A 49,892-nucleotide genomic window follows, 5' to 3' on the forward strand; every position below is an offset into this window, starting at 1 on the left:
GTATGGTGGTCTATCTGGGCCGGGCGCCCGCGGGGTCGTATTTCGTGGAGATAAACCGGGGCGGGTATATGGGGGCGGGGGCCCCCGCCGAATTCGGCGGCGGGGCCCCGCGACCCCGGGGCGCCCCCGCCGATCCCCCTTACCTACCCCCGGTCCCAGGTGACCGGAAGACTGCGCACGCCGTAGATGTTCTGGTGGTCGGGACGCAGCGGGACGTCCTCGGGCGGGACGGCCAGCCGCAGCGTCGGGAACCGGGTGAACAGCGCCGGGAAGGCGACGCGCATTTCGACCCTGGCCAGCTGCTGGCCGAGGCACTGGTGGATGCCGTGGCCGAAGGTCACGTGCCCGGTGGCCTTCCTGGTCAGGTCGAGGACGTCCGGATCTGCGAACTTCGCCGGGTCACGGTTGGCGGCCTGCATCGAGATCGTGACCGACTCCCCCGCCTTGATCACCTCTCCGCCCAGCTCGACGTCCTCCAGCGCCGCCCGTACCCCGGTGTGCGTGATGCTCAGGTAGCGCAGCAGTTCCTCGACGGCCCCCTCGGCGATGCCCGGATCGGCGCGCAGCGCGGCGGCCTGCGCGGGGTTGCGCAGCAACGCGAAAGTACCGAGCGCGAGCATGTTGGCGGTGGTGTCGAGACCGGCCCCCAGCAGGAACGTGCCGAGTCCGGCCAGTTCCTCGTCGGTGAGGTCGCTGGCGGTCAGCTCACTGAGGATGTCGTCGGTGGGCTCGGCACGCTTGGCGGGGACCAGCTGACCCACGTAGTCCATCAGCGCGGCGTACGCGGCCATCTGCTCTTCCGGGGTGATTTCGGTGCTGCCCACCGTCGCCGCATACCCCTGGAAGGCCTCGCGGTCGGCATAGGGCACGCCGAGCAGTTCACAGATCATCACCGCGGGAATGGGATGCGCGAACGCCTGGACCAGGTCCACCTCCGGGCCCTGCCGTTCCATGGCGTCCAGGTACTCGGCGGTGACCTGCTCGACGTGGTCGGTGAGCTGCCGCATCCGGCGCACGGTGAACCGGGCGGTGAGCAGTTTCCGGTAGCGGGCGTGCTCCGGGTCGTCGATCCCGGTCAGGTCGCCGGGCGGCGCGGGCGGTATCTCGATGCCCTCCGCCCCCGGCATCGGATAGTGCGACAGCTCGTACCGCGAGCTGAAACGCCGGTCGGCCAGTACCGCGCGGACCTCCTCGTAGCCGGTGACGAGCCAGCCGACGTGCCCGTCGGGGTAGGTCAGCCGGGTCAGCGGGCGCTGGTCGCGGATCCGGCCCAGCTCGGCGGGCGGGTCGAACGGGCACCCCGCGGGACGTGCCACGGGAAGGTCGCTGAGGCCGGCGATCGCTTCGTTCTGCATCGTGCACTCCACTCGTTCGTGTTCGGTCAGCGGTCCGTGGTCGTCCAGGTCACGGGCAGTTCGTGGACGCCGTAGATGTTCATGTCGGTCTTGAGCTTCACGTCGCCGGCCGGAACGGCGAGCCGCAAGCTCGGGAAACGCCGCAGCAGCCCGGTGAAACCGGCCCGCATCTCGATGCGGGCCAGCTGCTGGCCGAGGCACTGGTGGACGCCGTGGCCGAAGGACAGGTGGCCGCGGGCCTTGCGGTGGAAGTCCGGCGTGTCGGGGTCGTCGAAGCGGCGGGGATCGCGGTTGGCGGCCAGCAGGGCGACGACGACGGTCGATCCCTCGGGAATGGTTTCCCCGCCGAGTTCGATGTCCTCGGCGGCGTAGCGGTAGAAGATGTCCGCAATGGACAGATAGCGCAGGAGTTCCTCGACCGCGTCGGGCATCAGTTCCGGATCGGCGCGCAGTCCGGCCAGCTGCCCGGGATGCTCCAGGAGCGCGAAGGCGCCCAGCGCCAGCATGTTCGCGGTGGTCTCGTGACCCGCGAACAGCAGCAGGAAGGCCACCCCGACCAGCTCTTCGATGCTGAGGTCCTCATCGCGGGCCAGATCCGACAGGATGTCGTCGCCGGGTTCGGCGCGTTTACGCGTGACCAGTTCGGCCAGATACGAGGTCATCGCCTCGTACGCGGCCATCTTTTCCTCGAGCGTCACGTCCTTTTCCAGGAACTTGGTGGTGTTGACCTGGAAGGTGTCCCGGTCGGTGTACGGGACGCCGAGCAGCGCGCAGATCACCAGCGACGGAACCGGCAACGCGAATTCCCTGACCAGATCGACCGGCGGAGCCAGCCGCGCCATTTCGTCCAGCTGCCGTTCGGTGATCTCGATGATCTGTGCTTCGAGCTGGTTCATGCGCCGGACGGTGAAGGCGCCGGTGAGCTTGCGCCGCAACCGGGTGTGGTCCGGCGGGTCCATGGCGACGAACATGCCCGGCGTCTGCGGGGACGGTTCGGTTTGGACGGGCATGCCGGGCGTCTCGAACGGCAGGTGGATGATGCCGAGGTCCTGGCGCGAGCTGAACCGGGTGTCGGCCAGCAACTGACGGACCTCGTCGTAGCCGGTGACGAGCCAGCCCTCATGGCCGTCGGGGAAGATCAGCGGACTGACCGGGCGCGCCTCCCGCAGCCGGGTGAGGTCGCGGGGCGGGTCGAACGGGCCCGCGTCGCGCTCCATCGGGAGGCCCCGCGGAACGGGAACCGTGTGAGTCATCGGATTTCCTTACGTGGCAGGCGAACTTGCTCAGCGGGAGTACTCGCGGTTGAACAGCTTTTTCGACCAGAGGTAGCTGCCGAGGGCGATGACGGCACACCAGCTGAGCGCGATCCACCAGTGGTTCCCGACCGGCTTGGCCATCAGCAGGCCGCGCATGGTTTCGATGATCGGCGTGAACGGCTGGTACTCGGCGAACCAGCGCAGGCCGGCGGGCATGGAGCTGGTGGGCACGAACCCGCTGCCGAGGAAGGGCAGCAGCATCAACGGCAGCAGGATGTTGCTCGAGGACTCGACGCTCTTGCTCACCAGGCCGAGCGCGACCGCGAGCCAGACGAGCGCGAACGTCACCACCAGCAGGAAACCGGCCAGTGCGAACCACGCGCCGACCCCCGCGGCGGGCCGGAAACCGACGAGCAGCGCCACGCCGGTCACGACGGCCGTGCTCAGCACCGCCTGGATCACGCTGCCCAGCACGTGCCCGGTCAGCACCGAGACGCGGGCGATGTGCATAGTGCGGAACCGGGCGATGATGCCTTCGGTCATGTCCATCGCGACCGAGACCGTGGTCCCCTGGACCGTGGCCGTGATCGTCATCAGGAGGATCCCCGGCGCCAGGTAGTTGACGTACTCGGCGCGCCCGCCGGCGGCTCCGCCGAGCCCCGCTCCCATCGTGCCGCCGAAGACGTAGACGAACAGCAGCAGGAAGATGATCGGCATCCCGATCAGCTGCACGGTCATCGACGGATAACGGATCATGCGCTTGAGGTTGCGGCGCAGCATCGTCGCCGAGTCGCGCAGCGGATGGAACCGGAGGCCGGCGGGAGCCGGTCCGGCGAGGGCGTGAGCGGCGGTGCTCATCGGATGGTCACCTTCCCGTTCTGGGAGTTCTCGTTCGCGGAGGTCTGGTTCTCGGAGTTCTTCGGATTGCCGGTGAGGGCGAGGAAAACGTCGTCGAGGTCGGGGGTGTGCACCGACAGCTCGTCGACCTCGATGGCACGCTCGTCGAGGCTGTCGATCAGGTGCTTCAGCGAGCGGAGGCTGCCGTCGCTGGGCACGCGCAGCGCGAGCGCGTCGTTGTCGTGCGAGACCTCGCCCAGTAGCCGCGTCGCCGCGTCGAGGCCGTGGGTGTCGGCGAACCGCAGGCGGACGTGCCCGCCGGGGATGCGGCGCTTCAGCTCGTCCGCGGTCCCCTCGGCGACGAGCCGGCCGTGGTCGAGGACGCCGATCTTGTCGGCCAGTTCGTCGGCCTCCTCCAGGTACTGCGTGGTCAGGAAGATGGTGACGCCGCTGATCACGAGTTCCCGGACGATCTGCCACATGCTCCGGCGGCTGCGCGGGTCCAGGCCGGTGGTCGGCTCGTCGAGGAAGATCACCCGCGGGCTGCCGACCAGGGTCATCGCGAGGTCGAGTCGCCGCCGCATCCCCCCGGAGTAGCTCGACGCCGGTTTCCCGGCCGCGGCGACCAGGTCGAACTGCTCCAGCAGCTGGGCGGTACGCCGCCTGCCCTCGGCCCGGCCGAGGTGGTTCAGATCCGCCATCAGCCGCAGGTTCTCTTCGCCGGTGAGCAGGTTGTCCACCGCCGAGAACTGGCCGGTGACGCCGATCGCGGCACGCACCGCGTCGGGTTCGCGCGTCAGGTCGTGGCCCGCGACCCGGGCGTCCCCGGCGTCGGCATTGATCAAAGTGGACAGAATCTTGACCGTGGTGGTCTTCCCGGCGCCGTTCGCGCCGAGCAGCGAGTAGACCGTGCCCCGCGGCACGTTCAGGTCGAGCCCGTCGAGCACGACGTGATCGCCGTACGCCTTGCGCAGCCCCTTCACCGCGATCGCGGCCCGGGCGTGGTCGGTGGTCATGGTTCCCCCTGGAAAGGTTGGCAGGTAAGCGGAAAGGGATCAGGAACGGCGGATCGTGATGTCGCCGTAGGAGGTGCGGGCACGCACCTCGACGGTCTCGTCGGACTCGTCCGGCCGGGTGGCGCTCTCCATCAGGTTGTGCACCTGCCCGAAGCCGGTGTGCACCTCGAGCCAGGCAGCGGTGCCGTCGGCGACGCCGACCTCGAGGTCGCCCATCGAGGTCGCGAGCATGACCGAACCGCGGACCACCTCGCCGATGCGAATGCCGCCGTTGGCGGTCTTCGCGTCGACCCCCGCGCCTGCCCTGCCGACGAAGATGTCGCCGTTGGCCGCCCGCGCCCGGACTTCGCCGGCGACCGCGTCGAACTCGGTGTTGCCGTTGGAGTTCTTGACGACCACCGAGCCCTCGACCTCGCCGATGCGGACCTTGCCGGAACTCGTGTGGATGTCGGCATTGCCCGCGACGCCGTCCGCGGTGACGTGGCCGGTCGACGTGTCCAGGTGCAGCGAGCCGGTGTGCTCGAACTGGAAGTCCCCGACGGAGGTCTTCAGCCGGCACTCGCCGAGCCTGCCGGTGGCGCGGAAGCCCCCGACCTGCGCGTCGCCCGCCACGTGCGAGCCGGTGGGCAGTTCGATGGACACCGTGACCGACCTGGTCTTGCGGGAGAAGTCGAACGCCCGCGCCTTCGGGCCCTTGATCTGCAGGCGGCCGTTCGCGTACTCGACGCGGACCTGGCCCGCGGCCTTCACGTCGGACTCGTCGGCCGGGTTGGTCGGACGCACTTCGACGACCGTGTCGGCGCGGTCGCTCGCGCTGAACCGCACATCGCCGACACCGAGTTCGAGCGTCACGGAAATCGGTTCGGGTGTCTCGAAAATGGGCATAGGTGTCCCCTCGGAACGGGTGGATGAGACGTCCCCGCAGGTCAGGGACGTGGTGGTGGAAAGCGGCTCCGGTGGCTAGCGCACCCAGCCGGTGTACTTCTGCTTGCCCCATTTGCCGGCGTAGGACTCGGGGCGCTGCTGCTGCTCGCGGCCGGAGTGCCGCAGGCTGGCCGCGGCAGCCCGGACCAGCCAGGCGTTGACCGAGCGGCCCTCCTTGGCGGCCGCCTCCTCGACCGCGGCCTTGAGCTGCTCCGGAAGGCGTACGTTGATCCGCGCGGTGGGACCGTCCTCGGCGATCGGCGGCCCGTCGTCCAGATCGGCCGCCGGTGCCTCGGTCTCGGCCGCGTCCGGCCCCGCCTCGGCGGGCGGCGTGGTCACCACGAAGTTCGGATCGCGTCCCCGCAGGCGCACCTCCACCGATCCCGGAGCCAGGTCCCGGGTGATCTCGTCGGCGGCGGCCGCCAGCGCGTCCAGCAACGTCATCCGGATCGCCGATTCGAGCGACCCGGTCAGGCGCTCGACCAGCGCACGCGACTCCTCGCCACCCGCTTCGGCCAGGGTGGCGAACTCACTTCCGAGATTGCGTACATACGAGGTCAAGTCCATGGCACCACTATGGCACACGTGTGGCACCACCGCAAGCCATGTTGGCTCAGAAGGTGCCACACGTGGCACCGGCGCGTGCCACTACGGTGTGCGGAGTGAAGCGGGTACTGGTCACCGGGATGTCGGGAACGGGCAAGAGCACGCTGCTGGACGAACTCGCGGCACGGGGTCACCGGACCGTCGACACCGACTACGGCGGCTACCACGAGACGATCGACGGCGAACGGCTCTGGCGCGTGGACCGGATCGGCGCCCTGCTTTCCGAGGTTTCCGCCGCGCCCCTGTTCGTGCAGGGCACGACGCGGAACCAGGTCCTGTTCTATCCCCGCTTCGACCACATCGTGCTGCTCAGCGCTCCGGCCGACGTCCTCGTCGAGCGGCTGGCCGCCCGGACGACCAATCCCTACGGGAAAACCTCGGCGGAACTCGCCGAGACGCTCGGCTATCTCAAGACCGTGGAGCCGCTGCTCCGGGAGTCCGCCACGCTCGAGGTGGTCACGACGGTGCCGGTCGGGCGAGTGGCCGACATCGTTCTCGAGCACGTGCTCTGACGCCCGCGCCCGCCGGCCACGCGGATCAGAACAACGTCATCGGCTCATGCGACTCGGGTTCGGGCAGCGGCTCCAGTTCGGGTAGACCCGCGCGTACCGCGTCGTGAAACTGACGGGCCAGCACCAGCGATCCGGCGTTGTCGGGCGTATGGAGGAACACCGTCGGCGAACGGCCCTCGCGCAGCCACGCGGTGACGACGTCGATCCACGGCCGCCAGCCCGCGACGGTGGCATCGACGTCGTCGCGTCCGTGGTAGCGCACGATCGGGTACTCGGTGAGGGCGCGGGTGCGGCGTGCCACCCGCGGCTTCTTCGCCCAGGCCTCGCGCTCGCCGGGGCTGACCGGGCGAGCGGCGAACAACGTCGTGGTGTCGAACGGCATCCATTCGGCGCCGACCCGCCCCAGCACGTACTCCAGCTGCCGCGCGGCCTTGTCGTCGTCGAAGAACGCGCGATGGCGGACCTCGACGGTGTACCGGTAGGTCGGCGGCAACTGCCGCAGAAACCCCGCCAGCACACCGAGATCGGTCGGCCCGAAGGACGCGGGCAGTTGCAGCCACAACGCGTGGGCACGCGGCCCGAGCGGTTCGATCGCGTGCAGGAACGCCCGCAGGTCCGCCTCGGCACCGGTCATCCGCCGTTCGTGCGTAATGGTTTTCGGCAGCTTGACCACGAAGCGGAACTCGGGGGCGGTCTGGTTCGCCCAGGACTGGACGGTGTCCCGCGCGGGTGTCGCGTAGAAGGTGGTGTTGCCCTCCACCGCGTTGCACCAGCCCGCGTAGGAGCGCAGCCGTTCCCGCGGATTCGGCTGCAGCTCCTGCCAGGCGGTGTGCGTCCACATCGCGCATCCCACATGAAGCCGCATGCCCGCGACGTTAGTCCCCGTACGTTCTTGACCTCGACACCGGCGTCGAGGTCGCGGCCTCATCCCGAGGCGAGCAGGTCCAGTCCGAGGTGCGTGCAGCGATGCCGCACCGCCTTGCCTTCCCGCTGCGAGACGACCAGCCCCGCCGCGCGGAGGGTCTTGGTCTGGAGGGAGGCCGCGGCGACGGTGACGGACAGCTCCTTGGCGAGTTCACTGGTGGTGCGGTCGAAGGTCAGCACACGGAGCGCTCTGGCACGTGTAGCGCCGAGCAGGCCGGAAAGCGGATCGGCGGCCGCGCCGGAGGTGAGCAACGGCAACGGGGTCAAGGCCGGGTAGATCAGTATCAGCGGGCCGTCGCCGTACCGCGCGATGAGCGGCGGACCGGCCCACAGCAGTGACGGCTGCAGGCTGATGCCCTGCCCGGTGAGCGTGATGTCGACCTCCCGGGGGAAGTCGATCTCCAGTGTCATGTCCCGCCACCGGATCGACGGGGACAGCCCGGTCAACGTGGCGCGCAGGCCGTCCCGCGCGAGAATCCGGGCGCGCCAGGCGGTTTCGGCGTGGAAGCTCGCCCGCAATCGAGGCCAGGCCTCGGCAAGGGTGGCGCGATAGGCCGTGCGCAGCGCGCCTTCCAGTACCTTCCAGGCCTCCTTGTCCCGATCGGCGAGCCCACGGACCCATGGCGTACGGGGCCGGTCGATCGCGCACACCCGCTCGAGCTCGGCGCGAACGTCGAGCCGCGAGGCCGACATCACCCGGTCGACCCCCTCGTCCATCGTGGGGCTCGGCGGATCGAGGAACATCGGGCCCGCGCCGAGCGGCGACACCAGTTGCGCCAGCGGGCTTCCTTCGACCGCGAAAGTCCGCGCCATCCGATGCCGCCACGGGGCGAACGCCGGATGCGGATCCCGGCGCTGCAGCATCTGGATCGCCAGCGTCAGCTCACCCAGCGGCGCCGGATGTTCGGCGATCGAAACGCGCAAGAGATCGTCCACAGTACAGCGAATGCGCAGCACTACTCCCCCCAGCGTAGTCACATTCAAGCCTGAACTTGAACCATTGTGGCACCCGCGCGCGCCGCACCACAATCGCGACGACGGGGTAATTCCTTCCTCGCGTGATCATCGTCTTTGTCCGGAAACAGGGAGATTTCATGCGTTCGAAAATCAGACTGCTCTGCGGCGGCGCGATGCTGGCATTGCTGGCGGCCGCGACGTTCACCAGCCCGGCGGGCGCCACCTCCGGTGGCTTCACGGGTCAGCTGCGGAGCGCGGGCTTCTCCGCGGCCCAGGCCGCCGAACTCCAGAGCACGATCGACCACGACCCCGCGGCGCGAGGCGGAAAACAGGTGGCAGCCAACAGAGTCGAGGCCGCGGACGGTTCGGCCATCACCTACACCCTGCCCGGCGAGAAGTACGCGCACCTGCTGGGTGACGGCCTCGACGGCAACGACGCCAGGACACCGTTCGTCCTGTGCTCCTACGGTGCCTTCTGCGGCTGGCCGAAAGCGAACTACGAAGGCAGCGGCCGCACATGGGCGGCCTGCGGCAAGTACTTCGAGATTCCGGACGGCTGGAACAGCGGCGGTTCGTGGATCAACAACCAGACCCACCACTACACGACGTCGATGTACGGCAAGAGCCACAACCACGTGTTCACGACCGACCCCGCCTACTCCTCGGACTCGCACGGCAACTGGGGCCCGGTGTGGTACGTCAGGAACAACTGCTGAACGCGGGGGCGCGGGTAGGTTTCGCCTGCCCGCGCCCCCGCGTTCACGCCCGCTGCCATTTTGTCCTTTGTGGACATTAAAGCAATGAGGGGCTCCTTTGGCGCAGTGGATGCGCCACCCCCTCGACACATCGACGGCGCTCACGGAGCTGGCCGCACAGGCATCATGAGACAACCAGCTCTTCACACCCCAGCCACGGTCCACCCGGCTTCACGTAAGCATTTCCGTGCCGAAGCGCCCAGGCCGAAGGCCGTCTTGGCGCGAACTCCACTACCTCACCCTTCGCCAACGTCAAGACCACCAGTGCCGGAGAAGCACGCAACCGCACCGAAGAGCCGTGCAGTAAACGGCACCACTCACCCTGATCACCCCAAGGCCCGCGATCATCCGACACCGCATCGCCAGCTACCACCCGGCCCGGGAAACGCAGCCATACAACCACAAATTCGAGGCATGCACTTCACTCGATCGTGTCGCACATATGTTCTACTAGCGCGGTATGATGGTGGTGTGTCCGGGAATCTGTCCACTCTGGAGCCGCCGCAGGAGCTGTGGCGGCGATCCGGTCGCGCACTCGCCGACGAGGTTCGTACCCGGCTGGAATCCCTGTGGCGCCTGGACGCCGAGCTTGGCCAGTACCTCGCGGAGATCGACTCTCGCGGTGCGTCCGAGCTGTACGGGTACGGATCCACCGCCGCGTGGTTCGCACACATGGCACGGATGTCGCGCGGTGAAGCCAAAAAATACCTCGACCGAGCCCACGGGCTGAATCCCGGACGCAACATCGACGGTAGCGAACTCCCAGCCGCCGCGCCAGCAACGCACGCGGCCGCACTCGACGGTGAGATCGGGCCGCACCACAGCGACCGGATCCTCGGTTTCCTCAAGAAGGTCCCCGCTTTTGTGTCCGACGAGGACAGAAGCAGCGCCGAGAAAATCCTCGTCGAACTCGCCCGCCACGCCACACCACAGGAAGTAGTCAAGGCCGCCGACGAAATCCTGGCCCGCATGGACCAGGACGGGAAGCCACCGAAGGACCCGGACCCGCCAGAGCGCAAGCCCGAGTTACGGTTGCGGCAGCGGAAAGACGGCTGGTACGACATCGACGGCCAGCTCGACCCCATCACCGGCACTCGCCTCAGCGCCATCCTCGATCCCCTGGCCACGCCCCGGCCTGCAGGGGAGGACAGGTGGCCGGATCTGCGGTCGCCGTCCCAGCGGTACGGGGAAGCCTTCGGCGAAGCCATCGCGATACTCGCCAATGTTCCGGACGTCCCCGGGGGCGACCGCGCCCAACTCCTGGTCACGGTGACACTGGATGACCTGAAGTCGAAGCTGGGCACCGCGTGCCTGGACATGGTCAGCACCATCACCGCCACCGAAGCCCGCATGCTCGCCTGCGACTGCCACGTCATCCCCGCAGTACTGGGAACCAAAGGCGAACCCCTCGACCTCGGCAGAGCCAAACGACTCGTCACCCCAGCACTACGGAAAGCGCTGGTCATCCGAGATGGCGGCTGCGCCTTCCCCGGCTGTCACCGCAAGCCCCGACACTGCGACGCCCACCACATAACCCTCTGGACCCACGGCGGACTCACCGTCCTCCGGAATCTCGTCCTGCTTTGCGGAGCGCATCACCGACTCCTCCACAAAGCCGACTGGTCGGTCCGCATCGCCGAAGACGGACTCCCCGAATTCATCCCGCCAGATTACGTGGATCCGTTACGCACACCCAGACGCAATATTCTCCACCGATTCGTCCCGTGAACAGAATACGAGTAAGCCCTTCACACCAACGGCGTGACTCAGGGTGCAGCCGAGTGACTGACGGGACGAAAGTATGGCGGCGCCGCGACATGTGCGCTTGTCCTTTGTGGACTTCGGCGTCGTGAGTCGGCAACGGACCGTTCGCGACATCGGGCAGCACCCACGGACCCGGAAACCTGAGCGAGAAAACCCCATGTGCCATTCGCGACCCTGCGATCCACCGCCACGCGTGACCCGCGCCGGTGCGCCGGAGTCAGGCGTCGAAGCGATGGCGGGAAGCCTCGATGTCGCCGAGGTAGCGGTGGGTCCACGCGCACATCCCGTCGATCGTCGCGCGGAGGCCCTGGCCCGGTTCGGTGAGGGTGTACTCGACGCGGGGCGGCACGGTGGGATACACCGTGCGTTCGATCAGGCCGTTGCGCTCCAGCATGCGCAGGTTCTGGGTGAGCATCTTGTGGCTGATGCCCTCGACCCCGTCCCGCAGTTCGCTGAAGCGCAGCGTGCCGTCGCCCAGGCACTCGATGATCAGCAACGCCCACTTGTTGGCGATGTCCGAGAAGATCTCGCGCGCCAGCGAGTCCGCGCGTGTCAGGTCCGCGTCCTCGGGTGAGCCTGTGAACTGCTGGGTCCCCATATGGTTCCTCAGTTACCGAAAAGTGCGTTCTTCCCTGTCAGCGCACACTCTCCTACGGTTCCTGGGTAACCGCAAGTGACTACGAAAGGCAGCCGACCATGACCGTCACCCTGATGAACCCCGCCGGATTGCCGGAGATCGGCGTCTACCGGCAGGTGGCGATCGCGAGCGGGTCGAAGCAGATCTTCGTCGCCGGGCAGGTCTCGTGGGACGCCGACGGTGTCACGGTCGGCGAGGGTGACCTCGCCGCGCAGGTCGAGCAGTGCTACCTCAACGTCGGCATCGCGCTGGCCGCGGCCGGTGCGTCCTTCGACGACGTGACGAGGCTGAGCGTCTACATCGCCGACTGGACGCCCGACAAGATGCCGCTGTTCCTGAAGGGCGTGGCCAAGGCGTCCGCGAAGCTCGGGGTGACCCCGCTGCCGCCTGCGACGCTGCTGGGTGTCACGTCGCTGGCCATCGCCGGTCATCTCGTCGAGGTGGAGGCCACCGCGGTCCTCGACTGAACCGGCTGAGGCCGCCGGAAAGAACAAGACTGCACCTTTCCGGATTTCCGCTCTACCGTCGCCCGCACCGACAAGCACGGGAAGCGGGGCGGACGAGCGATGTCGCAGCTGTGGCAGCAAGGCGCGGGGGAACTGGCCGGGCGGGTACGGGCAGGCGAGGTGTCGGCACGCGAGGTGGTGACCGCGCACCTCGAACGGATCGAAGCGGTGAATCCCCGGCTCAACGCGATCACGGACGTACTGGCCGAGCAAGCCCTGGAGGCCGCGAAAGTCGTTGACAGGGAAAGGAAAACCGGCCCGTTGTGCGGGGTGCCCATGACGGTGAAGGAGAACATCGACGTCGCGGGGTCGGCCACGACACACGGCGTCGTCGCGATGCGGGAGGCGATCGCGCGGGAGGACGCGCCGCACATCGCCGAACTGCGCGCGGCGGGGGCTATTCCGCTCGGCCGCACGAACATGCCCGAGTTCGGGATGCGCTGGCACACCGACAACGCGTTGCGCGGCGCCACCCGCAATCCGTGGTCGGCCGGCCACACGCCCGGCGCGTCCAGCGGCGGCGACGCGGTCGCGGTGGCCACCGGCATGGTGCCGCTCGGCATGGGCAACGACGGCGCGGGCTCGCTGCGCTGGCCCGCCCAGTGTTGCGGGGTCGCGGCGTTGAAACCGTCGCTGGGACGCGTGGGGATGGCGATGCGGGCACCGGTTCCCTTCGCGTTCCAGCTCCTCGCCGTGCACGGGCCGATCGCCCGTGAGGTGCGGGACCTGCGGCTGGCGTTCGCGCACCTGTGCGGCCCGGGTGCGGACCCGTGGTACGCGCCGGTTCCGCTCGACGGTCCGCCGCTGCCCAAGCACGTCGCGCTCGCGACCGGCGGCGCCGTGGCCCCGCCGATCGCCGAGGCGCTGCGGGCAGCGGCCGCAGCGCTGACCGACGCGGGGTACGTCATCGAAGAGGCCGAGCCGCCGTACTTGGCGAGAGCGAGCGAGATCGTCATCCAGATCATGCTGAACCACGGTCGTGTCCACGAAGGACAGCCGCCGGTCGAGACCATCGCGTCCGCCGACTTCGTGCGGTTCTGGGCTGCCTTCGAGCCGGTCTGGACGCGCGCCGCCGGGCCCGCCGCGGTCGACCCGATGGCCGAACGCGCCATCATCGCGCACGCCTGGCACGACTGGATGTGCCGGACGCCGCTGGTGCTCGCGCCGATCCGCACCGCACCGGCGTTCCGGGTCGGCGAGGACCTCGATCCGGACTGGCTCTCGGCCTGGCCGGAGAGTCTCCGCACGGCGGTGGCGGTCAACCTGCTGGGCCTGCCCGCCGTCGCGGTCCCCACCGGGGTGGCGGACGGTCTGCCGCAGGCGGTGCAGGTCATCGGGCCGCGGTTCCGCGAGGACCTGTGCCTCGACGCAGCCGCCGCGATCGAGGCACGAGCCGGACGCCTGACCCCGATCGATCCCCGCTGACCGCTACAGCGGGTCCAAACGGGACAGCCGCCATCGGCCGTCGACCCGTTTCGCGGTGACGCTCAGCTGTGCCACCGAAGTCTGGGGCGCGCCGCCACTAGGCGCCAGGGTTTGCTGGTCCAGGAACAGCAGAACCGACGCGTCATCGCCACGCAGCTCACGCACCCCGAGGGACCGCACTGTCGTGGTACGCACCAGTTTCTGCTCTTCCGCCCGCTTGCGCGCGGACGCGAACTGGTCCCGGTACTGGGAAACCGCGTCCCCGACGAGCACCTCGGCCGCCGCCCGCTCGGTACGGGCGAGGTTGCCGTAGTCGTAGGAGAACACCGCCTTGACCGCGGCACCGACCTGATCGGACACCTCGGCCGTCGCGGGCTGGTCCACCAGTGCCGCGTTGTCCCCTGGGTCCAAAGTAGACACTTCGACGCCGAACCACACCGCGCAGCCCAGTGCCACGACGACGATCCCCGCCAACACCTGCGACAGACGGCTCATGACCCGGCCGCCTGCACCCCGCCGACCTTCCACGCGTCACCATCGCGCGCGAAGTCGACGGTCAGCCGGTTCAGCTTCGGGGCCGGGGCGCCGTCGGCGGTGCTGACGCGGACGTTCAGCACCGCCATGAGCCGCGCGGTCCCGGCACCGACGTCGAGCTGGGTCACCGCGGCCTGAACAAGCGACGCGGTGGACACGGTCTTGGTGGTGGTCGCGCGATCGATCTGGAGTTTCCGGTCCCCGGAGAGATCCTTGCCGTACTGGCCGGTGGTGGCTGCGATCCAGCGGTCCACGTCCTGCGCTGCGGTGCGGTAGTTCATCGTGTTCAAGGCGACCAGTTCCGTGTTCGCCGCCGCCAGGACCGCGTCACGTTCGCGGCCGCGGGCCTGCGCGTCGTCGTGCGCGGATCGCCACCACGAGAAGCCGGTCCACGCCGCGGCGAGCACCGCCAGCACGGCGGCGACCGCGAGAACGCGCGGAAGACGGGCCATCACGAGCCGCCCAGCAGCGCGCCCAGCCCGCCCTTGGGCTGCCCGGTCAGCAGGTTCAGCATGCCGGGAAGCTGGTTCTGCCCCGCGGGCTGTTCCTGCTGCTTAGGTGCCGCCGGGATCGCCGGGGGCTTGCCCGCGTATGGGGCGTTCTGCGAGCCCCGCACCCCGGTGGGGCTGCCCGGCGGCTCGGCGCAGTAGGCCTTGGTATTCACCGGGATTTCGCGGGTGTCGTTGGCGGGCCGTTGCTGGGTGCCCTCGTATCCCTTGGTGCAGGACGCCGGGTCGAAGAAGTTCAGGACGAACCCGAGGTGCCCGGTGCCGTCCGGCGAGGTCGTCGGCGAGAACGCCGAGATGATCGGGTAGGCCACGAGCAGTTCCTCGACGGCGTCGGTGCGTGCCGAGGTGATCTGCGCGGTGGTCAGCGTGTTCGCGAACAGCACCCCGAGGTCGGTGCCGGACTTCGCGAGCACGTCACTGATCTGGCGGCCGAGCTGCGGTGCCTCGTCGATCACCTTCCGCAGATCCGGGTCCGACTTCTTCAGCTGCCCGGCGATCGTGCGCAGCCCGCTGGAGAACTCGGTGATGTTCGCGGCCTGGCGCTGCTGGGTGTCGAGCACGGTCCGTGAGTTCGCCAGCAGGCCCTGGGTCTGCGGCAGGTACTGCATGGCCGCGGTGGTCAGCGATCCGGAGCTGTCCAGCAGCCGTTGCAGGTCCGGACCGGCGCCGGCGAACGCGGTGTAGGTCTCGTCGACCACGGTACGCAGCGAGTCCGGGTGCACCCCGGCGACCAGCTTGTCCAAATTGGACAGCACGGTGTCCGGGGCGAGCGGGATCGAGGTGCGGCCCTGGTCGATCACCGCGCCGTCGGCCAGATACGGGCCGGTGTCGTGCTGGGGCAGCAGATCGACGAACTGCTCCCCCACCGCCGACCGGTTCGACACCTGCGCGCGGGTGTCGGCGGGGATCTTCGGCCCGCCCTTGTCGAGGTCCATGGCGACGTCGACGCCGTGATCGGTGAGCTTCATCGACGTCACCCGCCCGACCGTCACACCGCGGTAGGCGACCTCGGCGTTGACGAAGATCCCGCCCGAGTCGGCGAGTTTCGCGGTGACGACGTAGCCCCGGGTGCCGAACAGCCGGTCCAGCCCCGCGTACTTCCCACCCGCGTAGACCACCGAAACGACGGCGATGATCATGAACGCGAGCAGCCGGATCCGCGTCGCCTTGGTCATCGGCCACCCCCGAACAACGTCCCCAGCACGCCGCCGATACCGCCGAGCGGATTACCGTTCTGTCCTTGCGTCGTGCCCGGCGCCTGCGGCGGGTTGATCGGCGGCAGGGGCAGCGGGGGTGGCGGGGAGCCGTTGTTGAACGGGATCGCGCCCGGCGCCCCGGTGCCCTGCGAACCCGGGATCGGCAGGAACGGCTGCGAGGAGCTGGAAATGTTGTGCAGCAACGTGTCCAGGTCGAGGTCGACGGTCGCCTCGACGTTCGCGTAGTCGCCCTTGATCACGTTGCCCGCGTAGTCCGGGAACGGGTAGGTGAGCAGGATCTGCAACGCCTTGGGCAGGTTCTGCCCGGCCTCGCCCAGTTTCAGCAGGATCGGCTGCAGTGCCTTGAGATTCGCGACGAGCTGGTCACGGCTCTTGGTCACGGTGTCGACGGCGACTCCGGACAGCTTGTTGAGCGACTGCAGCATCCCGACGAGCTGGTCACGCTGGTCGGTGACGATCTTCAGGCCCGGCGCCAGATTGTCGAGCGCGTTGCCCAGGTTCTGCGTCTGCCCGGTCAGCGTGCGCGACAGCTTGTCGAGCCCGTCGATGGCCCGCAGGATCTCGCCCTTGTGCCCGTCGAGCTGCGTGGCCAGTTCGTCCACATGCGACAGCAGTGCGCGGATCTCCGGTTCGTTGCCGGACAGGGCATCGTTCAGTTCGTGGCTGATCTTCTGCAGCTGCTCGACACCCCCGCCGTTGAGCAGCAGCGACAACGCGCCGAGCACCTCTTCGACCTCGGGGTTGCGGTTGGTCCGCGCGAGCGGGATCTGCGCGCCCTCGCCGAGTTTCCCCTCGGCCTTCTCCGCCGTGGGGGCGCGCAGGTCGACGAACTTCTCGCCGAGCAGGCTCGACTGCCGCAGCTCGGCGTGCGCGTTGGCGGGCAGGGAGATGTCGCCGTTGACCGTCATGGACACCACCGCGGTGCGGGTGTCCGGGGTGAGGGTCACCTTCTCGACCCGGCCCACCGCGACGTCGTTGACCTTGACGCTCGCCTGCGGCACCAGATCCAGCACGTCGGTGAACTGCGCGGTGATCCGGTACGGGTGGTCGCCGATGTCCGCGCCGCCGGGCAGCGGCGTGCTGTAGAGGCCGTTGAACCCGCCGTCGCTGCAGCCCGCCAGCACCAGCACCCCGGCCAGCACCCCCGCGATCCGCCGTCGATGTGCCCTTAAGGCCACCTTGCGGGCGTCTGATGCCCGTAAGGTGGCCTTAACGGCATTGCGCCGCTTCACTTCTTGCCTCCGGAGAGCTGGGTGAGGACGTCGGTGACCGGCAAGGGCAGCGGCGGGAGTTCGCCGGTCTGGAGCGAGGCGATCACCTGCGAAAGGCTCGGCAGCTTCAACGTCCCGTCGAGCACCGGCGCGAGTTTCTTGCACATGTTCCCGATCACGTCGGGAATCTCCTTCGGTGTCCCCGCGCTGATCAGGCGGCACAGGGTGAGCACCGGCGGATGGGTGATCTCGTTGAGGTTGTCCCGCACGGCGATGGTGCCGGACGCGGCGTCGTAGGAGTTGATGAAGTTCGTCGCGCCCACCGGGGCGACGTCGAGCACCTCGGCCAGCGAGGAGCGCTGGTCCACCAGCACCTTCGTCAGCGAGGCCAGTTTGTCCACATTGGACGCGAGGGCGTCCTTGTTGTCCGCCACGAACGTCTTGACGTCGCCGAGCGCGCCGCCCAGCGAGCTCAGCGCCGCGCCGACGTCACCGGAGTCCGCGGCGAGGAAGCCGCTCACATCGGCGACGCGTTTGTAGAACTCGTTGAGCTGCGCGTCGCTCTGCGCCAGTGCGCCGGTGAACGAGTTCAGGTTCTGGACCGTGCCGAACAGGTCGTCCTTCGAGTTGTCCAGCGTCTTCGCGAGATCCGCGAGCCGCCCGACCGTCGAGTTCAGGTTGGCCCCGTTGCCTTTCAGGTTCGCCGCCGCGGTGTCCAGCGCGTTCGACAACGCCCCGTTCTTGTTCGCCCCGTCCGGCCCCAGCGCGGTGGAAAGCTTGTCCAGACTGGCATACAGGTCGTCCAGCTCGACCGGCATCGCGGTGCGTTCCTTCGGCAGGACCGTGCCGCTGGCCAGGGTCGGCCCGCTGTCGTAGGCGGGGGTGAGCTGGACGTACCGGTCGCTCACCAGGCTCGGCGCGACGACGACGGCGCCCGCGTCGGCTGGGATCTGCACGCCGTCCACCCGCATGTCGACCCGCACGGCGTCGCCCTGCGGCGTCACGCCGGTGACCTCGCCGACCTTCACGCCCAGCACGCGGACCGACGATCCGGCGTAGAGCCCGACGGTCTTCCCGAAGTACGCGCTCAGCTTGGTGCCGTTGCCGTCCCGCTGCACCAGCCACAACACCGCCGCCAGCAGGAGAACGGCCACACAGCCGAACGAAACCCAGGTGACGACCTTGCGCCCGCCCCGTGTAGTGATGGTCATCGGCCACCTATCCCCTGGTTCGGCGCGGCGATCGGCGGGGTACAGCCCTCGGGGTTGATCGTCAGCCCGCCCGCGATGATCGTCGGCGGCAGCAGCCCGCACAGATACCCCTCGAACCAGCGGCCGTTGCCGGTGGCGTTCGCGCCGACGCGGGCGAACGGCGCCATCAGCTGCAGGCTCTTGTCGAGGTTGCCCTGGTTGCGCTGCAACACATCGGTGACCTTCCCGAGCTTCTGCAGCGTCGGTTTCAGCTGCGTACGGTTGTCCGCCACCAGCCCGGACAGCTGCGCCGACACCTGCTGCGTCCCCTTCAGCAGCGAATCGATCGCCGCCTTGCGGTTCTGCAGCTCGGTCAGCAGCAGGTTCCCGTCACTGATCACGCGTTGCAGCTGCGCGTTGCGATCCGACAGCGTCTTCGAAACCTTCCCCGTGTTGGCCAGCAGCGTATGTAGCTCGGTGTCCCTTGAGGACACTGTCTTCGACAACGCGGACAAGCCGGACAGCGTGTCCTTCAGATACTGCGGGCTGTCCTTGAGACTGTCCGACAGCACGTTGAAGCTCTCCGCGAGCTGCTTCGTGTCGATGTCGCCCACGGTGCTCGACAACTGCTGGAACGCGTCCTGCAACTGGAACGGCGTCCGCGTGCGGGCGACCGGGATCGTGCTGGCCGGATCCTGCGCGCCCGCTCCCTTCGGCTCCAGCGCGAGGTACTTCTCCCCCAGCAGCGTCTTGATCTCGATCGACGCCGAGGAGGCGTCCCCGACCCGGACGCCCTTCACCCGGAACTTCACCAGCACCTGCTTGCCCGCCAGGCCCACCGACGTCACCTCGCCGACCTTGACGCCGGCGACCTCGACCTCGTTGTCCGGCTCCAGACCGGCCGATTCGCCGAAGTACGCGGTATACGTGACGCCGTTGCCGAACAGCGGGAGCTGATCGGAGAAGTACGTCGTCAGCGTGACGAGCACGACCAGCACGAGCGCGATCCCGCCGACAACGGCCTGGTTGCGGTCCTTCAGTCGTTTCACGGGCCGCACCTCTCCGGTCGCTGGGTCGCGGGCAGGGGCAGGATCGGCAGCTCGATGTTGAGCGAGGAGATCCCGATCCGGCCGTTGATCCCGCACAGGTAGTAGTTGAACCAGCTGCCGTAGCTCAGCGTGCGGGTGAACTTCTGCAGGTTGCCCGGCAGCACGCTGAGCAGATGGTCGAGCAGCTGTTCGGAATCGCCGAGATTCTGCGACAGCGTGCCGAGCTTGTCGACGTCGTCCTTCAACGCGGGGCGCGCGTCCGCGAGCAGGCCGGTGGTGGCGTTGGTCAGCTCGTCCAGCGCGCCCACCGCGTCCCCGATCGGCTTGCGTTGTTCGGCGAGCCCGCTGACCAGCCGCTGCGTCTGGTCGATGAGATCACCCAGCTGCGGGCCGTGCTGGTTGACCGTGCCGAGCACGGTGTTGAGATTCCCGATGACGTCGCCGATCACCTTGTCCCGCCCGGCGATCGACGTCGTGAGCGACGCCGTGTGCGCGAGCAGGCTGGAGATCGTGCCGCCCTCGCCCTGGAACACGCGGATGATCTCGCCGGAAAGCTGGTTGACGTCCTTCGGGCTCAGTGCGCGGAAAAGCGGCTTGAAACCGTTGAACAGCACGGTGAGGTTCAGCGCGGGCTTGGTCCGCTCCGGTGGGATGGTGCCCCCTTGCGGCAACGTCTTCCCGTCCGCGACATCGGTGCCGAGCGCGAGGTACCGCTGCCCGACGAGGTTGCGGTACTTGATGGTCGCGGTCGTCGACGCCGGGAGCTTGTAGGTCGTCTCGACGTCGAAGTGCACCTCGGCGAAGTTCTTCTCGCCTGCGTCTTTCCCCTCGCCGCCCGCCCCTTCGGTGATCCCGATGGCTCCGACCTGCCCGACCTTCACCCCGGCGATGCGGACGTCGTCGCCGACCTTCAGCCCGGAGGCGTCGGCGAACTTCGCGGTGTACCCGGACTGCGCGCCGAAGTTCGTGTTCGCGATCGTGGCGCCGAGGATCCCGGTGAGCACGACGGTGACCGTGGCGAAGATCAGGATCTTCACCAGCGAGGGCACGAAACTCCTCACTTCAGCTCCACCTCCGCTCCGCGGTACAGCGGCCCGACGAGCAGGCTTCCCCAGCCCGGCGCCTGATCCGGCGCGACTCCGAGCGCGGGCGACATCAGCAGGTCCATCAGCTGCTGTTCGTCCGGCGACCCGATCACCGACGACCCGCCCGACCCGCCGGGTGCGCCGCCCCCGGACGTCACCGGGCCGGGCAGCCTCCCGTCGGGTGACTTCGGCGGCGCGGGTTTGCTGGAACCGTCCTGGATCGGGCCGTCCGGCGGGTACTGCGGCCAGTGCCCCGGTTTGGGCACCTGCGGATAACAGCGAGGGCCGCGTTTGTCGGTGTACTTCGGCTCGTCGACGCCGGGCAGATACTTGCCCCGGCTGGAGGTGAATTCGATCGTGACGCGGCTGACCTCCGGATGCGCGGTGCCCTTGCCGAAGGCCAGTTCCGCGTTCGGCACCGAATCGGCGAGTTGCTTGAGCATGCACGGATATTCCGGCGCGTACTTCGCCAGCACGTCCAGCGTGGGCTGGATCGCGGTGGTGAGCCGGATCAGGTTGTCCTTGTTGACGGTGAGGAAGCTCGTCAGGTCGGTCGACGCCGCGGACACCGTCGCGTACAGGTCGGCGAGGCCACGTTGCTTGTCCACCAACGTTTTGCTGGTCGTGGTCAGATCCGACAGCGCGGTGATGAGGTCCGGCCCCGCCTTGTCGTAGATGTTCGAGACGTTGGCCAGCCCGGTGATGTCGGCCTTGAGGTTCGGCAGCGACGGATTCATCTTGCCCAGGTAGTCCGAGAGCTGCGCCAGTGTCTGGCCGAGCTGTTTCCCGCGTCCGTCCAACGCCGTCGACACCGCGGTGAGTGTGCTGGACAGCTTTTCCGGTTGCACCGCCTGCAACAACGGCATGACGTCGCCGAGCACCTTCTCCAGCTCGATCGCGGAACTGGTGCGATCCTGCGGGATCACGTCCCCCGCCTTGATGTGCGGTTCGGGCTTTTCCGGCAGTTGCAGCGCGACGTACCGCTCGCCGAACAACGTCTTCGGCAGCAGCCGCGCCGAGACGTTCGCCGGGATCACGCCGATCTTGTCCGGTTGCAGCGCGAGATCCAGCGTCGCGTGATCCCCGCTCGTACGGACGTCGCGGACCTCGCCGACGAGCATCCCGCGCACCTTGACGTCCGAGCCCACCCGCATCTGGCTGCCCACGTGGTCGGTGTCCAGCCGGACCAGCGTGACCGAGGTGAACGCCTTGTCGTAGAAGGCGATCGTGAGCGCGAAGAACAGCGCGGCGACCACGAGGAAGACCAGCCCCAGCACCTGGTGCCGGAGTCTGTGCAGCACATCCACGCGAGCACTCATCCAGAAATCCTCACCGTCGTGTTCGCGCCCCAGATCGCGAGGCTGAGGAAGAAGTCCAGCACCGAGATCAGCACGATCGACGTACGCACCGCGCGGCCCACCGCGACTCCGACCCCGGCGGGCCCGCCACTGGCGTTGTAGCCGTAATAACAATGGGAAAGGATCACGATGACGGCGAACACCATCACCTTCGCGAAGGACCAGAGGACGTCTTCGGGCGGCAGGAACAGCGTGAAGTAATGGTCGTAGGTTCCCGCGGACTGGCCGTAGAGCCAGATGGTGATCTGCCGCGAAGCGAGGTACGACGAGAGCAGGCCGACGGCGTAGAGCGGGATCACCGCGGTGACCCCGGCCAGCACCCGGGTCGTCACGAGGTAAGGCATGCTCGGCACGGCCATCACTTCCAGCGCGTCGATCTCCTCGGAGATCCGCATCGCGCCGAGCTGGGCGGTGAACCCGCAGCCGACGGTGGCCGAAAGCGCGAGCCCGGCCGAGAGCGGCGCGACCTCACGCGTGTTGAAGTACGCCGAGATGAACCCGGTCAGCGCGGCGGTGCCGAGCTGGTTCAGCGCCGAATACCCTTGCAGGCCCACGATGAGACCGGTGAACAACGTCATCCCGATCATCACGCCTAGCGTCCCGCCGATCACCGCGAGACCGCCGGTGCCGAAGCAGACCTCGGTCAGCAGCCGCAGGGTTTCCCCGCTGTAGCGGCGAATCGTGCGCGGCGCCCAGGCGAGTGCCCGCGCGGCGAAGGAAAGCTGCTTGCCCAGCCCCTCCAGGCTCGCGCCGGGACGCGCGATGACTTCCAGGGTCCGGTCGGACACCAGGGGTTGCTGGATCGGTTCGGCCGTCATCCGCTCACATCGCCTTCGGCGGCACGATCCGCAGATAGATCGCGGTCAGCACCACGTTGATGAGGAACAGCAGCAGGAACGTGATCACCACGGCCTGGTTGACCGCGTCGCCGACGCCCTTCGGCCCGCCCGCCGGGTTCAGCCCGCGGAACGCGGCGACCACCCCGGCGACGAAGCCGTACAGCAACGCCTTGATCTCGCTGATCCACAGATCGGGCAGCTGGGCGAGCGCGTTGAAACTGGCCAGGTACGCCCCCGGCGTCCCGCCCTGCAGGACGACGTTGAAGAAGTACCCGCCGAGCACGCCGACGACGCTGACCAAGCCGTTGAGCAGCACCGACACCACGATCGCCGCGAGCACCCTCGGCACGACGAGACGCTGGATCGGGTTGACGCCCAGCACCTCCATCGCGTCGATCTCCTCGCGGATCTTGCGGGCCCCGATGTCGGCGCAGACGGCACTGCCGCCCGCACCGGCGACCAGCAACGCGGTGATCAGCGGGCTCGCCTGCTGCACGATCGCCAGCGCGCTCGCGGCGCCGGTGAAGGACTGCGCGCCGATCTGCTGTGTCAGCGAACCGAGCTGCAGCGCGATGACGGCGCCGAACGGGATCGCCACCAGCGCCGTAGGCAGGATCGTGACACTGGCGAAGAACCAGCACTGCTGGATCCACTCCCGGAACTGGAACGGGCGGCGGAAGATCGCCCGAAAGACCTCCCAGGACAACGTGGCGAGCCTGCCGACCTGCGTCAGCGCCGCGGTTCCCGGGACTGTAAACGCGGTCTGCATATCCCGCTACCTTGCCCTGGCAACTTCGTGTGCCGCGATCTCATTTCCGTAGCCGGCCACGGCACCTCCCAGTAGTTACCTACTCATGAGTCTTACTCATTCCCCGACCCCGCTTTCGGTTAGCGGTGTTCACTCCGTCCCTTCGGCAGCTCCCTCTCAGACCTTGAGAGAGTGGGTAGCCGTCGCCCCGCCGTCGGCGGCGAACTCCGCGCCGGTGCAGTAGGAACTCTCGTCGCTGGCCAGGAACAACACCAGTTGCGCGATCTCCTCCGGCCGCCCGACCCGGCCCAGCGGGACCTTCTTGGCGATGAACGACATGTCGACTTCGGCGCCCACCGCGGCCGGGATCATCGGCGTGTCGATCGCCCCGGGATGGACCGAGTTGACCCGGATGTTCTTGGCGCCCAGTTCGAGCGCGGCGACCTTCGTCATCCCGCGGCTCGCGAACTTGCTCGCGGTGTACGCGACGAGGTAGGGCATGCCGGCCAGACCCTCCACAGAGGACACGTTGACGATCGAGCCGCCACCGGCGGCCGTCATCGGTTCAACGACCGAACGCATCCCGAGAAACTGCCCGATCTGGTTGACCCGGATGACGCGCTCGTAATCGGCGAGCGCGGTCTTGCCCAGCTCGGAGAAATGCAGGATCCCGGCGTTGTTGACCAGCACCGTCGGCGGGCCGAACTCGGCCTGGGTCCGCGCGATCGCGGCATCCCAGTCGGCCTCGGAGCCGACGTCGAGATGCTGGTACACCGCCGCGTCCCCGAGGTCGGCCGCGACCTTTTCGCCATCCTCGTCGAGGATGTCGGCGATCACCACGCGCGCGCCTTCGGCCACGAAAGCGCGTACGGCGGCCTCGCCCTGCCCGCGCGCACCACCGGTGACCAGCGCGACCTTGCCGTCCAAGCGTCCCGTCACTTCAGCTCCTCGATAGGGGTCAGGGCAGCGAAAGAATGTCGGTGGCGGCGAACATCCGCTCCGGTTCACGCCCGGCGAAGTAACCGCCGACCGCGGTTTCGAGTTCTTCGGCGGTCCAGACGCCGTTCGCGGTGTCGAAGCGCTGCTCCACCTCAGGTGGTTTGAGCAGCGCGACCATGCCGCCGTGCACGACGAACACCTGGCCGTTGACGTTCTCGGCCGCAGGCGAGGCGAGGAAGGCGACGAACGGCGCGACGTGCTCCACCGACAGCGGATCGACGCCTTCCTCGGGGGCCTCACCGAAGACCGCTTCGGTCATCGCGGTCCGTGCACGCGGGCAGATCGCGTTGGCACGCACGCCGTAGCGAGCGAGGCCGCGCGCGGCGGACACGGTGAGCGCCGCGATCCCGGCCTTGGCGGCGGAGTAGTTGGGCTGTCCGGCAGAGCCGACGAGGAACGCCTCCGACGCGGTGTTCACCAGCCGCCCGTACACCGGCTTTCCGTCCAGTTTGGACTTGTCGCGCCAGTACTTCGCGGCGTTGCGGGACAACAGGAAATGCCCGCGAAGGTGAACCGCGAGCACAAGGTCCCACTCCTCGTCGGACATCCCGAACAGCATCCGGTCGCGCAGCACCCCGGCGTTGTTCACGACGATGTCGAGCCCGCCGAAGTGATCGACCGCGGCCTCCAGCAGCGCGTCGGCGGTGGTGCGCTCGGCGACGTCACCGGCGACGGAAATCGCCTTCCCGCCCGCCGCCTCGATCTCCTCCGCGACACTCTTCGCGTCGCCGAGATCGTTCACGACCACCGCCGCCCCGGCCTTCGCCAGCGCGAGGGCTTCGGCTCTGCCGAGCCCCGCACCGGCGCCGGTGACGATGGCCGTCCGGCCCGCCAATGTCTCGCCTACGGCCGCACTCACCGCGATGCCTCCTCGTCGAAGCACGTCGGGCCGGGTCCAGCCCGCCTCTCGCCCCACAGACTAGAATCTGTTCTCGTACTTATCAAGGGCAAAATTAACGGTACTAACCCGCCATGAACAGGGCATTCTTCGGACAACCCGACACAGCCTGCGAAACATGTTCTACCTGATCCTCCGGGATCGGCGACCGGACGACCAGGTTCTCGTCGTCGTCGAGGTCGAACACGTCGGGCGCGAACCCGACACACACCGCGTTCGCCTCGCAGAGCGAGCGGTCCACCTTGATCTCCATACTTCCTCCCGTCCGCGAAGCCTGGTACAACTAGAACAAGTTCTACTGTAGCCCCGAGGCGGGTTCACCCACCACAACGAGCCCTGCCGGGCGGAGGTGACGGATGCGGATCGACTACACCGAAGGTCAGCGGGAACTGGCCGGTCAGCTGCGCGAGTACTTCGCCGAGCTGATGACCCCTGCCCGCCGGGAGAGCCTGGCGGCCGGAGGCGGCGAGTACGGCGATGGCGTGGCGTACAAGGAGATTGTGCGTCAGATGGGCCAGGACGGCTGGCTCGCGCTCGGCTGGCCCCGCGAGTACGGCGGCCAGGCCCGGCCGATGCTCGACCAGCTGATCTTCACCGACGAAGCGGCCGTGGCGGGGGTGCCCGTCCCGTTCCTGACGGTCAACACCGTCGGCCCGACGATCATGCGCTTCGGCACCGAAGAACAGAAGGCGTTCTACCTGCCGAGGATCGCCGCCGGGGAGCTGCACTTCTCGATCGGCTACTCGGAGCCGGAAGCAGGGACGGACCTCGCGTCGCTGCGCACCCGTGCCGAACGCGACGGCGACGAGTACGTCGTCACCGGGCAGAAGATGTGGACCAGCCTCATCGAGTACGCCGACTACGTGTGGCTCGCCGTGCGCACCGACCCCGAGGCGCGCAAGCACAAGGGCCTGTCGATGCTGATCGTGCCGACGTCCGCTCCCGGCTTTTCGTGGACGAAGGTGCACACCGTCGCGGGGCCCGGCACCAGCGCGACCTACTACGACGGCGTGCGTGTCCCGGTGGCCAACCGGATCGCCGACGAGAACGCCGGCTGGCCGCTGATCACCAACCAGCTCAACCACGAGCGTGTCGCGCTGACCTCCGCCGCACCGGTGATGACGTCCCTGCGCGAGGTGCGGGAGTGGGCACAGACCACGAAACTCCCCGACGGCAGCCGCGTGATCGACGCCGAATGGGTACGCCTGCACCTGGCCCGCGTGCACGCGCACGCCGAATACCTCAAGCTGCGCAACTGGCGGATCGCCTGGGCGGCCGCGGCGAGCGAACTCGGCCCGGCAGAGGCGTCGGCGACGAAGGTGTTCGGCACCGAGTTCGCCACCGAGGCCTACCGGCTGCTGATGGAGGTGCTCGGGGCGGCCTCGGTGGTCCGCGAAGGCTCCCCCGGCGCGTTGCTGCGTGGCCGGATCGAGCGCCTGCACCGGTCGTCGCTGATCCTCACCTTCGGCGGCGGGACCAACGAGGTCCAGCGCGACATCATCGCCGCCACCGCACTCGGTCTTCCTGTCACGCGCTAGGAGCCCCCCCATGGACTTCTCCCACTCCGAAGCACAGCAAGCCCTCTCCGGCCTGGCCCGGAAGCTGCTCACCGACAAGGTCACCCCGGCAATGCTGGGCCCGCACGGCTCCGGCGGATTCGACGCTCCCCTGTGGACGGACCTGGCGAAGGCGGGCGTACTGGACGCGGCACTCCCCTCCTCGGTCGGCGGTGGCGGCTTCGGCCTGCTGGAGCAGTGCTCGGTGCTGACCGAGATCGGCCGCGCCGTCGCACCGGTGCCCTACCTGTCCTCGATCACGATGGCCGCCGCGGCGCTGGCCGAATTCGGTACGCCGGAGCTGACCGAACGCTGGGTGGTCCCGGTGCTGCGCGGCAGCCGCGTCCTCGCGGTGGCCCTGCCGGACGCGGGCGCGCCGTGTGGCTTCACCTCCGAGTCCACAACGGACGGACATCGGCTCACCGGCGCGCAGTCCGCGATACCGTTCGCGGCCTTCGCCCACGGCCTGCTCGTGGAAGCCGCTGTCGGGGACGGCCACGAGGTGTTCCTGATCGACCGCGAGGCCGACGGCGTGGACATCGCGGCGCAGCGCACCGTCGACCACGCCGACGCCGGGCTCGTGGAGCTGACCGGTGCCCCGGCGGTGTCACTGGGCGACGTCGGCGAGTGGCTGCGGCTGCGCGGGACCGTCGGGCTCTGCGCGCAGCAACTCGGCGTCGTTGAGCGCGCGCTGGAGCTGACTGCCGCGTACGCGCGCGAACGCAAGCAGTTCGACCAGGTCATCGGCGGTTTCCAGGCGGTGCGGCAACGGCTCGCGGACGCGTATCTCGACGTCGAAGCGGTCCGGCTGACGCTGTGGCAGGCCGCGTGGCGCCTCTCCGAAGGACTTCCGGCCGCCGAAGAGGTCGCCACCGCGAAGTTCTGGGCCGCCGAAGCGGGCCACCGCGTCGTGCACACCGCCGTGCACGTCCACGGCGGCGTCGGCATCGACGTCGACCACCCCGTGCACCGCTACTTCGCCGCCGCCAAACGCCTCGAATTCACCTTCGGCGGCGCCACCAGGCACCTGCTGGCTCTCGGCATGTCGCTGGCCGACACCCCCGCCTGATCACGCGAGATCTCCGTTCCGTCACACGAGTTCCCCGCCCGGTCACGCGAGATCTCCGGAACCTCCCCAGCGGACTCGCGGGCCCGGCCGGAGATCCGGCGTGCTCGGCGGGAGATCCAGCGTGTCTGAGAGGAGATCTCGCGTGATCAGTCGGTGGGGGTGATGGCGCGGAGGCGGCGCGGGCCGGTGTCGGGGCGGGTCGGCGGCGGGCCGAGGACGAGGCGCGCGTTGGCGACGAAGGCACCGGCGGGCGAGGCCAGTATCGGGTCGAGGGCGAGCGAGCGGACTTCGGGGTTGTCCTCGGCGAGGGCGGCGACGCGCAGCACCATGTCCTGCAGTGCGGCCAGGTCGGCGGGTTCGTCGCCGCGGTAGCCGGTGAGCAGCGGGGCGGTGCGTGGTTCGCGCAGCAGCGTGGCCGCGTCGACGTCGGTGACCGGGATCGCCCGGTAGGCACGGTCTCCCAGCAGCGTGCTGACCAGGCCGGACAAACCGAACGACACGAGCGTGCCGAACGAAGGGTCGTCTTGCAGGCCGATCACGCAGGAGATCCCCTTGGCCGCCATGCGCTGGACGTACACCTCATCGTCCCCGGACACCTCGCACAGGCCCTCGTACGCGGTGCGCACCGAGTCCTCCGAGGTCAGGTCCAGCCGGACCCCGGCGAGGTCCGGACGCCCGCGCAGCCGCTCGTCGACCGCCTTCAGGGTCACCGGATAGCCCAGCTCGGCGGCCGCGGCCACCGCTTCATCCACTGTGGACACGACGCGGAACGGGACGACTTCGATGCCGTAGCAGCCCAGCAGCCGGACGACGTCGGTGTCCGAGAGCAGCGTCGTCTTCCCGTCCTCGGCGTCCAGCAGTTCCCGCACGATCGCCTGCGCCTGCTCGACGTGCAGCCCGCCGGGCCGCACGAGTGTCCCTTGTGGACGCTGGCGCCAGGCCGCGTACCGGATCACCCGCGCCAGCGCGTTCACCGCGCGTTCCGGACTCGGGTAACTCGGCACCGAACCACGTGTCGGCGTCCCGTCGTCCGAGAGCACCGCCAGTTCGGCGGGAACGCCTTCGGCGGCGAGGAAGGTGGACACTATGGGCTTGTCGCGCGCCATTTCCACCACGGCTTCGCGCAGCGCCCGCGCGTACGCCGTGCCCGGAATCGCCAGCGGGGGCACGAAAACCACGACGAGCGCGTCGGTGTCCGGCGAGTTGAGGGCTTCGCGCACGGCCGCGGCGAACTCCTCCGGGCCCGCCTGCGGGCCGACGTCGACGGGGTCGAACGCCAGCTTCAGTCCCTGCGAACGCGCGGTGTCGGCGGCGAGCAGGCCGATGGCGCTGGAGTTGCCGACGATGCCGACCCGCGGCCCCGCGGGCAGCGGCTGGTGGGCGAACACCAGCGCGGTGTCGAACAGCTGCGCCAGCGACTCGACCCGCACGACCCCGGCCTGCTCGAACAGCGCCTGCACGCTGGCTTCGTCGACCTCGGCCGAGGTCGCGGCCAGCTGCGGGCGGACCGCGTGCCGCCCGGACTTGACCGCGACGATCGGTTTCGTGCGCGCGAGCCGCCGGGCGAGCCGGGCGAACTTGCGCGGGTTGCCGAACGACTCCAGGTACAGCAGGACGAGATCGGTGTCCGGATCGGTTTCCCAGTACTGCAGCAGGTCGTTCCCGGAGACATCGGCGCGGTTGCCGGCGGAGACGAAGGTCGAGAGGCCGAGCCCGCGTGCCTCGGCGTCGGCCAGGATCGCGGTGCCGAGCGCACCGGACTGGCAGAAGAACCCGGTGCGCCCGCGCGCGGGCAGCCGGGGCGCGAGGGTGGCGTTGAGCCGCACCGAGGCCGCGGTGTTGAGCACGCCCAGCGCGTTCGGGCCCACCACGCGCATGCCGTGCGCCCGCGCCTCGCCGACCAGTCGCAATTCGGCGTGCAACCCGAGCGGCCCGGCCTCGGCGAATCCGCCGGAGACGATCAGCAAGGTCTTGACGCCCTTGGCGAGCGCACCGTCCAAAACGGACTCGACGGCTTCGGCGGGCACCGCGACGATGGCGAGGTCGACCGAGTCCGGGATGTCGAGCACCGAGGAGTACGCCCGTACCCCGCGCACCGACCGGTGCTCGGGATTGACCGGATAGACCGTGCCGGTGAAGTCGGCGGCCAGCATGTTGGCGAACGCGACGTGCCCGACCTTGGTCGGATCGGCGGACGCGCCGATGACCGCGACCGACCGGGGATGCAGGAGGTTGTGCACGCTGCGGGCCTCGGCGGCCTGCTCGCGTGAGCGCGCGACGGCGAGCGACTCCTCGGTCGGGTCGATGTCGAACTCCAGGTGCAGCACGCCCTCCTCGATGGCGCGGCTCACCTGGTAGCCGGCGTCGCGGAAGACCCGGACCATCGCGGCGTTCTCGGCCAGCACCTCGGCGGTGAACCGGCGCAGCCCGCGTTCCGAGGCCGCCGCGGCGAGGTGCTCCAGCAGGATCGAGCCCAGCCCGCGCCCCTGGTGCGCGTCGTCGACGACGAAGGCGACCTCCGCCGAGGGACCGCCGTCGAGCCGTTCGTAGCGGCCGACGGCGATGATGTCGTCGCCGAGCATCGCCACGAACGCGACCCGGTCGTGATGGTCCACAGTGGAGAACCGGACGAGATCGCGCGGCGGGATGCGCGGATAGGCGCCGAAGTAGCGGAAGTAGCGGGTGCGTTCGGACAGTTTCCCGTGGAAGGCGACCAGCGCGTCGGCGTCGCTGGGCACGATCGGTCGCAAGTGGACGGTGCCGCCGTCGGACAGCACGACGTCGGCTTCCCACTCACGCGGGTAGGCGTACGGATCGCGTTCCTCGGCCGCCATGCTCAGTCCCTCGGGTCGTCCGGATCGAGGCCGTGCAACGGGAAGACCGCGCGGCGGGTGTCCCGGATCGCGATGTCGGCCGGGTCGTCGACGTCGTCGCCCCACGGTTTGAACGCGGTCTCCTCGCCGTCGGTCATCGCGGCGGGGATCTCCGTGTCCGGCGCCGCTCGCCCGACGTCGGCCACCCACTCCGGCGGGAGCCTCGTCTCCGGCGCCACGTCGCGGTCGAGCACGGTGGCGATGAGGTGGGTCCACGACCGCGGGACCACGCGCACCAGCTGGTAACCGCCCCCGCCGACGGCGAGCCAGCGCCCGCCCGCGTAGGTGCCCGCCAGCTCTCGCAGCGTCGTGTAGATCGTGCGGTGCCCGTCGACCGACAGCGAGAGGTCGGCGAGAGGGTCCTCCTCGTGCGAATCGACCCCGCACTGCGTGACGAGGATCTGCGGTTCGAACTCGGCGAGCAGCGACGGGACGATGGCGTGGAAGGCACGCAGCCAGCTCGCGTCGCGCGTGCGCGGCGGCAGCGGGATGTTGACCGCGGTGCCCTCGGCTCCGTTCTTCCCTGTCTCGCCGGAGTAGCCGGTGCCCGGCCACAGCGTGAACGGATGCTGGTGCAGGGAGACCGTCAGCACCCGCGGGTCGTCGTAGAACGCGGCCTGCACGCCGTCGCCGTGGTGGACGTCGGTGTCGATGTAGGCGATGCGGTCGAAGCCGTGGTCGAGCAGCCACGAGATCGCGATGGAGCAGTCGTTGTAGACGCAGAACCCGGACGCGCGGTCGGCCATCGCGTGGTGCAGCCCGCCGGCGATGTTCACCGCGCGGGTGGCCTCGCCTTCGGCGATCTTGCGCGCGGCCAGCAGCGTCGAGCCGACGACGAGCGCCGAGGCGTCGTGCATGTCGCTGAACACCGGGTTGTCGTCCGTGCCGAGCCCGTGCCCGACGTCCCAGCCGACCAGCGGCGCCTGCCGGACCGCCTCGAGGTACTCCGGGACGTGCACCCGCAGCAGTTCCTCGTCGCCCGCCGCGTCCGGGACGAGCAGTTCGACGCCGTCGAGCACGCCGAGCTCGGTGGCCAGGCGGATGGTGAGCAGGAGCCGGACGGGGTTGAACGGATGCTGCCCGCCGAGGTCGTACCCCAGCAGGGCGGAATCCCAGACGACAGCGGGCGGGCGCATGTCCGCACACTACCAAGGAGACCGGAAGCAAGCCGACCAGGAAAGCTCGCTGACCTGCACGAATCGCTTACCTGCTGTCGGATTGGTATCTACGGGCACAGCATGCCCCGCCGCCCGCGAGGCAGGTCTCAGCCGACGTCGGCGATGCAGACGACCTTGTTCCGGCCACTGCGCTTGGCACTGTAGAGCGCCTTGTCGGCCGCCTGGAGCAGCCGGTCGAGCGCGGCACCCGCGGCGGGGTAGGTGGCGACGCCGATCGAGGCCGACAGCCCGTCGATGACCTTGGCGCGGCTGCCGTCCGCGATTTCGACGCTGAGCCCGGCGACGGCCTCGCGGACGCGTTCGGCCACCGTGCGGACATCGGTCTCGCGGATGTCGGGCAGCAGCACCACGAACTCCTCGCCGCCGAACCGGCCGACCGAGTCGTAGTCCCGCACGGCGCCCTTGATGGTGCCCGCCACGGCGCGGAGCACGGCGTCCCCGCCGAGGTGCCCGAACTGGTCGTTGATCCGCTTGAAGTGGTCGAGGTCGACCATGAGCACCCCGAAGCTCGCCTGCGGCAGGCGTTGCGCGCGGTGCAGTTCGCGGGTGGCCAGGCTGTGCCAGCCGGTGGTGTTGAACAGCCCGGTCTTCTCGTCGGTGGTGGCCGCGATCTCCAGCTGCTTGACGAGCACGGCCCGGTGCAGCACCAGCAGCGGCGGCACGATCATCAGCGCGAGCGCGGGCAGCGTCGCGAGGGTGAGCGCGGTCAGCACGCCGAGGCACAGCGTGGCGACTTCGAGCAGGTTGTCGCCGAGCCCGCCGAACAGCGTGCGGAACGAGCGCTTCTTGACCGTGAGGCCGGGGACGGTGATCAACGCGCCGACGACGAAGTAGGTGGCCGTGACGATCGCGATCACGATGACGCCCGCCCAGCCCGCGTCGAGCGCGGCGTACATGCTCGGCACGCCGCTGCGGGCGAGAACGGCCGCCGCCGTGTGACAGGTGACGACGACGAGCGCGGCGTTGAAGACGACGCGGAACAGCGGCGCCCGGCGGATGCGGTAGAGGCTCCGCGTCCCGAGGTGCAGGTACAGGATCGCGACCAGCGCGGTGACCAGAGCGGGCGGTAGGAGCAGTACGCCGGCGAACGTCCACACCGAGGTCATGTTGATGTGCGGGGTGTCCGAGACGAGGCGGCGGACGCGTTCGATCTGACGGCCCAGCTCGGCCTGCAGGATCGCCAGCCCGGCGAGCCCGGCGAGGATCACGACGTCCCGCACGCGGGTCGCCCTGCCCGCGGTGACGACCGTGGCGGCGACGGCGACGATCTCGATCAGCAGGCAGTAGGCGATCAGCCCCGGGCGCTGGGCCCAGAGCTTCCACCGGCGAGGTGACAGAACGTCACCGATGCGGCCCGCGGCTCTGTGCGCCGCTTCCGCCCCATCCATACTCACGGTGGTGCACCCTCCTGGGTGATCTACGAACCGTGTCCACCCAATCACGACGAACGGCCTCGATCGATGGACGTTACTCGATTGGAGCAGTGAAGGGAGGCGGTCGGCATGCGCAATCGCGAGACCTGAGCCCGCCCCATTTCCCCGTATCCGCTGGGTACCCGCGCTGTCACCGGGAGCAGAGGAGGTGGCCGTGATGCGCAACCGCGAAACCTGAGCTGTCCCACGACCTGGAATCCCCGCGCCGCACGAAAGGAGCGCGCCATGCGCAACCGCGAGACCTGAGTTCCCGCGCCCCATCCGATTCCACCGTTGGCACAAGGGAGGGAAACCGCCGTGCGAAACCGTGAAACCTGAGCCGCCGCGGCACCCCGAGACCGCATCGCCGGTGCGCGAAAAGCGCTCAAGAACAGAAAGGACGCAGTCATGCGCAACCGCGAAACGTGAGCCATCCCGATCCCCCCGGGTACCGCAGGGCGGGCCCGGCCCACCGAGTACACGGTGCGGCCGGGTCACGCCCGCGATCCCCTACGTCCGCTTCCGGCCGGTCGCCGGCCGATCCGTGACTCAGCGTGAGGTTGTCGCGGGCGGCGATCTCGGCGCGAATTGCACCTCCGACCAGTAGATCGCCGTCATACTGCGAATTCCCGATTGGTCCCGGATGACAGCGAAATCGCTCGTGTACTCCCGGCCGTCGTCGTGGGTACCGGCGAGCCGGAGCACCAGCGTCGGCGTCGAGTGCGGCTCGTCAAGGAGATGTTCATCGAGGACGCGTGGCACTTCGTGCCCGGCGGACAAGTGACTCTGCGCCGCGCTTTCGAGTAGCGACCGGCACATCGGTTCGGCCGCGGCGACGATCCGACACAGGGTTCCGGTGTCCCCCGCCCGCGCCAGCCGGACGGTGGTGTCGAGCAATTGCCGCGCCTCGGCCGAACTGGGCGGTACCTTCCGCGGGTCGCCGTGATCTGTGCCGGGACCTCCGCATGCCGCGCATACCGCGGCCGCGATGCCGATGCTCAGCAGCACACGTCTCGGACCGGTGTTGTCCTCCACTGTCCCCCCTCTTTTGGTCGTGTCCTGTGGTCAGCCTGGAAGGTCGCCGGTGGCCGCCGGGCGCTCGGGGTCGCGGGACCAGTGCGACCACGAGCCCGTGTAGAGCGCGGCGGGCTCGGGATGCCCCGCGACCTCCAGCGCCAGCACGACCGACGACGCCGTCACCCCCGAGCCGCAGTAGGCGCCGACCGCGCCGCCGGGGCGGACGCCGAGCCCCGCGAAGCGTGCGGCCAGTTCGGCGGGCGGCAACCAACGGCCGTCGGTTCCCACGTGCCCGGCGAACGGCGCGTTCACGGCGCCGGGGATGTGCCCGGCGCGGGGGTCGATCGGTTCGGTCTCCCCGGCGTAGCGCTCGCGGGCGCGCGCGTCGAAGAGGACGCCGTCGCGGGCGAGCCGCGCGGCCTCGTCCGCGCCGAGTACCGGCATGCCGCCGGGCCGGACCTCGATGTCGCCTTCCGCGGGCCGCGGGGTTTCCGTGCTCACCGGGCGGCCTTCGGCCAGCCAGGCCGCGTATCCGCCGTCGAGCACCGCGACCTCGGTGTGGCCCGCCCAGCGCAGCAGCCACCAGGCCCGCGCGGCGACCGAACCATCGGCGTCGTCGTACACCACGACCGGGTGATTCGCCCGCACCCCGGCGGCGCGCAGGCCCCGCTGGAGATCGGCCGGATCGGGCAGCGGATGACGGCCGCCCTCCCCCGGTTCACCGGCGAGCGTGGTGTCGAGGTCGACGAAGACCGCGCCCGGCACGTGGCCCTCGCGGTAGGACTCGGCGCCGGGTGGCCCGGCCAGCCGCCAGCGCACGTCGAGGACAATGGGAGAGGCTCCGGCGGGCCCCTCGAGCAGGGTGGCGAGATCCATGGTGGAGATCAGGGGACGCATCGGCCCATCCTCCCGTCACGACCCCCGTCCCCGCAGCTCGGGCGGACTATCCGGCCCGCACGGGTTGTTATCCCCAGGCCTGCCGTTGTTGTCGGGCCCAACGACTACGATATGCAACTGCGGACGAAGGGGACCAGCGTGAACGAACTCATCGACACCACAGAGATGTACTTGCGTACGATCTACGAGCTCGAAGAAGAGGGTGTGGTCCCGCTGCGCGCCCGCATCGCCGAGCGGCTGCAGCAGAGCGGCCCGACGGTGAGCCAGACCGTCGCCCGGATGGAGCGTGACGGGCTGGTCGTCGTCGCCGACGACCGTCACCTGCAGCTCACCGACCACGGCCGCGAGCTCGCCATCGCCGTGATGCGCAAGCACCGGCTCGCCGAACGTCTCCTCGTCGACGTCATCGGTCTCGAATGGGAGCACGTGCACAACGAGGCCTGCCGCTGGGAGCACGTGATGAGCGAGGCGGTGGAGCGCAAGCTGGTCAAGCTGCTCGACCACCCGACAACCTCGCCCTACGGCAACCCCATCCCCGGGCTGGACAAGCTCGGCGGTGGTGAGCCCGCGCCCCCCGCCGAGGCCGATCTGGTGCGGCTGGACGAGTTCGCGCGCACCGGGGGCGGCGAGGTCGAGATCAAGCGCATCGCCGAGCACGTCCAGCTGGACGAGTCGCTGATGACCGAGCTCAAGTCCGTGGGGATCGTGCCCGGCCGCAAGGTCAAGGTCGGCAAGGCCAACGGCGGCGGCACCGTCGAGGTCACCGGCGGGGACACCACCGCGCAGGTGTCCAGCTCGGCGTTGCACGCGGTGCTGGCGCAGGCCAGGTGAGCCCGGCGGAGCAGGCCGCGGCGGCGTTCCACGCCGTCCACGGCAGGGCACCGGCCGGGGTGTGGTCGGCCCCGGGCAGGGTGAACCTGATCGGGGAACACACCGACTACAACGACGGTTTCGTCCTGCCCTTCGCACTGCCTCACCGGCTCGCCGCCGCGGCGGCGTCCCGCGAGGACGGAATCCTCACCGTGTCCACGCTCGGTGACGACGGTCAGCTCCAGCATTCCGGCCCGCTCGAGATCGCTTCGCTCGTCCCCGGGGCGGTCGGCGGGTGGGCCGCGTACCCCGCCGGTGTGGCGTGGGTGCTGCGTGACCAGGGCTTCGACCGCGGCGCCGACGTGGTGATCGCCGGTGACGTCCCGTCGGGGGCGGGGCTGTCCTCCTCCCACGCGCTCGAATGCGCGGTGTCGCTGGCTTTGCTGGGACTCACCGGGGTCGAACTCGACGCGCCCGCCGCGAACGCACCCGGCCGTTACGAGGTGGCCCGCTGGGTGCAGCGGGCCGAGAACGATTTCGTCGGCGCGCCGACCGGTCTGCTCGACCAGACCGCGTCGCTCTGCTGCACCGACTCGCACGTGCTCTTCCTCGACGTCCGCTCCGGCGAGATGGAACAGGTGCCGTTCGGGCTGGCGGAGGCAGGCGTGCGGGTACTGATCATGGACACCCGGACGAAGCACTCGCACGCGGACGGGGGCTACGGGGAGCGCCGCCGCGGCACCGAGCGGGCCGCGGAGCTGCTCGGGGTCAAGGCGCTGCGTGACGTCACCCTCGACGGGCTGGCCGACGCGCTCGCCGCCCTTCCGGCCGAGCTGGCCCCGCTGGTGCGGCACGTCGTGACCGAGAACCAGCGGGTGCTCGACGTCGTGGCGCTGCTGCGCGCGGGCAGGCTCGCCGAGATCGGGCCGTACCTGGACGCCTCGCACGTGAGCATGCGCGACGACTACCGGATCTCCACGCCCGAACTGGACCTCGCCGTCGATTCCGCCCGCGCCGCGGGTGCGCTCGGTGCCCGGATGACCGGCGGCGGTTTCGGGGGGTCGGCCATCGCACTGGTGCGCGAGCCGGATCTGGACCGGATCGGCGCCGCCGTCGAAGCCGCCTTCGCCGAGGCGGGCGGGCGCCGGCCACGGCTGTTCACCGCCGTTCCTTCCCGTGGCGCTGGCCGCGACACGCTCTAACGCGGCGCCGGGGCGGAGACAACCCCCAGCGGATCCGGGGCGTCGCCATGAGGAGAGACTGTGCCCCGCAGTCACCACCGAACTCCGCACCAGAAGGGCCACCAAGTGACCGAGGACCAGAGCAGCCTGAAACTGATCGTGACGGGCGGCGCCGGATACGTGGGCAGCGTGTGTGCCGCCCGGCTGATCGAGGCCGGTCACGAGGTCACCGTGGTCGACGATCTGTCCACCGGGCACAAGGACGCCGTGCCCCCGGCCGCCCGGTTCATCGAAGGCGATGCCGCCGAGGTGGCCGCCGAGATCCTCGGCGAGGGCTTCGACGGTGTCCTGCACTTCGCCGCGAAGTCGCTCGTCGGCGAATCGATGTCGGACCCCGCGAAGTACTGGGAAGGCAACGTCGTCACGTCGCTGCGCCTGCTGGAGGCGATGCACGCGCACGGCACGCCGCGGCTGGTGTTCTCCTCCACCGCCGCCGCCTACGGCGAGCCGGAGGCCTCCCCCATCCCGGAGACCGCGCCGACACGACCGACCAACACCTACGGCGCGACCAAGCTCGCCATCGACGCCGCGATCACCAGCTTCGCGCGTGCACACGGAATCGCCGCGGTGAGCCTGCGGTACTTCAACGTCGCCGGCGCGTACGGCGCCTACGGCGAGCGGCACACCACCGAAACCCATCTCATTCCCCTCGTTCTCCAGGTGGCCACGGGCGACCGGGCCCACATCCAGATCTACGGCGACGACTACCCGACGCCGGACGGGACCGCGATCCGCGACTACATCCACGTCGTCGACCTCGCCGACGCCCACTCGCTCGCGCTGAAGCACGCGACCGCGGGCGAGCACCGGATCTACAACCTCGGCAGCGGCACCGGTTTCTCCGTGCGCGAGGTGGTCGAGGCCTGCCGCGCGGTGACCGGGCACGCCATTCCGGCCGAGCTCGCGCCCCGGCGTGCCGGGGACCCCTCGGTGCTGGTGGCCGCCAGCGACCGCGCCCACGCGGAGCTCGGCTGGCAGCCGGAGCGCACCGATCTGGCCGGGATCGTCGCCGACGCCTGGGAGTTCACTCGCTCCCGCCACGTCGCTCACTCCTGACGGGGTCAATCCGGCGGCTCGCCGGAGAGGCCGAGGTCGGCCACGCCCTCGCACCGCGCGAGACCGGCGAGCGACTCCGGGGTGAAGCCGTGGTCGAGGGCTCCCGCGAGCAGCCGGGACAGCAGATGCCCCGGTACCGCCGCGAGCGCGTTCGCCAACGCCATTCCGGCGAACGTGCCGTCTGAACGCATGTAGGCGGCGTAGCCCAGCAGACAGGCCGCTTCGGCCCGATGCGGCGCGGGCAGCTCGCACACCAGCGTGCGCCACAGTGCCTCGGCCTCCCGGGCGATCGGTGTGTCCGCCGGGAGGGCGGTGGCGAGACAGGCGTCGCGGACGCGTTTGTCGGCGAGCGCGCAGGCCAGCCGGACGGCCTGGTCGTCGGTGGGCGGCCCCGCCCCGCGACGCTGCCGCTCCAGCGCCGCGCGGATCTCCGCGCCGCCCGCCGCCACCGCGTCCGCCGGATCCCACGGCGGTGTGGAGAGCGCGGCGAGTGCGGCGGCCCGCCGCGCGAGTGCCTCGGGGCACCGGGGCTCGAGCTGCCGTTCCATTTCGGCTCTGCTGGCGAAGGCGACCTGCCCGGACTCCGTGGTGACCGCGGCCATCACGGTGCCACGCGGATCCGGCAGGACCCCGCCGCAGACGGTGTCCTGGTAGCACGCCCATGGCGCGCCGGAGACGATTTCCGGGGCCCACAGCGCGTGCAGCATCCGCAGCCCGTGCCCGGCCAGCGCGCGGTCGAGATGGTGGACGAACCCCGCGTGCGGCGGACGGCCGCCGCGCGGGGGTCTGCCACCGATCACGGCCGCGGTGACCCCGGTGTGCGGACTGCTCGCGAACCGCTGTGCCAGCGCTTCCGCCTGGTGCGCCCGGTGTTTCCGGGCGGGCAGATCCGCGCGGAGCAGGAGCCCGACGACATTGCCAGGAGGCCGATGGCCGAGCAGTACCACGGAGTTCTCGGGCCGGAACCCGAACAGGTAAGGGAACGCGGCGAGCAGCTGCGCCGGATCCCGGAGGTCGACCGGATCGGTGCCGGCCGCGGTGGAAGTGGTCATGGGTCCACCTTGCGGCGGGACGGGACCGGCCGGGGCGATCGCGGCAAATCTGTGGATCACCGGGTCCGTTGTGGACAAGCCTGCCCGGCGGGGGCACGGGCAGGCTTGTCCTGTCGGTGGGGCGCGCTATCCTGCGCGGCCCACCGAGTCACGCGACCTCAGCCGCAGTGTTCGAACGGGCTCTCGTAGGCGCTGGTCCCGACCGAGCCGCCCCAGCGCACGCAGGTCGATCCGGCGGTCTTGGTGACCGGCCCGGCGTAGTAGGTGAAGCTGCCGGAGTCGGTCGTCCGCGCCGAGCCCTGGACCTCGAGGAACGCCGAAACCGGGCTCGCGGTGCCCAGCGACACGGCCTTCAGCGTGGTCACGCAGTTCGCCTTGGTCGAGGCGTTGTAGAGCAGGTACGACGTCCCGGCGGTGCCAAGCGGCTGCGAATCCACGACGGAGAACCCGGAGCCGCAGACCTGCTCGGCCGAGTACGGGTTGCCACCGCAGTTGTTCTTGGACGTGAAGTCCTTGTGCCCGTAGTAAGGCACGGCGACGCCGTTGAGCACGGCCTTCTGCGTCACGCCGTTGAGGTTTTCTTCGAAGTGCAGGTGCGGCCCGGTGACCCCGCCGGTCGCGCCCGCCTTGCCGATCTGGGTGCCGCCGTTGACCTTCTGGCCCACCGACACCTCCTGCGCGGACAGGTGCGCGTAGCGGGTACGCCAGCCGCCGCCGTGGTCGAGCTCGATCCAGCGGCCGTAGCTGGTGCTGCCCTCGTTGGCGACCCGGGTCACCGTGCCCGCGGCCGAGGCGAGCACCGGCATCCCGGTGATGCCCGCCTTCTGGAAGTCCACCGAGTTGGCCGGATTGTGGCCGCTGAACGTCGCGGCGGTGACCGTGACACCGCATTTGAAGGGGACCTGGAAGTTCGGCGCGGCCGACGCCGGCGCCTGGCCGGCGAGCGTCAGGCCGAGCGCGGGCAGGACCGCGGCCGCGGCGAACACAGCGAGCCGTCGCAACCTGGACATGGATACCTCCTGGGGCGGGAAAGCCGGACACCGCACAGCCAAGACCGGAGAAGTACATTTTCCGTACAACCAGCCGAAGGGACGAGCATGACGACACCGCAGCCGGGACGCCACCCGTGGGTGCCGCCGATGCCGCATTGGGTGCGCTGGGGGCTCGTCGCCGTCTCGATGGCCACGGCGATGCCGCGGGCGGGCACGCTCGGCTGGGTCCTGATCGTGGTCACCCTTGCCCTGTCCCTCCCGGCGCTGTGGTACCCGCTGACCGGCGGCCCGCGCGGGCTGCTCCCGGTGGTGCTGCCCGCGATCGTGGCGACCTCGGCAGCCGTGTGGGTGCTGGCGCCGTCCAGCTGGGCCTCGGCGTCGATGTACACGATGACGTTCATGGCGGTGTTCCGGCTGCCACCGGCCTCCGCGATCGCGAGTGTCGTGCTCAACCTGGCGGGGATCACGTGGTGGGTGTTCGCGCGGCAGCTCGACATCGGCGACGTCCTGTCGATCTACGCGATCCTGGCCGTGGTCGTGCTGCTCGCCCTCAACCGCCGCAACCGGATGGAGAAGCTGGAACAGGCGGAACTCGCGCTGGCGCGCGCGCAGACCGCGAACGAGGAACACGCCAGGGCCGCCGCGCTCGCCGAGCGCGCCCGCATCGCCCGCGAACTGCACGACGTGCTCGCGCACTCCCTCGCCGGTCTCGCGCTGAACCTGCAGGGCGCCCGGCTCATGCTGATGCGTGACGGCGCGAGCCCGGACGCCGTCGGCCAGATCGAACGCGCCCAGAAGCTGGCCACCGACGGGCTCGCCGAGGCCCGCAAGGCCGTCGCCGCGCTCCGGGAGGACGCGGTTCCGGTGGAGCGCGCGGTCTCCGACCTGCTGGCCGCGTACCGCATGGACACCGGTGCCCGCGCCGACCTCGCCGTCGAGGGCGACCCGCGCGAACTGGACGCCGCGATCGGCGCGACGCTGGTGCGCGCGGTCCAGGAGGCACTGGCGAACACCCGCAAGCACGCGCCGAAGGCCGACGTCGACGTGACCTTGAACTTCGCCGCCGGGCAGGTCGAACTGACCGTGGCCGACCGCCAGGGCAGGCGCCCGCCGGAGGCACCGGCGGCAGGCTACGGTTTGCGGGGAATGGGAGAACGGGTCGCGTTGCTGGACGGGCGGCTCGACAGCGGGCCGGTGGAGGACGGATGGCGGATACACCTGACGGTGCCGGGGTGAACCGGGGGGTGGGGTCCTCGGAGAGGGGGTCGGGAAAAGCACTGCGGGTGGTGCTCGCCGACGACCAGGCGGTGGTCCGGGAGGGCCTGGTGACGCTGCTCGGCCTGCTGCCCGGTGTCGAGGTGGTCGGTTCGGCCGCCGACGGGCTCGCCGCGCTCGAACTCGTCGCCGAGCACAGGCCGGACGTGCTGCTGGTCGACCTCCGCATGCCGCGCTGCGACGGCGTGGAAGCCACCGAACGGGTCCGCGCCGAGCACCCGGAAACCGAGGTCGTCGTGCTCACCACCTACGCCGACGACGAATCCCTGCTGGCCGCGCTGAAGGCGGGTGCGCGGGGGTTCCTCACCAAGGACGCCGACGCCGAGGCCATCGCCCGCGCGCTGCACGCTGCCGCGGACGGTCAGTCCACTGTGGACGCCGAGCTGCAGCGCCGGCTGGTGGCGGCCGCGACGCGGAGCGCGCCCGCGCGTGTTAAGGAGGTCGAGGGCCTCACCGCGCGCGAGATCGAGGTGCTGCGGCTGATCGCGGCGGGACTGTCCAACACCGAAATCGCGCGGACGCTGGTGGTCAGCGAAGCCACCGTGAAGACCCACGTGAACCACCTGTTCACGAAGGCGGGCCTGCGCGACCGGGCCCAGGCCGTCGCCTTCGCCTACCGCGCGGGCATCGCCGACTGACGCGCTGAGGTGACCACCCACCTGCGTGCCACGCGCCGAACGGCACCCGGCAGGATCGCCCCCATGCACACCGCCATCTCTCGCGACGGCACGAAGATCGCCTACGACCGCACCGGGGACGGACCGGCGCTGATCCTGGTCTCCGGCGCGTTCGGCTACCGGACCTTCCCCGGGCTGGTGGAGCTGGCCGGGCTGCTCGCCGGGCGGTTCACGGTCTACAACTACGACCGGCGCGGCCGCGGCGACAGCGGCGACACCGCGCCGTACTCCCCCGAACGCGAGATCGAAGACCTCCAAGCGGTCGTCGACGCCGCGGGCGGAGAGGCCTACGTCTGGGGCCTGTCGTCCGGCGCGGTGCTCGCGTTGAAGGCCGCCACGCACGGCGTCCCGATCAAGAAGCTCGCGCTGTACGAACCGCCGTTCGTCACCGACGCCTCGGCGAAGCACCCGCCCGCCGACTTCCTCGATCACCTGCGGGCGCTGATCCGCGACGACGAGCGCGCCGAGGCGGTCAGGTACTTCATGACCACGGGTATGGGCGCGCCGTGGTTCGTCATCCTGATCATGCGGGCGATGCGCGGCGTGTGGCAGCGGCTGGTCGGCCTCGCCCACACCCTGCCGTACGACGCCGAACTCCTCGACGGCCACACCGCGGGCGAGCCGTTGCGCGCCGGGGAATGGGCCGGTCTGACAGCGCCGGCGCTCGTGCTCGACGGCGCCAAGAGCCCGGCTTCCCTGCGCAAGGCGGCCAAGGACCTCGCCGCCGTCCTGCCCGGCGCGAAGCACCGGACCCTGGAAGGCCGGAAACACACCGTGTCGATGGCCGTCCTGGCTCCGGTGCTGAGCGACTACTTCACCGGGTAACGCGGGTAGCGGATCAGAAAGCCGAGCGCAGCGCGGCTTTCCCGCCGGTCACCGGAAGCGTCACCGAGGTCCGGGTGAGGTCGAGCGCCAGGCCCGCGCCTGGCTTCGGCCGCAGGGTGAAGTCGTGGTCGCTCGAGGCCAGCAGGAACTCCAGCCGGTGGCCCGCCGCGAGGATGTAGTCCTTCGGCATCAGCTCGACGCCGATCCGGTAGGTCTGCCCCGGCGTGATCGGTTCGGTCCGCGCGATGTCGTGCCGGTTCTGCGGATCGGTCCAGCCGCGGCTGATCACGTGCGAGGAGCCGTCGGGCGCGCGATCGAGCAACACCACGGTGACGTTCGCGGCGGGCCGGTCGAACGACAGCGCCAGGTCCGCCTTCGCGGTTCCCGAAAGCCGCAACGGCTGCTTCGCCGCCGACGTCGCGTACAGCAGGCGGTTCCCGGACGAGGGCAGCCCGGCGAGCTGCTCGATCGTCTTGTTCGCATCATCGGCCAGCCGCTCGACGTTTCCGTTGCCGGGCACGGGATTCCGCAGGTCCAGCGTGCCCTTCGCGCCCCCGCCCGGCCACGGGTACGCCTTCACGTCGGAGGTTCCCGGTGCGGGCCAGTCCGCCTCGTCGACCCAGGACTTGTCCTCTCGCTGGATCGTCGCCTTCGGCTCGTTCTGGATCCCGTTGTCGACGCCGTAGAGGTAGTGCGACATCCACTTGTTCAACGTCGTGAGCCAGACGTCGCGGCGCAGGCTGTACGGATCGGCGTGCCCGGACTGGTGCAGCCAGATCTTGTGCTCGACCCCGTGCTGCCGCAGCGCCGCGTACCACTGCGCGACCTGGTCGGTCTTGACGTTCCAGTCGTTGAGCCCGTGTACCGCGAGCACCGAGGCCCGCACCTTGCCGACGTCGTTGCGGTAGTTGCGGACGTCCCAGAACCGGCTGTAGTCGCCGGTCACGCGGTCCTGGCCGGCGGTGAGCCCGTCGATCACCGGACGGCAGATCGCCCGGTCGGCGCGGGTGTAGACGTATCCGGCGAGCACGTCGGCGTCCTCGCCCTGGTAACCGCCCGCGGCGACGACCGCGCCCGCGTTGCGGTAGTACTCGTACCAGTTGGAGATCGCGGCGATGGGCACGATCGTCTCGAGGCCTTCGACGCCGGTACTGGCCACGGCGTTGGGCAGGGTTCCGTTGTAGGACACGCCCATCATGCCGGTCTTGCCGGTGCTCCACGCCGCATCGACCGGCGTCCCGCCCGCGTCGCGGGCCGGAGTGCGGCCGTTGAGCCAATCGATCACCGAGCGAGCGCCGATCGTCTCGTTGACGTCGCCGGTCGTCGGGCAGCCGGTCGACTGCCCGCTGCCCAGCGATTCCCCGTACACGACGGCGAATCCGCGCGCGGTGAAGTAGTCCTGATAGCGCCAGGTGATCGGGGCCGCGTACGGGCCGACGCCGTGCGAAGCGACCCGCGCGCCTTCGGGGCCGCGGTCGCGGCCGGGGACCGACAGCTCGACGTCGACGTTGTGGTTGGGGACGTCGTTGCCGCCCGCGTAGTACGGGCTCGCCTGGTAGACGACCGGGACCTTCATGCCCTGCGCCGTCGCCCTCGGACGCACGACCTGCGCGTGCACGAGGTCGTCCTTGCCGTCGTGGTCGCTGTCCACCGGCGCGGTGACCCAGACGTCCTCGCGGATGACGTCGGCCGGATCGAACACCGGTTGTGCCTGGCCGTCGCGGAAAACCGGCGCGGGCGGAGCGTCGGCCAAGGCCGCGGAAGGCACCAGGGGCAGGGCGAGCACGGCGGCGAACAGGACGGCGAACCGAGCGGATCTCACGAGGCCCCCAAGCCGGGACGAAGCGGACGACGACCGTTCCGAGATTTCCGTTCCGGCCGATCCGGTGTCAAGAGACTAACGTCGGGGCCATGCCGACTGTCTCCGCGCCGATCGTCGCCGTCACCGTCTATCCCCAGCAGGCCCGGATCACCCGCCGCGGCCGCGTGGACGTGGCCGGCGGGCCGCGTGTCGCCTTCGCCGGGCTCCCGCTGGCCCTGGCCGCCGACTCGGTGCGGGTCACCGGCACCGGGCCCGCCCGGATCGTCGGCGTCGACGTGCGCGTCGAACGCCACATCGAACCCGCCGACGCCGCCCTTCGCGAGCTGGTCGAGCAGCGGCAGGCCGGGCAGGACGCGGTCGACGGCGTCGCCGACGAGGAAGCCGCCGCTGCGGCGAAGGTCGAGTTGCTCACCAGCCTGGCGCGGCGCAGCGGCGGCAGTTTCGCGAAGGCACTGGCGAACGGCGAAGCCGAACCCGGCCGTGTCGCCGAGGTCACCGGCGCGCTCGGCACGCAGCTTTCCGCCGCGCTCAAGGAAAAGCGCGCCCTCACCGCGCGACTCGACCGGCTCCGGGACGAACTGGCCGCGCTCGACCGGCGGATCGGGGAGCACAGCGCACAGTCCGAAAAGGACAGTACGAGTATCGTGGTCGAGCTGGAACCGACCGCCGACAGCGGCGAAGCCGAACTCGAACTGTCCTATGTGGTCACCGGCGCGAGCTGGGAACCGGGCTACGACGTCCGGGTCGCCGGGGCCGGTGTCGCGGTGACATCGTTCGGCCTGGTGTCGCAGTACACCGGGGAGGACTGGCCGGAATGCGCGCTCGCGCTCTCCACCGCCCGGCCCGCGACCGCCGTGACGGTGCCCGAACTGCAGCCGTGGTACCTCGACCGGGCGCAGGAGTTCCACCCGATCGCCGCGTACGGCGGCGCGGCTCCGGCGGCTCCAGGCGGCGCGGAAATGGCCATGGCATCAAGGCGGATGCCCCATCCCGTCGCCGAAGCGGAGCAGGGCGCGACGGCGATGACCTACCGCGCCGCACGGCCGGTCGCGGTCCCCTCCGGCGCGCAGGGACACCGGACGACCTTGGCGCAGCTGGAGCTCCCCGCCGAACTGGGGTACGTCACCGCGCCAGTACTCGCACAGGAGGCCCACCTGCGCGCCACGGTCGTCAACACCTCGGAACACACCCTGCGCGCAGGCAAGGCGTCCGTGTTCCACGAGGCCGAGTTCGTCGGCAGCACCCACCTCGAAACGTGGGCGCCGGGCGAGGAACTCGAACTCGCCCTCGGCGTGGACGACCGGATCCGGATCGAACGCGAACTCGTCCGCCGCACCGCGAGCAAGGCCACGCTGTCCGGACAGCGACGCCGGGAAGCCGAATACCGCACGACGATCACGAACCACGGCCCCGCCGAAGCAGCGCTCACCGTGCTCGACCAGGCGCCGGTTTCGCGGGACGACGCCATCACCGTGCGGGACGTGCGCGCCAAGCCCGAACCCGCCGAGACCACCCAGCTCGGCGAGTTCACCTGGCGCTTGAAGATCGCCCCCGGCGCGACGACCACGCTCACCCTCGGCTACCGGGTCGACGTCGCGAAGGGCGTCGACCTCAGTGGCTGGCGGGAGTAGCGGTCAGCCCTGCGAGATGTAGGCGTGTAGCTGCTCCTGCGACTTCTCCAGCTCCTCCATCCGGTTCTTCACCACGTCGCCGATGCTGACGATCCCGGCAAGCCTGCCTTCGGACAGCACCGGGACGTGCCGGATCCGGTGTTCGGTCATCAGCACGCTGAGGCTCTCGACCGAGTCGTCCGGGCCGCAGCTCGCGACCAGTCTGGTCATGATGTCGGCGACCGGGCCGTCGAGCAGCGCCGGGCCGCTGTCGTGCAACCGCCGCACGACGTCGCGTTCGGACACGATGCCCGCGATCCCGCCGTCGGGCCCGATCACCACCATCGCGCCGACGTTGTGCTCGGCCAGGCCGGCCAGCAGCGCGGTCACGGTGGTCTCCGGCGTGACCGTCGCGACCGTGGTTCCCTTCCTCCGCAGCAGATCCGCGATCCTCATGACGATCCCTCTCCTCCGGTGAGGTGGATCACACCAGGTTAGGGCCGGACGGCTCCCTACGAAAGTCCTGCGAATTGGGGAGAACCGTGCTATTGGGACGGCTCGCCGAGACGTTCCGCCAGTGCCTTCAGCCCTGCCCGAATCCCCTCCGCGTAGGTGTCGTCACCCAGTGCGTCCACTTTCTCCTCGGCCAGCGCGAGCTGCCGCCGCGCCTCGGCGAAATCGCCCAGCTTGCGATAGTCCTCCCCCAGGTTCAGGTGCAGTGACGGATAGAAACCGCGCACCGCCAGCGTCGCGTGGTAGGCCTGCGCGCGTTCGTCGGTGAGGGAATCCGCCGCGGCGAGCGCGCGCAGATCCCAGGCGAGTTCCTCGGCGGGATCGTCACAGACGTCGGCCGTGTAGTGGGCCAGCGCGCAGCGGTGCAACGGATCGCCGTCCTCGCCTATCCGCTCCCACAGTGCGGTGAAGCGGGCGCGGGCTCCCGCACGGTCGCCGCCGATGTGCTGCTGCAGACCCGCGTTGATCTCGATCATCACGTCGTCGTCCATCGCTTCGCACCGTATCGGCCACCACCGACAATTCCGGTGACTAGCGTCGTCCCCATGCACACGCGTGAACTCGACCGCCGTTCCCTGGCGCTCCTCGACAAGCTGGTCGCCACCATGACACCCGCCGATCTCGACCTGCCCACCCCGTGCGCGGGCTGGACACTGGCGGACCTGCTCCGGCACCAGGTCGGCGAGAACAACGGCTTCGCGATCGCGGCCCGGCACGGCTCCGCGCCCAGCTGGGACGGCGACCTCGGCGACGCCCCGTACTACGCGTACGCCGTGTCCGTCGACGCCTATCTCGCCGCCTTCGCGGACGACGCCGTTCTCGAACGGACGCTCACGATCGGCCATCTCGGGGACTTTCCCGGGCACATCGCGGTCAAGATGCATCTCATCGACACCGTGGTCCACGGCTGGGACCTCGCGAAAACGCTCGGCGTCCCGTACGAGCCGCTGCCCGAAGCGGTGCACGAGGCGCTGGAGTTCGCCGGACGGATCCCAGCGGATCCCGATGTCCGCAAGAAGCGGGGGACCTTCGCTCCGATCGTCGAACTGCCCGAGGACGCGTCCGCATTCGACCGGCTCCTCGGGATCCTCGGCCGCTCGCCGGGGTGGGAACGTCCTAACTGACCTCGGCGGCGGACGCGGACCAGGTGTTGCACGCCGCCGTCGTCCGGCCTTCGAACCCGGCCTTCGCCCACGCCAGCTGGTGCTTGCGGGTCCCGTGCGTGTCACTGTCCTGTGCGCGGCCGTAGTCGGCCACCCCGGCGTTCGCCAGCGACGCGGTGATCGAGCCCTTGCCCGAGGCCGCGGCGACGAACAACGCCCCGAAGCAGTTGGCCTGCAGTTCGATCCGCCGCACCTGCTCCTTGTCGGCGGCCGTGTCCTGGTTCGGCGAGGACATCCTGGCCGCGGCCGCCGCCAGGATGCCGCTCTGCCGCTGGACGTGGTGGCCGTACTCGTGGGCGATCGTGGCGATGTGCCGGGCGCGGTTGAGGTTCGCGTCGGCGAGCATCCATTCGGTGGGCGCGTAGATGGTGGTGTCGCCCCCGCAGTAGTAGGCGACGGCCTCGTTCTTCGACGGCGCGTCCCCGCACGCGCTGTGCGTCGGGAGGTTCAGCGACAGCGTCACCGCCACCATCGGCTCGCCCGCCTTGTCCAGCGCGGGGCGCCAGGACTGTTCGAGGCAGTCCAGCAACGCGCGGTAGAACGCCTCCAGCTGGGCGGGGGCGCGGCCGAGATCGGGCAGGGAACAGGACGCGGGACCGAGCGTGACCCCGGTGGCGAGCAACGCGTTGTCCGCGAGGCGCGGCACCGCCCTCGGGGCGGCCTGACCGCTCGTGCCCGGGTCGGCGGCGACCTGCCGTGCCCCGTCGGGTGCCGCGACGGCGTGACCCGCGATCCGGTGCGGGCCCGCCACGGCGATGGCCGCCACGGTGAGCACGATCAGCGCGACGGCGACGACCGCACCGGAGAAGGCCCGGCGACGACCGCCGCGCGCCGGGAGCTTCCCCGTCGCGGGTGCCCACTCCGGGTACGCCCCGGCCTGCCGGATCAGCGGCGGCTCGGCCATGGCGGGCAGGCCGGACGGTCTGTCGGCATCAGTCACGTTCTCCCCTGGATCCCCTCGGCGGCGGCGCGGGTGATCCGCGCGCACGCTCCCCCTCCGGCCACACAGCGTCACACGGAGCGGAATCCAGCATACGGATATCCACGGGTGACCGGATCACGAAATTAATACACCCACCCGGTGGCGGTCAGGACAGGATCCTACGGAGAGACTGTGAGGATGAGTGTGGAAGATCAGTACCTCTGGCTTGAGGACGTGACCAGCGACGAAGCGCTGGACTGGGTGCGTGCCCGCAACGCCGAAACGCTCGCCGAGCTCACCAGCGGCACGCGCTTCGCGGAGATACGGGACGGAATCCGTGAGGTGCTGGACGCCGACGACCGCATCCCGTACATCCGCCGCCGCGGTGCCTGCTTCTACAACTTCTGGCAGGACGCGGCGCATCCGCGCGGGCTGTGGCGGCGCACCACGCTGGCGGAGTACCGGCAGGGCGAACCGGACTGGGAAATCCTGCTCGACGTCGACGCGCTTGCCGAAGCCGAAGGCGAGAACTGGGTCTGGCAGGGTGCGGTCGTGCTCCGTCCGGACTACCGGCTGGGCCTGGTCGAGCTGTCCCGCGGCGGCGCCGACGCGACCGTCGTCCGCGAGTTCGATCTAGACGCGCACGCGTTCGTCGAAAACGGCTTCACCGTCGCGGAGGCCAAGACCCGGATCGGCTGGATCGACGCCGACCGCGTCTACATCGGCACCGATTTCGGGCCGGGCTCGCTGACCACCTCGGGTTATCCGAGGCTGGCGAAGGAATGGCGGCGGGGCACCCCGCTGGAGGAGGCCGAAACGGT

48 protein-coding genes and 1 pseudogene are annotated in these 49,892 nt (G+C 69.9%); 16 read left to right on the top strand and 33 right to left on the bottom strand.

The window, feature by feature from the left end; genetic code table 11:
* Positions 1–143 precede the first annotated feature (143 nt).
* The 6 genes from ACFWY9_RS17360 to ACFWY9_RS17385 form a co-directional block, all read right to left on the bottom strand.
* A complete protein-coding gene (locus tag ACFWY9_RS17360) occupies positions 144–1,355 on the bottom strand; it encodes a cytochrome P450 (protein WP_378339253.1) in 1,212 nt (403 codons plus the stop codon).
* Between the two features lie 26 nt (positions 1,356–1,381).
* Complete coding sequence (locus ACFWY9_RS17365; protein ID WP_378326390.1) at positions 1,382–2,608, bottom strand: cytochrome P450; 1,227 nt, start codon at positions 2,606–2,608, stop codon at positions 1,382–1,384.
* Between the two features lie 30 nt (positions 2,609–2,638).
* Positions 2,639–3,469, bottom strand: a complete 831-nt coding sequence (locus ACFWY9_RS17370) for an ABC transporter permease (protein ID WP_378326391.1) — start codon at positions 3,467–3,469, stop codon at positions 2,639–2,641.
* Positions 3,466–4,464 carry an ATP-binding cassette domain-containing protein gene (locus ACFWY9_RS17375; protein WP_378339254.1) on the bottom strand — a complete coding sequence of 333 codons (999 nt, stop codon included), beginning with the start codon at positions 4,462–4,464 and terminating at the stop codon, positions 3,466–3,468. Before ACFWY9_RS17375 ends, ACFWY9_RS17370 begins: the two co-directional genes overlap by 4 nt.
* Positions 4,465–4,503: 39 nt before the next feature.
* Positions 4,504–5,349, bottom strand: a complete 846-nt coding sequence (locus ACFWY9_RS17380) for a DUF4097 domain-containing protein (RefSeq protein WP_378326393.1) — start codon at positions 5,347–5,349, stop codon at positions 4,504–4,506.
* 75 nt (positions 5,350–5,424) lie between these two features.
* Positions 5,425–5,955 carry a YlcI/YnfO family protein gene (locus ACFWY9_RS17385; RefSeq protein ID WP_378326394.1) on the bottom strand — a complete coding sequence of 177 codons (531 nt, stop codon included), beginning with the start codon at positions 5,953–5,955 and terminating at the stop codon, positions 5,425–5,427.
* 95 nt (positions 5,956–6,050) lie between these two features.
* On the opposite strand from ACFWY9_RS17385, the gene ACFWY9_RS17390 reads away from it, so the two are divergent.
* Complete coding sequence (locus tag ACFWY9_RS17390; protein WP_378326395.1) at positions 6,051–6,506, top strand: AAA family ATPase; 456 nt, start codon at positions 6,051–6,053, stop codon at positions 6,504–6,506.
* Between the two features lie 25 nt (positions 6,507–6,531).
* Here ACFWY9_RS17390 and ACFWY9_RS17395 read toward each other — a convergent pair whose 3' ends face one another.
* Complete coding sequence (locus tag ACFWY9_RS17395; protein WP_378339283.1) at positions 6,532–7,347, bottom strand: DUF72 domain-containing protein; 816 nt, start codon at positions 7,345–7,347, stop codon at positions 6,532–6,534.
* 83 nt (positions 7,348–7,430) lie between these two features.
* A complete protein-coding gene (locus tag ACFWY9_RS17400; protein WP_378339255.1) occupies positions 7,431–8,354 on the bottom strand; it encodes a hypothetical protein in 924 nt (307 codons plus the stop codon).
* A gap of 170 nt (positions 8,355–8,524) precedes the next feature.
* Here ACFWY9_RS17400 and ACFWY9_RS17405 point away from each other — a divergent pair, with 170 nt between their 5' ends.
* Both ACFWY9_RS17405 and ACFWY9_RS17410 read left to right on the top strand, forming a co-directional pair.
* Positions 8,525–9,103, top strand: coding sequence for a hypothetical protein (locus tag ACFWY9_RS17405; protein WP_378339256.1), 579 nt, complete (start codon positions 8,525–8,527; stop codon positions 9,101–9,103).
* A gap of 510 nt (positions 9,104–9,613) precedes the next feature.
* Positions 9,614–10,870, top strand: a complete 1,257-nt coding sequence (locus tag ACFWY9_RS17410) for a DUF222 domain-containing protein (RefSeq protein ID WP_378339257.1) — start codon at positions 9,614–9,616, stop codon at positions 10,868–10,870.
* Between the two features lie 253 nt (positions 10,871–11,123).
* Here ACFWY9_RS17410 and ACFWY9_RS17415 read toward each other — a convergent pair whose 3' ends face one another.
* A complete protein-coding gene (locus tag ACFWY9_RS17415) occupies positions 11,124–11,504 on the bottom strand; it encodes a winged helix-turn-helix transcriptional regulator (RefSeq protein ID WP_378339258.1) in 381 nt (126 codons plus the stop codon).
* A 98-nt stretch (positions 11,505–11,602) separates the two neighbouring features.
* Here ACFWY9_RS17415 and ACFWY9_RS17420 point away from each other — a divergent pair, with 98 nt between their 5' ends.
* Both ACFWY9_RS17420 and ACFWY9_RS17425 read left to right on the top strand, forming a co-directional pair.
* Positions 11,603–12,010 carry a RidA family protein gene (locus ACFWY9_RS17420; protein WP_378339259.1) on the top strand — a complete coding sequence of 136 codons (408 nt, stop codon included), beginning with the start codon at positions 11,603–11,605 and terminating at the stop codon, positions 12,008–12,010.
* A 99-nt stretch (positions 12,011–12,109) separates the two neighbouring features.
* Positions 12,110–13,474 carry an amidase gene (locus ACFWY9_RS17425; protein WP_378339260.1) on the top strand — a complete coding sequence of 455 codons (1,365 nt, stop codon included), beginning with the start codon at positions 12,110–12,112 and terminating at the stop codon, positions 13,472–13,474.
* A 3-nt stretch (positions 13,475–13,477) separates the two neighbouring features.
* Here the strand turns inward: ACFWY9_RS17425 and ACFWY9_RS17430 are convergent, their stop codons facing one another.
* The 13 genes from ACFWY9_RS17430 to ACFWY9_RS17490 form a co-directional block, all read right to left on the bottom strand.
* On the bottom strand, positions 13,478–13,969 hold the full coding sequence (locus ACFWY9_RS17430) for a hypothetical protein (protein ID WP_378326402.1): 492 nt from the start codon (positions 13,967–13,969) through the stop codon (positions 13,478–13,480).
* Positions 13,966–14,460, bottom strand: a complete 495-nt coding sequence (locus ACFWY9_RS17435) for a hypothetical protein (protein ID WP_378339261.1) — start codon at positions 14,458–14,460, stop codon at positions 13,966–13,968. Before ACFWY9_RS17435 ends, ACFWY9_RS17430 begins: the two co-directional genes overlap by 4 nt.
* Positions 14,460–15,692 (bottom strand): MCE family protein, encoded by a 1,233-nt coding sequence (locus ACFWY9_RS17440; RefSeq protein ID WP_378339262.1) that lies wholly within the window; start codon positions 15,690–15,692, stop codon positions 14,460–14,462. The genes ACFWY9_RS17435 and ACFWY9_RS17440 overlap by 1 nt, the downstream gene beginning before the upstream one ends.
* Positions 15,689–16,912 (bottom strand): MCE family protein, encoded by a 1,224-nt coding sequence (locus tag ACFWY9_RS17445; RefSeq protein WP_378326405.1) that lies wholly within the window; start codon positions 16,910–16,912, stop codon positions 15,689–15,691. The genes ACFWY9_RS17440 and ACFWY9_RS17445 overlap by 4 nt, the downstream gene beginning before the upstream one ends.
* A gap of 50 nt (positions 16,913–16,962) precedes the next feature.
* Entirely contained in the window at positions 16,963–18,156 is a 1,194-nt protein-coding gene (locus ACFWY9_RS17450; protein ID WP_378326406.1) for an MCE family protein, read from the bottom strand.
* Positions 18,153–19,184, bottom strand: coding sequence for an MCE family protein (locus ACFWY9_RS17455; protein WP_378326407.1), 1,032 nt, complete (start codon positions 19,182–19,184; stop codon positions 18,153–18,155). Before ACFWY9_RS17455 ends, ACFWY9_RS17450 begins: the two co-directional genes overlap by 4 nt.
* Positions 19,181–20,245 (bottom strand): MCE family protein, encoded by a 1,065-nt coding sequence (locus tag ACFWY9_RS17460; protein WP_378339263.1) that lies wholly within the window; start codon positions 20,243–20,245, stop codon positions 19,181–19,183. Before ACFWY9_RS17460 ends, ACFWY9_RS17455 begins: the two co-directional genes overlap by 4 nt.
* Complete coding sequence (locus ACFWY9_RS17465; protein ID WP_378326409.1) at positions 20,242–21,588, bottom strand: MCE family protein; 1,347 nt, start codon at positions 21,586–21,588, stop codon at positions 20,242–20,244. Before ACFWY9_RS17465 ends, ACFWY9_RS17460 begins: the two co-directional genes overlap by 4 nt.
* On the bottom strand, positions 21,585–22,445 hold the full coding sequence (locus ACFWY9_RS17470) for an MlaE family ABC transporter permease (protein WP_378326410.1): 861 nt from the start codon (positions 22,443–22,445) through the stop codon (positions 21,585–21,587). The genes ACFWY9_RS17465 and ACFWY9_RS17470 overlap by 4 nt, the downstream gene beginning before the upstream one ends.
* Positions 22,446–22,449: 4 nt before the next feature.
* Positions 22,450–23,235, bottom strand: coding sequence for an MlaE family ABC transporter permease (locus ACFWY9_RS17475; RefSeq protein ID WP_378326411.1), 786 nt, complete (start codon positions 23,233–23,235; stop codon positions 22,450–22,452).
* 156 nt (positions 23,236–23,391) lie between these two features.
* Entirely contained in the window at positions 23,392–24,153 is a 762-nt protein-coding gene (locus tag ACFWY9_RS17480) for a glucose 1-dehydrogenase (protein WP_378339264.1), read from the bottom strand.
* A gap of 19 nt (positions 24,154–24,172) precedes the next feature.
* Positions 24,173–25,072, bottom strand: a complete 900-nt coding sequence (locus ACFWY9_RS17485) for a 3-oxoacyl-ACP reductase (RefSeq protein ID WP_378339265.1) — start codon at positions 25,070–25,072, stop codon at positions 24,173–24,175.
* A gap of 103 nt (positions 25,073–25,175) precedes the next feature.
* Positions 25,176–25,364, bottom strand: coding sequence for a ferredoxin (locus ACFWY9_RS17490; RefSeq protein ID WP_378339266.1), 189 nt, complete (start codon positions 25,362–25,364; stop codon positions 25,176–25,178).
* Between the two features lie 103 nt (positions 25,365–25,467).
* On the opposite strand from ACFWY9_RS17490, the gene ACFWY9_RS17495 reads away from it, so the two are divergent.
* Positions 25,468–26,649 carry an acyl-CoA dehydrogenase family protein gene (locus ACFWY9_RS17495; protein WP_378339267.1) on the top strand — a complete coding sequence of 394 codons (1,182 nt, stop codon included), beginning with the start codon at positions 25,468–25,470 and terminating at the stop codon, positions 26,647–26,649.
* Positions 26,650–26,659: 10 nt separating this feature from the next.
* Positions 26,660–27,736: an acyl-CoA dehydrogenase family protein gene (locus tag ACFWY9_RS17500; protein WP_378339268.1), complete on the top strand. Its 1,077-nt coding sequence runs from the start codon at positions 26,660–26,662 to the stop codon at positions 27,734–27,736.
* A 146-nt stretch (positions 27,737–27,882) separates the two neighbouring features.
* Here ACFWY9_RS17500 and ACFWY9_RS17505 read toward each other — a convergent pair whose 3' ends face one another.
* The 5 genes from ACFWY9_RS17505 to ACFWY9_RS17525 form a co-directional block, all read right to left on the bottom strand.
* Positions 27,883–30,570, bottom strand: coding sequence for a GNAT family N-acetyltransferase (locus ACFWY9_RS17505; protein ID WP_378339269.1), 2,688 nt, complete (start codon positions 30,568–30,570; stop codon positions 27,883–27,885).
* Positions 30,571–30,572: 2 nt separating this feature from the next.
* Complete coding sequence (locus ACFWY9_RS17510) at positions 30,573–31,745, bottom strand: acetoin utilization protein AcuC (protein ID WP_378326418.1); 1,173 nt, start codon at positions 31,743–31,745, stop codon at positions 30,573–30,575.
* Between the two features lie 128 nt (positions 31,746–31,873).
* Complete coding sequence (locus ACFWY9_RS17515; RefSeq protein WP_378339284.1) at positions 31,874–33,175, bottom strand: diguanylate cyclase; 1,302 nt, start codon at positions 33,173–33,175, stop codon at positions 31,874–31,876.
* A 573-nt stretch (positions 33,176–33,748) separates the two neighbouring features.
* Positions 33,749–34,234 (bottom strand): hypothetical protein, encoded by a 486-nt coding sequence (locus ACFWY9_RS17520; protein ID WP_378339270.1) that lies wholly within the window; start codon positions 34,232–34,234, stop codon positions 33,749–33,751.
* Positions 34,235–34,264: 30 nt separating this feature from the next.
* On the bottom strand, positions 34,265–35,113 hold the full coding sequence (locus ACFWY9_RS17525) for a sulfurtransferase (RefSeq protein ID WP_378326420.1): 849 nt from the start codon (positions 35,111–35,113) through the stop codon (positions 34,265–34,267).
* Positions 35,114–35,251: 138 nt separating this feature from the next.
* Here ACFWY9_RS17525 and ACFWY9_RS17530 point away from each other — a divergent pair, with 138 nt between their 5' ends.
* From ACFWY9_RS17530 to galE, 3 genes are all read left to right on the top strand, one after another.
* Positions 35,252–35,944 (top strand): metal-dependent transcriptional regulator, encoded by a 693-nt coding sequence (locus ACFWY9_RS17530; protein WP_378326421.1) that lies wholly within the window; start codon positions 35,252–35,254, stop codon positions 35,942–35,944.
* On the top strand, positions 35,941–37,125 hold the full coding sequence (gene galK, locus ACFWY9_RS17535) for a galactokinase (protein WP_378326422.1): 1,185 nt from the start codon (positions 35,941–35,943) through the stop codon (positions 37,123–37,125). Before ACFWY9_RS17530 ends, galK begins: the two co-directional genes overlap by 4 nt.
* Positions 37,126–37,230: 105 nt before the next feature.
* Positions 37,231–38,220, top strand: a complete 990-nt coding sequence (gene galE, locus ACFWY9_RS17540) for a UDP-glucose 4-epimerase GalE (protein ID WP_378326423.1) — start codon at positions 37,231–37,233, stop codon at positions 38,218–38,220.
* Positions 38,221–38,225: 5 nt separating this feature from the next.
* Here the strand turns inward: galE and ACFWY9_RS17545 are convergent, their stop codons facing one another.
* Entirely contained in the window at positions 38,226–39,272 is a 1,047-nt protein-coding gene (locus ACFWY9_RS17545; protein ID WP_378326424.1) for a DUF4192 domain-containing protein, read from the bottom strand.
* A gap of 158 nt (positions 39,273–39,430) precedes the next feature.
* Complete coding sequence (locus tag ACFWY9_RS17550) at positions 39,431–40,282, bottom strand: M23 family metallopeptidase (protein WP_378326425.1); 852 nt, start codon at positions 40,280–40,282, stop codon at positions 39,431–39,433.
* A gap of 87 nt (positions 40,283–40,369) precedes the next feature.
* Here ACFWY9_RS17550 and ACFWY9_RS17555 point away from each other — a divergent pair, with 87 nt between their 5' ends.
* The 3 genes from ACFWY9_RS17555 (at position 40,370) to ACFWY9_RS17565 (ending at position 43,041) form a co-directional block, all read left to right on the top strand.
* Entirely contained in the window at positions 40,370–41,500 is a 1,131-nt protein-coding gene (locus ACFWY9_RS17555) for a sensor histidine kinase (protein ID WP_378326426.1), read from the top strand.
* Entirely contained in the window at positions 41,470–42,177 is a 708-nt protein-coding gene (locus ACFWY9_RS17560; protein WP_378339271.1) for a response regulator, read from the top strand. Before ACFWY9_RS17555 ends, ACFWY9_RS17560 begins: the two co-directional genes overlap by 31 nt.
* 63 nt (positions 42,178–42,240) lie before the next feature.
* Positions 42,241–43,041 carry an alpha/beta fold hydrolase gene (locus ACFWY9_RS17565; RefSeq protein ID WP_378326428.1) on the top strand — a complete coding sequence of 267 codons (801 nt, stop codon included), beginning with the start codon at positions 42,241–42,243 and terminating at the stop codon, positions 43,039–43,041.
* 13 nt (positions 43,042–43,054) lie between these two features.
* Here ACFWY9_RS17565 and ACFWY9_RS17570 read toward each other — a convergent pair whose 3' ends face one another.
* On the bottom strand, positions 43,055–44,863 hold the full coding sequence (locus tag ACFWY9_RS17570; RefSeq protein WP_378339272.1) for a Xaa-Pro dipeptidyl-peptidase: 1,809 nt from the start codon (positions 44,861–44,863) through the stop codon (positions 43,055–43,057).
* Positions 44,864–44,952: 89 nt separating this feature from the next.
* Between ACFWY9_RS17570 and ACFWY9_RS17575 the strand changes: the two genes are divergently transcribed.
* Positions 44,953–46,494: a DUF4139 domain-containing protein gene (locus tag ACFWY9_RS17575; protein ID WP_378339273.1), complete on the top strand. Its 1,542-nt coding sequence runs from the start codon at positions 44,953–44,955 to the stop codon at positions 46,492–46,494.
* Between the two features lie 3 nt (positions 46,495–46,497).
* On the opposite strand, the gene ACFWY9_RS17580 is transcribed toward ACFWY9_RS17575, so the two are convergent.
* Both ACFWY9_RS17580 and ACFWY9_RS17585 read right to left on the bottom strand, forming a co-directional pair.
* On the bottom strand, positions 46,498–46,929 hold the full coding sequence (locus ACFWY9_RS17580) for a CBS domain-containing protein (protein ID WP_378326431.1): 432 nt from the start codon (positions 46,927–46,929) through the stop codon (positions 46,498–46,500).
* An 89-nt stretch (positions 46,930–47,018) separates the two neighbouring features.
* A complete protein-coding gene (locus ACFWY9_RS17585) occupies positions 47,019–47,477 on the bottom strand; it encodes a hypothetical protein (protein ID WP_378339274.1) in 459 nt (152 codons plus the stop codon).
* 54 nt (positions 47,478–47,531) lie between these two features.
* On the opposite strand from ACFWY9_RS17585, the gene ACFWY9_RS17590 reads away from it, so the two are divergent.
* Positions 47,532–48,110, top strand: coding sequence for a TIGR03086 family metal-binding protein (locus tag ACFWY9_RS17590; RefSeq protein ID WP_378339275.1), 579 nt, complete (start codon positions 47,532–47,534; stop codon positions 48,108–48,110).
* On the opposite strand, the gene ACFWY9_RS17595 is transcribed toward ACFWY9_RS17590, so the two are convergent.
* Positions 48,103–49,089, bottom strand: coding sequence for a neutral zinc metallopeptidase (locus tag ACFWY9_RS17595; RefSeq protein WP_378326434.1), 987 nt, complete (start codon positions 49,087–49,089; stop codon positions 48,103–48,105). The genes ACFWY9_RS17590 and ACFWY9_RS17595 overlap by 8 nt on opposite strands.
* Before the next feature lie 180 nt (positions 49,090–49,269).
* On the opposite strand from ACFWY9_RS17595, the pseudogene ACFWY9_RS17600 reads away from it, so the two are divergent.
* Positions 49,270–49,892 (top strand): annotated as a pseudogene (locus tag ACFWY9_RS17600) (S9 family peptidase); the annotation flags it as partial.

The organism is Amycolatopsis sp. NPDC059027 (genome assembly GCF_042739735.1).
Classification (GTDB): Bacteria; Actinomycetota; Actinomycetes; order Mycobacteriales; family Pseudonocardiaceae; genus Amycolatopsis.

Excerpts from the sequence above, each read along its gene's own strand:
- ACFWY9_RS17360 (WP_378339253.1), bottom strand. The coding sequence starts at position 1,355 with ATGCAGAACGAAGCGATCGCCGGCCTCAGCGACCTTCCCGTGGCACGT.
- ACFWY9_RS17365 (WP_378326390.1), bottom strand. The coding sequence starts at position 2,608 with ATGACTCACACGGTTCCCGTTCCGCGGGGCCTCCCGATGGAGCGCGAC.
- ACFWY9_RS17370 (WP_378326391.1), bottom strand. The coding sequence starts at position 3,469 with ATGAGCACCGCCGCTCACGCCCTCGCCGGACCGGCTCCCGCCGGCCTC.
- ACFWY9_RS17375 (WP_378339254.1), bottom strand. The coding sequence starts at position 4,464 with ATGACCACCGACCACGCCCGGGCCGCGATCGCGGTGAAGGGGCTGCGC.
- ACFWY9_RS17380 (WP_378326393.1), bottom strand. The coding sequence starts at position 5,349 with ATGCCCATTTTCGAGACACCCGAACCGATTTCCGTGACGCTCGAACTC.
- ACFWY9_RS17385 (WP_378326394.1), bottom strand. The coding sequence starts at position 5,955 with ATGGACTTGACCTCGTATGTACGCAATCTCGGAAGTGAGTTCGCCACC.
- ACFWY9_RS17395 (WP_378339283.1), bottom strand. The coding sequence starts at position 7,347 with ATGTGGACGCACACCGCCTGGCAGGAGCTGCAGCCGAATCCGCGGGAA.
- ACFWY9_RS17405 (WP_378339256.1), top strand. The coding sequence starts at position 8,525 with ATGCGTTCGAAAATCAGACTGCTCTGCGGCGGCGCGATGCTGGCATTG.
- ACFWY9_RS17415 (WP_378339258.1), bottom strand. The coding sequence starts at position 11,504 with ATGGGGACCCAGCAGTTCACAGGCTCACCCGAGGACGCGGACCTGACA.
- ACFWY9_RS17420 (WP_378339259.1), top strand. The coding sequence starts at position 11,603 with ATGACCGTCACCCTGATGAACCCCGCCGGATTGCCGGAGATCGGCGTC.
- ACFWY9_RS17425 (WP_378339260.1), top strand. The coding sequence starts at position 12,110 with ATGTCGCAGCTGTGGCAGCAAGGCGCGGGGGAACTGGCCGGGCGGGTA.
- ACFWY9_RS17430 (WP_378326402.1), bottom strand. The coding sequence starts at position 13,969 with ATGAGCCGTCTGTCGCAGGTGTTGGCGGGGATCGTCGTCGTGGCACTG.
- ACFWY9_RS17435 (WP_378339261.1), bottom strand. The coding sequence starts at position 14,460 with ATGGCCCGTCTTCCGCGCGTTCTCGCGGTCGCCGCCGTGCTGGCGGTG.
- ACFWY9_RS17440 (WP_378339262.1), bottom strand. The coding sequence starts at position 15,692 with ATGACCAAGGCGACGCGGATCCGGCTGCTCGCGTTCATGATCATCGCC.
- ACFWY9_RS17450 (WP_378326406.1), bottom strand. The coding sequence starts at position 18,156 with ATGACCATCACTACACGGGGCGGGCGCAAGGTCGTCACCTGGGTTTCG.
- ACFWY9_RS17465 (WP_378326409.1), bottom strand. The coding sequence starts at position 21,588 with ATGAGTGCTCGCGTGGATGTGCTGCACAGACTCCGGCACCAGGTGCTG.
- ACFWY9_RS17470 (WP_378326410.1), bottom strand. The coding sequence starts at position 22,445 with ATGACGGCCGAACCGATCCAGCAACCCCTGGTGTCCGACCGGACCCTG.
- ACFWY9_RS17475 (WP_378326411.1), bottom strand. The coding sequence starts at position 23,235 with ATGCAGACCGCGTTTACAGTCCCGGGAACCGCGGCGCTGACGCAGGTC.
- ACFWY9_RS17490 (WP_378339266.1), bottom strand. The coding sequence starts at position 25,364 with ATGGAGATCAAGGTGGACCGCTCGCTCTGCGAGGCGAACGCGGTGTGT.
- ACFWY9_RS17495 (WP_378339267.1), top strand. The coding sequence starts at position 25,468 with ATGCGGATCGACTACACCGAAGGTCAGCGGGAACTGGCCGGTCAGCTG.
- ACFWY9_RS17500 (WP_378339268.1), top strand. The coding sequence starts at position 26,660 with ATGGACTTCTCCCACTCCGAAGCACAGCAAGCCCTCTCCGGCCTGGCC.
- ACFWY9_RS17505 (WP_378339269.1), bottom strand. The coding sequence starts at position 30,570 with ATGGCGGCCGAGGAACGCGATCCGTACGCCTACCCGCGTGAGTGGGAA.
- ACFWY9_RS17510 (WP_378326418.1), bottom strand. The coding sequence starts at position 31,745 with ATGCGCCCGCCCGCTGTCGTCTGGGATTCCGCCCTGCTGGGGTACGAC.
- ACFWY9_RS17515 (WP_378339284.1), bottom strand. The coding sequence starts at position 33,175 with ATGGATGGGGCGGAAGCGGCGCACAGAGCCGCGGGCCGCATCGGTGAC.
- ACFWY9_RS17525 (WP_378326420.1), bottom strand. The coding sequence starts at position 35,113 with ATGCGTCCCCTGATCTCCACCATGGATCTCGCCACCCTGCTCGAGGGG.
- ACFWY9_RS17545 (WP_378326424.1), bottom strand. The coding sequence starts at position 39,272 with ATGACCACTTCCACCGCGGCCGGCACCGATCCGGTCGACCTCCGGGAT.
- ACFWY9_RS17550 (WP_378326425.1), bottom strand. The coding sequence starts at position 40,282 with ATGTCCAGGTTGCGACGGCTCGCTGTGTTCGCCGCGGCCGCGGTCCTG.
- ACFWY9_RS17555 (WP_378326426.1), top strand. The coding sequence starts at position 40,370 with ATGACGACACCGCAGCCGGGACGCCACCCGTGGGTGCCGCCGATGCCG.
- ACFWY9_RS17560 (WP_378339271.1), top strand. The coding sequence starts at position 41,470 with ATGGCGGATACACCTGACGGTGCCGGGGTGAACCGGGGGGTGGGGTCC.
- ACFWY9_RS17565 (WP_378326428.1), top strand. The coding sequence starts at position 42,241 with ATGCACACCGCCATCTCTCGCGACGGCACGAAGATCGCCTACGACCGC.
- ACFWY9_RS17575 (WP_378339273.1), top strand. The coding sequence starts at position 44,953 with ATGCCGACTGTCTCCGCGCCGATCGTCGCCGTCACCGTCTATCCCCAG.
- ACFWY9_RS17580 (WP_378326431.1), bottom strand. The coding sequence starts at position 46,929 with ATGAGGATCGCGGATCTGCTGCGGAGGAAGGGAACCACGGTCGCGACG.
- ACFWY9_RS17585 (WP_378339274.1), bottom strand. The coding sequence starts at position 47,477 with ATGGACGACGACGTGATGATCGAGATCAACGCGGGTCTGCAGCAGCAC.
- ACFWY9_RS17590 (WP_378339275.1), top strand. The coding sequence starts at position 47,532 with ATGCACACGCGTGAACTCGACCGCCGTTCCCTGGCGCTCCTCGACAAG.